Source organism: Zafaria sp. Z1313 (assembly GCF_050563205.1).
In the GTDB taxonomy this organism is placed as follows: domain Bacteria; phylum Actinomycetota; class Actinomycetes; order Actinomycetales; family Micrococcaceae; genus JAZDCJ01.
Map to the genome: position 1 here is coordinate 55,043 of NZ_JBNWUK010000009.1, position 57,208 is coordinate 112,250.

53 protein-coding genes and 1 tRNA gene (1 of these 54 only partly in view) are annotated in these 57,208 nt (G+C 69.8%); 47 read left to right on the plus strand and 7 right to left on the minus strand.

The features are described from left to right. The 5 genes from ACQ3I4_RS10360 to ACQ3I4_RS10380 form a co-directional block, all read right to left on the minus strand. Positions 1–397, minus strand: the 5' portion of a protein-coding gene (locus ACQ3I4_RS10360; protein WP_329860647.1) for a GNAT family N-acetyltransferase. 326 nt of this gene lie to the left of the window's left edge; only the first 397 of its 723 coding nucleotides appear in the window; it begins with the start codon at positions 395–397; its stop codon lies beyond the left edge, outside the window. Positions 398–436: 39 nt separating this feature from the next. After that, positions 437–1,465, minus strand: coding sequence for a 6-phosphofructokinase (locus tag ACQ3I4_RS10365; RefSeq protein ID WP_329860646.1), 1,029 nt, complete (start codon positions 1,463–1,465; stop codon positions 437–439). Positions 1,466–1,649: 184 nt separating this feature from the next. Continuing rightward, positions 1,650–1,895: a PspC domain-containing protein gene (locus ACQ3I4_RS10370; RefSeq protein WP_329860645.1), complete on the minus strand. Its 246-nt coding sequence runs from the start codon at positions 1,893–1,895 to the stop codon at positions 1,650–1,652. 92 nt (positions 1,896–1,987) lie between these two features. Beyond that, on the minus strand, positions 1,988–2,233 hold the full coding sequence (locus ACQ3I4_RS10375) for a hypothetical protein (protein ID WP_329860644.1): 246 nt from the start codon (positions 2,231–2,233) through the stop codon (positions 1,988–1,990). Next, positions 2,230–3,765, minus strand: coding sequence for a PspC domain-containing protein (locus tag ACQ3I4_RS10380; protein WP_329860643.1), 1,536 nt, complete (start codon positions 3,763–3,765; stop codon positions 2,230–2,232). Before ACQ3I4_RS10380 ends, ACQ3I4_RS10375 begins: the two co-directional genes overlap by 4 nt. 137 nt (positions 3,766–3,902) lie before the next feature. Between ACQ3I4_RS10380 and ACQ3I4_RS10385 the strand changes: the two genes are divergently transcribed. Continuing rightward, positions 3,903–5,162, plus strand: a complete 1,260-nt coding sequence (locus ACQ3I4_RS10385) for an ATP-binding protein (protein ID WP_329860641.1) — start codon at positions 3,903–3,905, stop codon at positions 5,160–5,162. Then, entirely contained in the window at positions 5,159–5,812 is a 654-nt protein-coding gene (locus tag ACQ3I4_RS10390) for a response regulator transcription factor (RefSeq protein WP_329860640.1), read from the plus strand. Before ACQ3I4_RS10385 ends, ACQ3I4_RS10390 begins: the two co-directional genes overlap by 4 nt. Positions 5,813–6,661: 849 nt before the next feature. Here ACQ3I4_RS10390 and ACQ3I4_RS10395 read toward each other — a convergent pair. Continuing rightward, a complete protein-coding gene (locus tag ACQ3I4_RS10395; protein WP_329860637.1) occupies positions 6,662–7,861 on the minus strand; it encodes a pyridoxal phosphate-dependent aminotransferase in 1,200 nt (399 codons plus the stop codon). 203 nt (positions 7,862–8,064) lie between these two features. Here ACQ3I4_RS10395 and ACQ3I4_RS10400 point away from each other — a divergent pair. From ACQ3I4_RS10400 to ACQ3I4_RS10440, 9 genes are all read left to right on the plus strand, one after another. Further along, positions 8,065–8,137 (plus strand) — tRNA-Trp (locus ACQ3I4_RS10400). Between the two features lie 125 nt (positions 8,138–8,262). Next, positions 8,263–8,535, plus strand: a complete 273-nt coding sequence (secE, locus tag ACQ3I4_RS10405; RefSeq protein ID WP_329860635.1) for a preprotein translocase subunit SecE — start codon at positions 8,263–8,265, stop codon at positions 8,533–8,535. Between the two features lie 70 nt (positions 8,536–8,605). Beyond that, positions 8,606–9,481 (plus strand): transcription termination/antitermination protein NusG, encoded by an 876-nt coding sequence (nusG, locus tag ACQ3I4_RS10410; protein ID WP_329860634.1) that lies wholly within the window; start codon positions 8,606–8,608, stop codon positions 9,479–9,481. A gap of 128 nt (positions 9,482–9,609) precedes the next feature. Then, entirely contained in the window at positions 9,610–10,041 is a 432-nt protein-coding gene (rplK, locus tag ACQ3I4_RS10415; RefSeq protein ID WP_329860632.1) for a 50S ribosomal protein L11, read from the plus strand. Positions 10,042–10,182: 141 nt separating this feature from the next. Continuing rightward, complete coding sequence (gene rplA / locus ACQ3I4_RS10420; RefSeq protein WP_329860630.1) at positions 10,183–10,887, plus strand: 50S ribosomal protein L1; 705 nt, start codon at positions 10,183–10,185, stop codon at positions 10,885–10,887. Positions 10,888–11,052: 165 nt separating this feature from the next. Beyond that, positions 11,053–12,183, plus strand: coding sequence for a GNAT family N-acetyltransferase (locus ACQ3I4_RS10425; RefSeq protein ID WP_329860628.1), 1,131 nt, complete (start codon positions 11,053–11,055; stop codon positions 12,181–12,183). Positions 12,184–12,705: 522 nt separating this feature from the next. Beyond that, on the plus strand, positions 12,706–13,275 hold the full coding sequence (gene rplJ / locus ACQ3I4_RS10430) for a 50S ribosomal protein L10 (RefSeq protein WP_329860626.1): 570 nt from the start codon (positions 12,706–12,708) through the stop codon (positions 13,273–13,275). Positions 13,276–13,343: 68 nt separating this feature from the next. After that, entirely contained in the window at positions 13,344–13,721 is a 378-nt protein-coding gene (gene rplL, locus ACQ3I4_RS10435; RefSeq protein WP_329860624.1) for a 50S ribosomal protein L7/L12, read from the plus strand. Between the two features lie 183 nt (positions 13,722–13,904). Further along, entirely contained in the window at positions 13,905–15,182 is a 1,278-nt protein-coding gene (locus tag ACQ3I4_RS10440) for an acyltransferase family protein (RefSeq protein WP_329860622.1), read from the plus strand. Between the two features lie 66 nt (positions 15,183–15,248). Here the strand turns inward: ACQ3I4_RS10440 and ACQ3I4_RS10445 are convergent, their stop codons facing one another. Continuing rightward, entirely contained in the window at positions 15,249–16,439 is a 1,191-nt protein-coding gene (locus ACQ3I4_RS10445) for an acetyl-CoA C-acetyltransferase (protein WP_329860620.1), read from the minus strand. Positions 16,440–16,951: 512 nt separating this feature from the next. On the opposite strand from ACQ3I4_RS10445, the gene ACQ3I4_RS10450 reads away from it, so the two are divergent. The 36 genes from ACQ3I4_RS10450 (at position 16,952) to ACQ3I4_RS10625 (ending at position 57,049) form a co-directional block, all read left to right on the plus strand. Then, on the plus strand, positions 16,952–22,069 hold the full coding sequence (locus tag ACQ3I4_RS10450) for a hypothetical protein (RefSeq protein ID WP_430633518.1): 5,118 nt from the start codon (positions 16,952–16,954) through the stop codon (positions 22,067–22,069). A gap of 337 nt (positions 22,070–22,406) precedes the next feature. Continuing rightward, on the plus strand, positions 22,407–25,913 hold the full coding sequence (gene rpoB / locus ACQ3I4_RS10455) for a DNA-directed RNA polymerase subunit beta (RefSeq protein ID WP_329860618.1): 3,507 nt from the start codon (positions 22,407–22,409) through the stop codon (positions 25,911–25,913). A 132-nt stretch (positions 25,914–26,045) separates the two neighbouring features. Then, positions 26,046–29,936, plus strand: a complete 3,891-nt coding sequence (locus ACQ3I4_RS10460) for a DNA-directed RNA polymerase subunit beta' (RefSeq protein ID WP_329860616.1) — start codon at positions 26,046–26,048, stop codon at positions 29,934–29,936. 307 nt (positions 29,937–30,243) lie between these two features. Beyond that, entirely contained in the window at positions 30,244–31,215 is a 972-nt protein-coding gene (locus ACQ3I4_RS10465; RefSeq protein WP_329860615.1) for a Bug family tripartite tricarboxylate transporter substrate binding protein, read from the plus strand. Positions 31,216–31,282: 67 nt separating this feature from the next. Continuing rightward, the gene (locus ACQ3I4_RS10470; protein ID WP_329860614.1) at positions 31,283–31,825 is read left to right on the plus strand and encodes a tripartite tricarboxylate transporter TctB family protein; all 543 of its coding nucleotides are present in this window, start codon (positions 31,283–31,285) and stop codon (positions 31,823–31,825) included. Further along, complete coding sequence (locus tag ACQ3I4_RS10475) at positions 31,822–33,372, plus strand: tripartite tricarboxylate transporter permease (protein ID WP_329860612.1); 1,551 nt, start codon at positions 31,822–31,824, stop codon at positions 33,370–33,372. The genes ACQ3I4_RS10470 and ACQ3I4_RS10475 overlap by 4 nt, the downstream gene beginning before the upstream one ends. Positions 33,373–33,715: 343 nt before the next feature. Further along, on the plus strand, positions 33,716–34,090 hold the full coding sequence (gene rpsL / locus ACQ3I4_RS10480) for a 30S ribosomal protein S12 (RefSeq protein WP_071894958.1): 375 nt from the start codon (positions 33,716–33,718) through the stop codon (positions 34,088–34,090). Next, positions 34,090–34,560: a 30S ribosomal protein S7 gene (gene rpsG, locus ACQ3I4_RS10485; protein ID WP_329860609.1), complete on the plus strand. Its 471-nt coding sequence runs from the start codon at positions 34,090–34,092 to the stop codon at positions 34,558–34,560. The genes rpsL and rpsG overlap by 1 nt, the downstream gene beginning before the upstream one ends. An 84-nt stretch (positions 34,561–34,644) precedes the next feature. Beyond that, complete coding sequence (gene fusA / locus ACQ3I4_RS10490) at positions 34,645–36,759, plus strand: elongation factor G (protein ID WP_329860607.1); 2,115 nt, start codon at positions 34,645–34,647, stop codon at positions 36,757–36,759. Between the two features lie 231 nt (positions 36,760–36,990). Next, positions 36,991–38,181 carry an elongation factor Tu gene (gene tuf / locus ACQ3I4_RS10495; RefSeq protein ID WP_329860605.1) on the plus strand — a complete coding sequence of 397 codons (1,191 nt, stop codon included), beginning with the start codon at positions 36,991–36,993 and terminating at the stop codon, positions 38,179–38,181. A gap of 191 nt (positions 38,182–38,372) precedes the next feature. Beyond that, positions 38,373–42,593: a hypothetical protein gene (locus ACQ3I4_RS10500; protein WP_430633519.1), complete on the plus strand. Its 4,221-nt coding sequence runs from the start codon at positions 38,373–38,375 to the stop codon at positions 42,591–42,593. Between the two features lie 9 nt (positions 42,594–42,602). Continuing rightward, the gene (locus ACQ3I4_RS10505; RefSeq protein WP_329860602.1) at positions 42,603–42,740 is read left to right on the plus strand and encodes a hypothetical protein; all 138 of its coding nucleotides are present in this window, start codon (positions 42,603–42,605) and stop codon (positions 42,738–42,740) included. A 413-nt stretch (positions 42,741–43,153) separates the two neighbouring features. After that, a complete protein-coding gene (gene rpsJ, locus ACQ3I4_RS10510; protein WP_003803825.1) occupies positions 43,154–43,462 on the plus strand; it encodes a 30S ribosomal protein S10 in 309 nt (102 codons plus the stop codon). Positions 43,463–43,480: 18 nt separating this feature from the next. Further along, positions 43,481–44,131, plus strand: a complete 651-nt coding sequence (gene rplC / locus ACQ3I4_RS10515) for a 50S ribosomal protein L3 (RefSeq protein WP_329860566.1) — start codon at positions 43,481–43,483, stop codon at positions 44,129–44,131. Between the two features lie 4 nt (positions 44,132–44,135). Beyond that, a complete protein-coding gene (gene rplD / locus ACQ3I4_RS10520; RefSeq protein ID WP_430633520.1) occupies positions 44,136–44,741 on the plus strand; it encodes a 50S ribosomal protein L4 in 606 nt (201 codons plus the stop codon). Beyond that, on the plus strand, positions 44,738–45,043 hold the full coding sequence (gene rplW, locus ACQ3I4_RS10525) for a 50S ribosomal protein L23 (RefSeq protein WP_329860564.1): 306 nt from the start codon (positions 44,738–44,740) through the stop codon (positions 45,041–45,043). Before rplD ends, rplW begins: the two co-directional genes overlap by 4 nt. Positions 45,044–45,073: 30 nt before the next feature. Next, complete coding sequence (gene rplB, locus ACQ3I4_RS10530; protein ID WP_329860563.1) at positions 45,074–45,913, plus strand: 50S ribosomal protein L2; 840 nt, start codon at positions 45,074–45,076, stop codon at positions 45,911–45,913. Positions 45,914–45,925: 12 nt separating this feature from the next. Further along, positions 45,926–46,207 carry a 30S ribosomal protein S19 gene (rpsS, locus tag ACQ3I4_RS10535; RefSeq protein ID WP_329860562.1) on the plus strand — a complete coding sequence of 94 codons (282 nt, stop codon included), beginning with the start codon at positions 45,926–45,928 and terminating at the stop codon, positions 46,205–46,207. A gap of 57 nt (positions 46,208–46,264) precedes the next feature. Further along, positions 46,265–46,630 carry a 50S ribosomal protein L22 gene (gene rplV / locus ACQ3I4_RS10540; protein ID WP_329860561.1) on the plus strand — a complete coding sequence of 122 codons (366 nt, stop codon included), beginning with the start codon at positions 46,265–46,267 and terminating at the stop codon, positions 46,628–46,630. Then, the gene (rpsC, locus tag ACQ3I4_RS10545) at positions 46,631–47,446 is read left to right on the plus strand and encodes a 30S ribosomal protein S3 (protein WP_329860560.1); all 816 of its coding nucleotides are present in this window, start codon (positions 46,631–46,633) and stop codon (positions 47,444–47,446) included. After that, positions 47,447–47,863 carry a 50S ribosomal protein L16 gene (gene rplP, locus ACQ3I4_RS10550; RefSeq protein WP_329860559.1) on the plus strand — a complete coding sequence of 139 codons (417 nt, stop codon included), beginning with the start codon at positions 47,447–47,449 and terminating at the stop codon, positions 47,861–47,863. Between the two features lie 3 nt (positions 47,864–47,866). Next, on the plus strand, positions 47,867–48,181 hold the full coding sequence (rpmC, locus tag ACQ3I4_RS10555; RefSeq protein ID WP_329860558.1) for a 50S ribosomal protein L29: 315 nt from the start codon (positions 47,867–47,869) through the stop codon (positions 48,179–48,181). Further along, positions 48,181–48,471 (plus strand): 30S ribosomal protein S17, encoded by a 291-nt coding sequence (gene rpsQ / locus ACQ3I4_RS10560; protein WP_329860557.1) that lies wholly within the window; start codon positions 48,181–48,183, stop codon positions 48,469–48,471. The genes rpmC and rpsQ overlap by 1 nt, the downstream gene beginning before the upstream one ends. A 601-nt stretch (positions 48,472–49,072) precedes the next feature. Beyond that, positions 49,073–49,441 carry a 50S ribosomal protein L14 gene (gene rplN / locus ACQ3I4_RS10565; RefSeq protein ID WP_329860556.1) on the plus strand — a complete coding sequence of 123 codons (369 nt, stop codon included), beginning with the start codon at positions 49,073–49,075 and terminating at the stop codon, positions 49,439–49,441. 2 nt (positions 49,442–49,443) lie between these two features. After that, positions 49,444–49,806, plus strand: coding sequence for a 50S ribosomal protein L24 (gene rplX / locus ACQ3I4_RS10570; protein WP_329860555.1), 363 nt, complete (start codon positions 49,444–49,446; stop codon positions 49,804–49,806). Continuing rightward, positions 49,806–50,375: a 50S ribosomal protein L5 gene (rplE, locus tag ACQ3I4_RS10575; RefSeq protein WP_430633521.1), complete on the plus strand. Its 570-nt coding sequence runs from the start codon at positions 49,806–49,808 to the stop codon at positions 50,373–50,375. Before rplX ends, rplE begins: the two co-directional genes overlap by 1 nt. A gap of 60 nt (positions 50,376–50,435) precedes the next feature. Next, complete coding sequence (rpsH, locus tag ACQ3I4_RS10580) at positions 50,436–50,834, plus strand: 30S ribosomal protein S8 (protein WP_329860553.1); 399 nt, start codon at positions 50,436–50,438, stop codon at positions 50,832–50,834. Positions 50,835–50,853: 19 nt separating this feature from the next. Beyond that, positions 50,854–51,390 (plus strand): 50S ribosomal protein L6, encoded by a 537-nt coding sequence (rplF, locus tag ACQ3I4_RS10585; protein ID WP_329860552.1) that lies wholly within the window; start codon positions 50,854–50,856, stop codon positions 51,388–51,390. Between the two features lie 2 nt (positions 51,391–51,392). Continuing rightward, a complete protein-coding gene (gene rplR, locus ACQ3I4_RS10590; protein ID WP_329860551.1) occupies positions 51,393–51,764 on the plus strand; it encodes a 50S ribosomal protein L18 in 372 nt (123 codons plus the stop codon). After that, positions 51,761–52,477 carry a 30S ribosomal protein S5 gene (gene rpsE / locus ACQ3I4_RS10595; RefSeq protein WP_329860550.1) on the plus strand — a complete coding sequence of 239 codons (717 nt, stop codon included), beginning with the start codon at positions 51,761–51,763 and terminating at the stop codon, positions 52,475–52,477. The genes rplR and rpsE overlap by 4 nt, the downstream gene beginning before the upstream one ends. Before the next feature lies 1 nt (position 52,478). Continuing rightward, positions 52,479–52,685 (plus strand): 50S ribosomal protein L30, encoded by a 207-nt coding sequence (gene rpmD, locus ACQ3I4_RS10600; protein WP_329860548.1) that lies wholly within the window; start codon positions 52,479–52,481, stop codon positions 52,683–52,685. A gap of 2 nt (positions 52,686–52,687) precedes the next feature. After that, positions 52,688–53,143 (plus strand): 50S ribosomal protein L15, encoded by a 456-nt coding sequence (gene rplO / locus ACQ3I4_RS10605; protein ID WP_329860547.1) that lies wholly within the window; start codon positions 52,688–52,690, stop codon positions 53,141–53,143. A gap of 296 nt (positions 53,144–53,439) precedes the next feature. After that, complete coding sequence (gene secY, locus ACQ3I4_RS10610) at positions 53,440–54,741, plus strand: preprotein translocase subunit SecY (protein WP_329860546.1); 1,302 nt, start codon at positions 53,440–53,442, stop codon at positions 54,739–54,741. Next, positions 54,738–55,310 (plus strand): adenylate kinase, encoded by a 573-nt coding sequence (locus ACQ3I4_RS10615; RefSeq protein ID WP_329860545.1) that lies wholly within the window; start codon positions 54,738–54,740, stop codon positions 55,308–55,310. The genes secY and ACQ3I4_RS10615 overlap by 4 nt, the downstream gene beginning before the upstream one ends. Before the next feature lie 183 nt (positions 55,311–55,493). After that, the gene (gene map / locus ACQ3I4_RS10620) at positions 55,494–56,327 is read left to right on the plus strand and encodes a type I methionyl aminopeptidase (protein ID WP_430633522.1); all 834 of its coding nucleotides are present in this window, start codon (positions 55,494–55,496) and stop codon (positions 56,325–56,327) included. A 140-nt stretch (positions 56,328–56,467) separates the two neighbouring features. After that, the gene (locus ACQ3I4_RS10625; protein WP_329860543.1) at positions 56,468–57,049 is read left to right on the plus strand and encodes a dihydrofolate reductase family protein; all 582 of its coding nucleotides are present in this window, start codon (positions 56,468–56,470) and stop codon (positions 57,047–57,049) included. Positions 57,050–57,208 lie beyond the last annotated feature (159 nt).

The window sequence follows — 57,208 nt, forward strand, 5'->3', positions numbered from 1 at the left end:
CGGCCTCGAGCTCGTGGGCATGGGCGGGATCGAAGGAGACCACGGTCGTGTCCGATTCGGCGACGTCGAGCGGCTCGTCGACGTAGTACAGGGCCTCCTCGCCGATGCCGCGGGTCCCGTCGCTGCCGCCGTGGGCGCGGACGAGCTGCACGAGCCCCGACTCCTGGGCGAGGGCATCGTCGTCGTACGCCCCGGACGCCTCCAGGAACCAGGCCGGCGCGCACAGCACCGAGCCGCGCAGGAGCCGCAGGAAGCGCACCGTTCCGTCGTCCGACTCCACCGTGAGCCGCTCCGCGGCTGCCCCGAGCGCCGCGTCCTGCAGGGCCGAATCCGCCAGCCCCAGCCGGCGCGCCCACGCCAGGGCGATGATCGCGCGGGTTCCCGATTCCAGTTCCATGCTCGCCAGCCTAGCCCCGGCCGTTCCGCGCGGCGGTGCTCAGCCGAAGAGGATCGCGGCCTCGTCGTAGCGGTGCTGGGGGACGCGCTTGAGGTTGTTCAGGGCGGCCTGGAAGGGGACGCGGTTGATGTGGGTGCCGCGCAGGGCCACCATGTTGCCCCAGGCCTTGTCCTGGACGGCGTCGGCGGCGGCCATGCCGAGGCGGGTGGCCAGGACGCGGTCGTAGGCCGTCGGGACGCCTCCGCGCTGGATGTGGCCCAGCACCGTCGCGCGGGTCTCGATGCCCGTGCCGTACTCGATCCGCTCCGCCAGCTGGTCGCCGATCCCGCCCAGGCGCGGCCGGCCGAAGGCGTCCAGGCCTCGGTCCGAGTAGGCCTCGTCAGCGCCCTCCGGGACCCAGCCCTCGGCGACGACGACGAGCGGTGCGCGGCCGCGCTCGTGGGCCTCGAGGACCCACGCGTTGACCTGCTCCATGGTCACCGACTGCTCCGGAATGAGGATCGCGTGGGCGCCGGCGGCCATGCCGCAGTGCAGCGCGATCCAGCCGACGTGGCGGCCCATGACCTCGGCCACCATGCACCGGTGGTGGGACTCGCCCGTCGTGCGCAACCGGTCGATCGCCTCGGTCGCGATCGAGACGGCGGTGTCGAAGCCGAACGTGTAGTCCGTGGCGTCGAGGTCGTTGTCGATGGTCTTCGGGACGCCGATGATCGGAAGCCCGGCGTCCGTGAGACGCTTCGCGGCCGCGAGGGTGCCCTCGCCGCCGATCGCGATCACGGCGTCGACGCCGAGGCGGTCGAGGGTCGCGCGGATGTTGTCCGGGCCGCCGTTCTCGCCCTCGAAGGGGTTGGTGCGCGACGTGCCGATGATGGTTCCGCCCTGCTTGGAGATGCCGCGGACGCGCTGACGGGGAAGCTCCACGATGTCGCCGTCGACGACGCCGCGCCAGCCGTCGAGGAACCCGACGAACTCATGGTCGTAGCTCTTGATGCCGTTCAGGACGGCCCCGCGGATGACCGCGTTCAGGCCGGGGCAGTCGCCGCCGCTGGTGAGGATACCGATGCGCATGTGGTGTGTTCAGCTTTCGTCTGGTGCTCGCCCCGTCAGGGGTCCAAGTGGTGAGCACGACGCTGGGCCCTGCCCCGATGCTAGCAAGCAGTGTGATGTAACGGCCACCACATGACCACGCCACGCGGGCCGCGCTTCGGTGGCGCGGCCCGCGGGGCGGTCGGCGTGAGGGGTGGCCGGGGTGCTACGGGCGCTGGCCGATGAACTTCTCGAGCGGGATGGAACCGTCCTGGTAGGGCAGGAGCAGCCAGGCCACGAGGTAGGTGGCGATCCCGACGAAGGGGAGCAGGAAGCTCAACAGGATCGCGATCCGGACCAGCGTCACGTCCCATCCGGTCTTGGCGGCGATGCCCCCGGCGATTCCGCCGAGGATCCGCTGCGGTCCGCGGCGGAAGGGGATGGAGCGGAGGGTGGAGAAGAAGGAGTCCATGGGTGACAGCCTTTCATGTCGGTGGTGTCGGGGAAAAGGGTGCGGGGCGGCCGGCCGCGGGGTGCGGGCCGGCCGCCCCGCTCGGGCGGGGCTCAGCCGCGCTGTCGACGCCGGCCGCTCGCGATGCCGCCGATGACGAGCAGCAGCCCGGCGCCGACGACGAGCGAGACGATCGTGATGGCCGGGTCCAGCGTGAAGCTGTAGAGCAGGGAGACGAGCATCAGCAGGCCGATCGCGACGACGACGAGCCCGAACACGAGCGTCCCGACCGGAAGCCGGACCTCCTCCTGCCCCGGATCCTGCCGCTGGGTGTCCTCGGGGCTGGTGTAGTCGTTCATCGCGTGACCTCCTGGGTGTCGACCTCGACGCTGTTGAAGGCGCCGTTGAGGATGATGGTCAAGGTGGGGCCCTCGGCCTCTGGGTTGACCTGGATGTTGTCCTGGCTGCCGATCCCGGAGTAGCGGACGGTGCCGGATGCACGGTGGACCTCGAGGTTGTAGAACGCGCTCGACGCCTTGATGACCACGGGGATGTTGTCGGGAACGGTGATCGAGGCGTTGCTGAACACCGTGGCCACTTCGAGGGTCGTGTCGCGCTCGAGCTCCCGGCCGTAGTGCGTGAGGTCGAGGTCGCTGTTGGCGAAGACGTAGGTGTAGCTGCCGTTCTCCTCGATCTCCACGGGCAGGTTCACGCCGAACACGCCGCGCTGGTGGACCACCGAGTTGGCGGTCATGCCCCCGATCAGGAGCGCCGGGACGAGCGCGACGACGGCCCAGCCGGTCAGCCCGCCCCCCGTGTGGCGCCGCAGCGCCGCGCCGACGAGCCCGGCGCCGAGGATGACGAGCGCTACCGCCATGGCCACCGCGGCCGTCTTGCCGCCGAGGTCGATCAGGTCCAGCAGCTCGGCCAGCACCGTGCCGCCCGCGGCCAGGACGGCCAGGCCCAGCACGATCGCCGTCGTCGATCCGGACAGCGCCGGAGTCGTCGGACCCGTCGGGGGGGCCGGCGCGGGCGGCGGGGGCGGGACGTCGTAGGCCGTCGCGCCGAGGGGCAGCGTCGGGGAGTAGGAGCCGCCGTCGACCCGGCCCGTGGGGCCGTCGCCGGCGGGAGTGGAGGCGAATCCGTGGGGCCGGTCCATGTCGGCCTCGCTTTCGTTCAAGGGGGTGGTGATCGGGGTGGTGTGCCCGCCGTCGGCGAAGGGGTACGACGCCGTGGCCTGGCCGCGGGCGTCGTCGGACCCGGCGGTGGCGCCCCCGGCGGGAGACGGATGGGGCTCCGCTCCGGGGCGCTCGCCGGAGGCGTCGGAGGCGTAGCTGCCGGAAGCGTCGCCCCCGGGGGAGCCGGAACCGTCTCCCGGGGCGTCGCCCCGCCCGGGGTCGGGAGGGGTGCCGTGCGCGGGGAAGGGGGCCCCGGCGTCGTACCCCGCACTGCCGGCGTTCCGGGAGCGCGAGGACGCGATCGCCCAGATCACCAGCGCGGCGACGACGGCGGTCCAGAAGGCCCCGCCCCACCAGCTGTACCAGCCGGACGCGGCCCAGGGCTCGAACGGGCCGGAGAAGCCGAACAGGCCCAGGACCGAGACGACGAGCGCGCCGGTCATGCCCCCGCTCCAGCGACCCCGGCCGGCTTCCTGGGCGTGGATCCGGCCGTCGGGACCGGGCAGCAGCGCCCAGGCCAGGCCGTAGGCGAGGACGCCGATGCCCGTGAAGAGCGCCAGCACCACCACGATGCCGCGGGACAGGACGGGGTCGATGCCGAAGCGGCGGCCGATGCCGGCCGCGACGCCGCCAAGCCAGCGGTCCTCGCTGCGCTTCACGCCCAGCCCCCGGACCCAGCGGAAGGAGGAACTCTCAACAGGTGCGTTTTCCATACCCACCATCCTTCCCAGCCGCCGCCCGCGCCGCCATGAGGGGCCACCCTGAACCGACCCTGAACGTGCCCCGGGCCCCCACGGGTTCTCCCCTGAGCCGGCCCCTGAACCCGTGCCCGGCGTGCTTGGATGGAGGCATGACCGAGACGATCGACCGCCCGCCGCTGGTCCGTGGCGGGACCCGCCTGGTGGCCGGGGTGTGCGCGGGGATCGCGCGGCACCTGGGCCTCGAGGTGCGCCCGGTCCGGATCGCCATGGCCGTCGCCGCCGTGTTCGGGCCCGGGCTCCTGCTCTACGCGTGGCTGTGGATCCTGCTGCCCAATGCCGAGGACGCCGAGCGGGACGGCGCCGGGAGGCGCACGAGCCTCGCCGAACGCCTGGGTGCCCAGGGCGCCGCGTCCGGACCCTTCGGCCGGACCGCCGCGCGGGAAGTCCTGCTCGGCGTCGCGCTCCTGGGCGTCGGCGCCCTGCTCGTGGCGCAGATGCAGGGGCTCGCGATCGCCTGGAACCTGCTCTGGCCGCTCGTCATCGTCGTCGCCGGGGCCATCATCGCCTGGCTGCAGCTCGACACGGTGCGGCGCGACGGGCTCAAGCGCAGCATGGGCGCCCAGGGGGCCGCCGGCGTCGCGCGACTCGTGGGAGGTCTCGGCCTCGTCGTCGTCGGCCTCGTCTTCCTCGTCTCCGGCGCGGTCAGCGTCGAATCGCTGTGGACCGGGGCGCTCGTCTCGCTCGTCGTCCTGGCCGGCGTCGTCCTGGTCCTGCTGCCGTGGGGCCTGGGGTTCTGGCGTGACTACGCCGCGGAGCGTGCCTCCCGCATCCGCGCGTCCGAGCGGGCCGAGATCGCCGCGCACCTGCACGATTCCGTGCTGCAGACCCTGGCCCTGATCCAGAAGCGCGCGGGGGACGAGGCCCAGGTCCTGCGGCTCGCCCGCGCCCAGGAACGCGAGCTGCGCCAATGGCTCTACCAGGACGCGCCGTCGGCCGAAGGCGACATCGGCGAGGCCGTGCGGGGCGAGGCGGCCCGGCTCGAGGAATCGCACGACGCCGTGATCGAGGTCGTCGTGGTGGGCCGGCTCTCCGGGCTGCTGGGGCACGACGCGCTCCTGCAGGCGACGCGCGAGGCCATGCTCAACGCCGCCAAGCACGCCGGGGGGACCGTGTCCGTCTACGTCGAGGCGCGCGCGGACGGGGTCGACGTGTTCGTCCGGGACCGCGGGCGGGGCTTCGACGTCGACGCCGTCGGGGAGGACCGGCTCGGCGTCCGCGAATCGATCATCGGGCGGATGCAGCGCAACGGCGGCAGCGCCGCGATCCGCAGCTCCCCGGACGGCACCGAGGTCCGGCTGTCCATGCCCCACGAACCCGACGGAACCGAAGACAAGGCAGGCACCCCATGAGCAGCACCCCGATCCCGGTGGTCGTCATCGACGACCACGCCATCTTCCGCTCAGGGCTCAAGGCGGACCTCGACGAGCGCATCCAGGTCGTCGGCGAGGCCGGAACGGTCGAAGGGGCCGTGCGCGCCGTGACCGAGCTGCGCCCCGCCGTCGTCCTCCTCGACGTGCACCTGCCCGGTGGGCGCGGGGGCGGGGGAGCGGAGGTCCTGGCCGCGTGTGCCGGGATGCTGGGGGACGTGCGGTTCCTGGCCTTGAGCGTCTCCGATGCCGCGGAGGACGTCGTGACCGTGATCCGCGCCGGCGCGCGCGGCTACATCACCAAGTCGGCGTCAGGACGCGAGATCTCGGACGCCGTGGAGCGCATCGCCGGGGGAGACGCCGTCTTCTCGCCGCGGCTGGCCGGGTTCGTCCTGGACGCCTTCGGCACGAGCGCCGCGGTGAGCGCCGACGACGAGCTGGATCTGCTCTCGGCGCGGGAACTCGAGGTCATGCGGCTCATCGCGCGCGGCTACAGCTACAAGGAAGTGGCCAAGGACCTGTTCATCTCCGTCAAGACCGTCGAGACCCATGTGTCCTCCGTCTTGCGCAAGCTCCAGCTCTCCAACCGTCACGAGCTGACCCGCTGGGCCGTGGACCGGCGGATCCTGTAGGCGCGCCCCGCGCGTGGTCTGCCGCCCTGCACTTGGCCTCCACCGCGGTCCCTGCACCGGGAACCAGGCTCCGGTTCTCCACAGGGGGCCGCTGGCCGCGCCCGGGGCAGGGAGCCGGTGGCAGGGTGGGGGCATGGCGCGACGAGGGGGGCCATCCGTCGAATCGGTCCTGGAGGAGTGGGGCAGGCCGGCCAGCGCCCGGGAGCTGCGGGCGGCCGGCGTGGGATGGCGTGCACTGGAGGAGCCCCCTCTGGGACCCGCCGTCGAACGGACGCCGTCCGGGCTCCTCTACGTCCCCGGCATGCCGTGGGCCAGCGTGGTGGCTCGGGAGATGCGCGGAGCGCCCGCCTGCGTCACGGCTGCCGAGGCGATGGGGCTGTCCATCTGGCGGCCGGGGGCATCCGTGCACGTGGCGACCCGGATGGCGAGGCCGCGGCGGCCGTGGCCGGAGGCACCGCCCGTCGTCCTGCATCTTCTCGCCCGCCTCGACGACGTGCTCCCCGTGGGGCAGGTCCTCGGCCAGGTCATGCGGTGCCTGCCGGAACTGGAGGCCCTCGTGACGGTCGAGTCGGCCGTGAACCGCGGCCTCTTCACGATGGACGACGCGCGTCAGCGGGTCCTCGGTCCCGGCTCGTCCTCGGCCCGGCGGATCCTCGACCGCGTCGACCCCGGCGCGCAACCGCCGGCGGGGCAACGCGGCGAGCCGCGCCCGGAGGCACCTGCTCAGGATCCCGGCGCGGTGGGTGCTCCGGAAACCGCAGCGGGCCGTCGAGGAGGTCGACGCGTGGTTCGCCGGTTGACCCGGGCGGCCGCTGCCCGGGCTATGGCGTCCGGTCTACGGCGCCGGGCCTACTTGGCGCGGCCGAGGAGGTCCTGGATCCGGCCGACGCCCTCGGCGAGGTCGGCGTCGCCGAGCGCGTAGGAGAGCCGGACGTAGCCGGAGGGGCCGAACGCCTCGCCCGGAACGATCGCGACCTCGGCCTTGTCCAGGATCAGGGCCGCGAGCTCCGCCGAGGTGGCCGGACGAACGCCGTCGATCTCACGGCCCAGGAGGCCGCGCACGTCGGCGTAGGCGTAGAAGGCGCCTTGCGGGACGGGGCACTCGACGCCGTCGATCGCGTTGAGGGCCGCGACCATGGCCTGGCGGCGGCGGTCGAAGGCGACGCGCATCTCGGCCACGGCGTCGAGCGGACCGGAGACGGCGGCTAGGGCCGCCATCTGGGACACGTTGGAGACGTTGGAGGTCGCGTGGGACTGGAGGTTCGTGGCGGCCTTGACGACGTCGGCCGGGCCGGCCATCCATCCCACACGCCAGCCGGTCATGGCGTAGGTCTTGGCGACACCGTTGAGGATCACGACGCGGTCCCCGAGCTCGGGAGCGGCCGTGGCGATCGAGGTGAACTCGGCGCCGTCGTACGTCAGGTGCTCGTAGATCTCGTCGGTGACGACCCAGAGGCCCTTCTCCGCGGCCCAGCGTCCGATCTCGGCGACCTGCTCCGGGGTGTAGACGGCGCCGGTGGGGTTGGACGGGGAGACGAACAGCAGCACCTTGGTGCGGTCCGTCACGGCCGCCTCGAGCTGCTCGACCGTGACGAGGTAGCCCTGCTCCGGACCGGCGAAGACCTCGACGGGCACGCCGCCCGCGAGGCGGATGGCCTCCGGGTAGGTGGTCCAGAACGGCGTGGGGACGATGACCTCGTCGCCCGGATCCAGGAGCGTCGCGAACGCGTTGTAGACGGCCTGCTTGCCGCCGTTGGTCACGAGGACCTGGGATGCCTCGATCGAGTAGCCGGAATCGCGCAGCGTCTTCTCGGCGATCGCGGCCTTGAGCTCGGGCAGGCCGGCCGCGGGGGAATAGCGGTGGAAGCGCGGTTCACGGGCCGCGGCGACGGCGGCCTCCACCACGTAGTCGGGCGTCGGGAAGTCCGGCTCGCCGGCGCCGAAGCCGATCACGGGACGGCCTGCCGCCTTGAGGGCCTTGGCCTTGGCGTCGACGGCGAGGGTTGCGGATTCTGCGATGGAACCGATGCGGCGGGAAATGCGGGACATGGATTCGCTTCCTGACGGGTGGGGTGGGCGCGTCCTCCCAGCTTAGCCACGAGGCGGGCCGCGATCACCTGATTGCGTCCCGGCCGCCGGTTCGACTTGTGCTTCAGGATTGCGTAGACTGTTTCCTCGGTGTTGGAATACGCCTCGATGGACTGCGCACTCGCCCCCACCGGCACGTCGCAGGACAACGGGTTCCAATCCATAGGGTAGTGGCGCAATTGGTAGCGCAGCGGTCTCCAAAACCGCAGGTTGCAGGTTCGAGTCCTGTCTGCCCTGCGCAGTGGCAACCCACGGTTCGCACCGTGAGAAGCTCGGCAAAATCCACGTCACGGTGTGTTGCGGCCGACAGGCTGCGGTGCACCGTGATTGTTTCAAGAAGCGAAAACGCGAAACGAGGAACAGTGACCGAAACGGCTGCGGGCGAACCGCAGGGTGCACCGCGGGACCGGAAAGGCGCCAAGGACAAGGGCGGCTTCTTCGCCCGCATCTTCCTGTTCTTCCGCCAGGTCGTCGCCGAGCTGAAGAAGGTCGTCACCCCGACCCGCAGCGAACTGGTCAACTACACCCTGATGGTCCTGGGATTCGTCATCGTGGTGATGCTGATCGTCACCGCTCTGGACTTCGTGTTCGGCCAGGGCTCCATCTTCGTCTTCACGAATCCGCCGGAGCAGTAAGGTCAGCCGCCGGGCCGAGCCGCCCGGCGAACCGCCCTGGTGTCACCGTCAAAGAAAGCAGGAAACCCTAGTGTCCGAGAAGGAACTCGAAGCGCAGGTCAACGGCGAGTCCGCTGACCAGGCCACCGAGGTCGACGCCGAGCTGGCGTCGGCCGATTCCGTCGTTTCCGGCGATGACGCGTCCGCGGACGCCGTCACGGAGGACGTGGTGTCCGGAGCCGACGGCGACGACGCGGAGGCCGGGCAGGACGAGGCGGACGACTACGCCGACTCCGCAGACGACGACGCCGAGGCGCTCGGCGGGGAGGACGACGCGGAAGGCGCCGAGGCCGCGCCGGAGGTGGACCCCAAGGAGGAGTTCCGCACCCAGCTGCGCCGCCAGCCGGGCGACTGGTACGTCATCCACTCCTACGCCGGCTACGAGAACCGCGTGAAGGTGAACCTGGAGACCCGCATCCAGACCCTCGGCATGGAGGATTTCATCTACGAGATCCAGGTGCCGATGGAAGAGGTCGTGGAGATCAAGAACACGACGCGCAAGATCGTCCGCCGCGTCCGCATTCCCGGCTACGTGCTCGTGCGCATGGAGCTCACCGACGCCTCGTGGGGCGCCGTGCGCCACACCCCGGGCGTGACGGGCTTCGTCGGCAACGCCCACGATCCGGTGCCGTTGAGCCTCGACGAGGTGTTCTCGATGCTCGAGCACACGATCATCACGGAGGAGCAGGCCGCGTCCACCAAGCCGGGCCGCGCTCCGATCACCCAGGTGAACGTCGACTTCACGGTCGGCGAGTCGGTGACCGTCAACGACGGCCCGTTCGAGACCCTTCCGGCGACGATCTCCGAGATCAAGCTGGAGTCCCAGCAGCTGGTGGTCCTCGTCTCGATCTTCGAGCGCGAGACGCCGGTGACCCTGTCCTTCAACCAGGTCACCAAGATCCAGTAGCCACCCAAGACCTCGCCTCCACCGGCCGCTTTACCGGTGCCGGCGATCCGGCCGCCGCGCCACGGCGGCCAACCCCCTGGAGCACGCTCCTGTGTCCCAGGGAAACGCAATGAGAAGAAGGACCCGACATGGCCCCGAAGAAAAAGGTCACCGGCCTCATCAAGCTGCAGATCCAGGCAGGTGCCGCCAACCCGGCCCCGCCGATCGGTCCCGCGCTTGGTCAGCACGGTGTCAACATCATGGAGTTCTGCAAGGCTTACAACGCCGCCACCGAAGCGCAGCGCGGCAATGTGATCCCCGTGGAGATCACGGTCTACGAAGACCGCTCCTTCACCTTCATCACCAAGACCCCGCCGGCAGCCGAGCTGATCAAGAAGGCCGCAGGCGTCGCCAAGGGATCGGCCACCCCGCACACCGACAAGGTGGCGAAGCTGACCCAGGCGCAGGTCGAGGAGATCGCGACGACCAAGATGGAAGACCTCAACGCCAACGACATCAAGGCCGCGGCCAAGATCATCGCCGGCACCGCCCGCTCCATGGGCATCACGGTCGAGGGCTAACACCCACCCCCGCCTCCCACCGGAGGCAATCCAACCAGAGGAAACGACGGCGAAACGCACCGAGGGTGCGCGCCACCGCCGTCGTAGTGGCAGGGTCGAGCGCGATCCACGAGACCACGACTGCATAAGGAGAACAAGCAGATGGCAAAGCGCAGCAAAGCATACGAGGCAGCCGTCGCCAAGATCGACGGCGACAAGGTCTACACCCCGGTCGAGGCGATCGCCCTGGCCCGCGAGACCGGTTCCGCCAAGACGGACGCGACCGTCGAGGTCGCCTTCCGCCTGGGCGTCGACCCGCGCAAGGCGGACCAGATGGTCCGCGGCACGGTGAACCTCCCGCACGGCACGGGCAAGACCGCCCGCGTCCTGGTCTTCGCGAACGGCGACAAGGCCGAGGCCGCGATCGCCGCCGGCGCCGACTTCGTCGGCTCCGACGACCTGATCGAGAAGATCGCGGGCGGCTGGACCGACTTCGACGCCGCCGTGGCGACCCCGGACCTCATGGGCAAGGTCGGCCGCCTGGGCAAGGTCCTCGGCCCCCGCAACCTGATGCCGAACCCGAAGGTCGGCACGGTGACCATGGACGTCGCCAAGGCCGTCAACGACATCAAGGGCGGCAAGATCGACTTCCGCGTCGACAAGCACTCCAACCTCCACTTCATCATCGGCAAGGTCTCCTTCGAGCAGGACAAGCTCGCGGAGAACTACGCCGCGGCGCTGGAGGAAGTGCTCCGCCTGAAGCCGTCCGCTTCCAAGGGCCGCTACATCCAGAAGGCCACCGTCTCCACCACCTTCGGCCCGGGCATCCCCGTGGACCCGAACGTGACCAAGGTCGTCGGCGCCTAGGACCCCCTCCGGCCGCACGGCCGGTCAGGTCCGGCAGGGCCCGTTCCGCTTCGGCGGAACGGGCCCTGCTTTTTGTCGCCGGGGCCATTGCCAGGTTCCGCGGGCTGGGTCTAAAGTGTGATTGAGAAATCTCAATCACATCTCCTACCTTGCCGAGGAACCGTCATGGACACCACCGCCCCCGCCACCCGCGGGTTCACCGTCGCCGAGCTGCCCATCCCGCCGTCGCTCGACGCGCCCGGGGCCGGGGACTACATCGCCTCCGTCGAGCTCGTCGAGTCCTCGCAGGCCGGGGTCCTTGGCCATGGCGACTTCATCGAGGGCCCGGTACGGGCGCTCGTGGGCCACGAGGAGACGCCGTACACGCGGTCGCTGCGCTTCGCGGCACGGGACGGGGCCGGCAGGATCATCGGGGTCGCCGCGGTGCACTTGCCGCTGGCCGAGAACACGGACATGGCGATCGCCTATGTCGCCGTCGACCCGGCGCACCGGCGCCGGGGAATCGGCACGGCGCTCTTCCGGGCGGCCGAGGACGCGTGCGTGGACCTCGGACGCACGCGGCTCAATGCCTGGGTCGACTATCCGACGGCGCCGCTGCCGGGCGAGGGGCCCGAGGGCTCGCTCGTGCTTCCGAGCAAGGGCGACGGCGCCGTGCCGGCCGATTCCCCGACGACGTTGTTCGCCCGCTCCCTGGGCATGGAGCTCAAGCAGGTCGAGCGGGTGAGCCGCATGGACCTCCCGCGGCCCGCGGGGCTGCTCGAGGACCTGGAGGCCCGGGCGAGGGCCGCGTCGGAGGAGGAGTACGACGTCGTCAGCTGGGTCGGGCGCGTCCCGGAGGACGCCGTCGAGGACTACTGCCGCATGGTGGAGCGCATGGACGTCGATCCTCCCCTGGGCGGGCTCGAGTGGGAGGAGTCGGTCTGGGACGAGGCGCGGCTGCGCACGGCCGAGGACCGGGACGAGCGTCGGGACAACGAGCTCGTCACGACGTGTGCCGTGCACCGCGCGAGCGGCGATCTGGTGGCCTTTACTGTGTTGCTTGTCATGCGCGAGAAGCCCACGGTGGCCTATCAGGAGGACACCCTCGTGATGGGCGGCCACCGGGGCCACCGGCTCGGCATGCTCGTCAAGACCGTGAACCTGAAGAGGACGCTGGAAGCGTTTCCCCATGTCGGACGCGTCTACACGTGGAACGCCGAGGAAAACGAGCACATGCTCGCCATCAACGTCGCCATGGGATTCGTGCCGGTGCATTCCGAAGGCGCATGGCAAAAAAGTGCGGTGAATCGGCGGTGAGAGGTTGGTTCAGGCGGCCCGCATGCTGCTAACCTTGTGGTGTTGGTGATTCACAATCCCAGCCTGCGTGTGCGAGCGCAGTCCGCGCCGGTAGGTTCCCCAAGCCTCCGGTTGCGATGGAGTTACGGTGCGTTCCCCCAAGCCGCACCGTAACGAATAGAGAGGCCGGGCCACCCCCGCTGTCCCCCAAGTGGCGCGGGTGGTCCGGTCCTCGTTCGTCCAGGCACCCTTCGCGTGTTCCAGGGCCTCGATTTGGCCGCCGCGGCGGCCCCACGTTATGCTTGAGTCACCAAAGACCGTCGGTCGATGCCATCCCATCAGGAATCCGGATTCTCCGGTGCCCGGGGCGGCATCCGAAAGTTCCTCATTCAGGACGGCCCACGCAGGTGAACGAACCAAGCCGCTCCGGTAACCCGGAGCCAGGCGAAGCCCCGTGCACCTGCCCGGGGCGTTTTTTATGTGCAGGCCCACCCGGGCCTCGGGGACTGGTCGACGACCGAATCAATCCCCGGAAGGAGGGTTATGGCAACGCCGAACAAGGTTTCCGCAGTCGAGGAGATCACCGCCGACTTCAAGGAGTCGACCGCCGCTGTCCTGACCGAATACCGCGGGCTTTCCGTTGCACAGCTCAAGGAGTTGCGCCGCTCGCTGGGTCAGGAGACCAAGTACGCGGTCGTGAAGAACACCCTCACGGGCATTGCAGCCAAGGAAGCGGGCATCGACGCGTTCGATGGCCAGCTTGCCGGCCCCACCGCCATCGCCTTCATCAAGGGCGATGCCGTGGCCGCTGCCAAGAGCCTCACGGAATTCGCCAAGGACAACAAGCAGCTGGTCATCAAGACCGGCTACTTCGAGGGCAAGGCCATGGACGCTTCCGAGGTGGCCGCCCTGGCCGCCCTGGAGTCCCGCGAGTTCCAGCTGTCCCGCGTGGCCGGTGTGCTCAAGGCCCCGGCATCCGCCGCTGCGCGCATCATCGATGCCCTGCGCCTGAAGCTCGAAGAAGAAGGTGGCGCTGCGCCGGCTCCGGCCGAGGCTCCCGCCGCTGAGGCCGAGGAAGCACCCGCTGCCGAAGCTGCCACCGAAGAGGCCTAGGCCTTCTTCACCCCACCCCCAAACTCGCGGATCCCACGGATTCCGCCCCACGGAAAGGACGCCACACCATGGCGAAGCTCACCACCGAAGAGCTCCTTGAGGCTTTCAAGGAAATGACCATCATCGAGCTCTCCGAGTTCGTTAAGACCTTCGAGGAGACCTTCGAGGTCACCGCGGCCGCCGTGGCCGTTGCCGGCCCGGCCGGCGGCGCCGGCGAGGCCGCCGCCGAGGAGAAGACCGAGTTCGACGTGGTCCTCGAGGCCGCCGGCGACAAGAAGATCGCCGTCATCAAGGAGGTCCGCGCGCTGACCTCGCTGGGTCTGAAGGAAGCCAAGGACCTGGTTGACTCCGCTCCGAAGGCCGTCCTCGAGGGCGCCACCAAGGAAGCCGCTGACAAGGCCAAGGAGGCCCTCGAGGCCGCCGGCGCCACGGTCACCGTCAAGTAGTCGTTCCGACTGCCGCGAAGGCCCCGCCCACCTGCTGGTGGGCGGGGCCTTTCGCATGCCCCGCGGACCTGGCGGCAGCGGACCGGGTGAGGCGCGTTACGGAATCGACGGCGGGAATCCGGTAGGGTTGATTGGTCACGAAAAGGTAACGGAGCGATTCCCGGAGCGGAAGGGGCAGGATCCATGGGCAGGACGACGACGATCGAGGCGCCGCGGGCCGGGGCGTCACCGGGCTCTGGAACATCCCCGGCTGCCGGCGCGGCACGGTCCGCCGGGAGCCCGGGCGGCGACGCCGGCGCGGCACGCGGCCCCCGCCTGGCCCTGCTCGACGGGCTCCGGCTCGTGGCGGCCCTGCTCGTGGTCCTCTACCACTACACGGCGTGGCACCACGGCCACTGGGGCGTCGAGCCCGCCAAGGACGCGTGGCCGGTACTGTCGCGGTTCACGCTCTTCGGCAACATGGGCGTGCAGCTCTTCTTCGTCATCAGCGGCTTCGTGATCCTGCTCTCGAGCTACGGCAAGTCGCCGGCCCGCTTCATCGGCTCGCGGATCGGCCGGCTGTTCCCCGCCTACTGGGCGGCGGTGCTGCTCACCGGCGTCCTGGTGTTCTTCATCTGGCCCTCCATGGGGGAGCGGCTGAGCTACGTCGACTGGGCCGTGAACCTGACCATGCTGCAGGGCGGCACCGGGAATCCGCACGTCGACGGCGTCTACTGGACGCTCTGGGCCGAGCTGCGCTTCTACGCGCTCGTGCTGCTCGTGATGCTCCTGGGCTGGCAGACCCCGCGCCGGCTCCTCGCCTTCGCCGCGGCCTGGCCCGTCGCGGCCCTCGCGGCCCCGCTGCTTCCCGGGAACTTCCTCAGTCACGCGCTGATGCCGGAGTACGCGCCGCTCTTCGCGGGCGGAATGGTGCTGTTCCTGATGTACCGCTTCGGCCAGACGCCCCTGCGCTGGGCCGTCCTCGGCTTGAACGTGGTCCTCTCGGCCCACCACGCGGGCGTCACGGGGGCGAGGGAGGCCGAGGAGCTCGTCGGCTACTCGGTGCCCGAGCCCGTCTACTGGGCGATCGTCGCCGGGATCTTCGCCGTCGTCGCGCTCCTGTCGCTGACCCGCCTGCGCTCGGTGTCCCTCCCCGGGATGGCCCTGGCCGGTGCCCTGACCTACCCCGTGTACCTCCTGCACCAGGTGTGGGGCTGGTGGATCATCGACCAGTTGAGCCCGTGGATGCCGCGCTGGGCGGTCCTGCCACTCGTCATCGCGATCGTGGGTGCGGCCGCCTACCTCGTCCACCGCCACATCGAACGGCGCTTCGGCCGCCGGCTCGGCCAGGCCGCGACCCGACTGGTCGAGGCGGTCGAGGCCCGCCGCGCGCCGGCCCGGGCCTTCGCGCGCCGCGTGATGGAGGCGCCGGCCGTGAGGGTGCTGCCCAACAGCGTCGGCGGGATCGTCCGCGGCCGCTGAGCCGGCCACACCGGACGACGCCGGTGCCCACGCGAGGCGGGCGCCGGCGTCGTCCGGTGTGCAGGACTACTCCCGCCAGAGCAGCAGGGCCTCGCCCTGACCGCCGCCCCCGCACAGGCTGACGGCCGCGCGCCCGGAACCGCGGCGCTGGAGCTCGAGCGCCGCGTGGAGGGCCAGTCGTGCCCCGGAGGCGCCGATCGGGTGGCCGAGCGCGATCGCCCCGCCATGGATGTTGGTCTTCTCGAGCGGGTAGCCGAGGTCCTTGAGCGACTGGCAGGCCACGGCGCCGAAGGCCTCGTTGACCTCGATGAAGTCGAGCTGGTCCACGGTCCAGTCGGCCCTCGCCAGCGCGGATTCGATGGCGTGGGAGGGCTGGGAGTGCAGGGAGTTGTCCGGCCCGGCGACCTGGCCGGGCTCGCCGATCACGGCGAGGACCTCGAGGCCGTGCTCCTCGGCGTAGGCGCGGGAGGCCACGACGACGGCGGCGGCGCCGTCGGAGAGCGGCGAGGAGTTGCCGGCCGTGATGGTGCCGTCCTTCGCGAACGCGGGGCGCAGCGCGGCGAGGGACTCGACGCTCGTGTCCGGCCGGACGCCCTCGTCGGCGGTGAGCACCAGGGGCTCGCCCTTGCGCTGCGGGATCTCCACGGCGACGATCTCCTCGGCGAAGACGCCCTCGCGCTGGGCGGCTGCCGCCCGGACATGGGATGCGGCCGCGACCTCGTCCTGCGGCCCGCGCTCCCAGCCGAGCTCGCCGTTCTTCGCCTCGGTGCTCACGCCCATGGACTGGCCGTCGAAGGCGTCGGTCAGGCCGTCGTGCGCGACGGCGTCGATCGCGGAGATGTTGCCGTAGGTCCAGCCCTGGCGCGAGCCGGGGAGCACGTGGGGGCCGTTGGTCATCGACTCCTGGCCGCCGGCGACGACGACGTCGGCCTCGCCGAGGCGGATGATCCGCGCTGCGTCGGTCACGGCCGCGAGGCCGGAGAGGCACACCTTGTTGATCGTCACGGTGGGCACGTCCCAGCCGATCCCGGCGGCGACGGCGGACTGCCGGGCGGGGTTCTGCCCGCAGCCGGCCTGGACGACGTGGCCCATGACGACGGCGCCGACGGCGGAGGCGGGAACGCCCGACTTCTCGAGGGCGCCGCGGATGGCGGCCGCCCCGAGCTGGACCGCGGTGAGTGGGGCGAGCTGGCCCTTGAGGCGTCCGAAGGGCGTCCGGGCGCCGCCGACGATGACTGCTTCCTGGGGGGAGGACATGGTGTTCTGGCTCGCTTTCGTGCTGGAGTGCCGTGTGCGACAAGGCTACCGTGACGCGTGACACAGGGAGCCTCGCCGTGTTGACAAGGGCCTTTGTAAAACTTTGTGTCGCCGCCCTTCACGGGCCGGGAATCCGCCGATACACTCGGATTCAGCGGCCTTCCGGGGGGATCGGCCGCATTGCTCTTGGCCTCTAGGGGGAGGCCTCGGGGGGAAGGAGCCGGCACATGGGTGCTCGGTTTGACACGGCGGCGCAGGTGCGCCGCCCAGGGGCAGCCGCCGACAAATCGTCCGCGGCGCATTCAACGTGGGGGCCACTAGCAACACAGGACGCCATAGGAGGCCGCTGAACCGTCAGCGGCCTATTCGCCATGCCCCGGTCCAGCCGGGGCACGGCTTGCCACACCTCGTGGGCAGCGGAGGCAGGGCGTGTGGCCGGGAGTCTTGGGGGTTCCCGGCGCCGCGGCCGGCAGCGTGGCCGGGGCGTGGTCCAGGAATGACGGGGACCGACCGTGGGGAAGAACTCGCAGGACCGGGGGTCGGCGCCGGGACGGCGCCGTAGCCTTCCGCGCTGTGCGTGGGCGTCCGTGCTCGCCGCCTCGCTCGTCCTCGGGCCCGCCCTGGCACCGGCCCCGGGCCCCGCCGGGGTACCGTCCGCTGCCGCCGACGCGCTGGACGCGGAGCCGCGTCCCTCCGCGGAGCCGGATGCGACGACGCAGGTGGCGACCCCGCGCGCGACGGCTCCCGCCACGTCGTCCCAGGGCGCCGCGCCTCCGGGAGCGGCGTCCTCCGCTGCGACGACCTCCGCACCGATGCCCTCCGCGACGGCATCGTCGACGACGGCGCCCGGCGGGGCGGAGCGGGGCACGCCCGGCCCGGGCGGAGGCGCTGGGGGCGCCGACGGGCGCGATGACGCCTCCCGTGGAGACGCCTCCCGGGGCGACGGCGGCGACGGGGCCACCGGGAGCACCGATGTCCGTGACGACGACCTCAACGACGACGACCGCGACGACCCGGCGCCCGTGGTGCTCTGGCTCGCGCCGACAGCGGAGCTCGAGGCCTCGGCCCGCACCGTCCTGGAACACGAGTGGTCGCTCGAGGCCGCACCTGAGCGCCCCGTGTCCGAGGTCGGGCCGCGGGAGGACGCCGCGGCGGTGGCCCGGATCGCCGTCACGGAGCTCGGGCCGCGGCTGGCCTCGCAGCAGCTCCGCGGCCGTCTGCTCCTGGAGAACCCGAACCCGGAGCCCATGACGGTCACGGCGAACGCACCGCGCCGCGCCGCCGCAGCAGGGCAGCCGGCGGCCGCGTGCGGCTACCGTCCGGCCGACGGCCTCGAGGCCACACCGGGAGCCGCCGCGGGATCCCTGCGCCTCGTCCTGCCTCCCGGGACCACCCGCGTCGACTACGACTGCCCCGCCCCGCAGGAGGCGGACGCGCCGGACGGAGGCATCGACGTCGGAATCTCCTTCAGCCGCGGCGAGCACCCGCTGGACGCCGCGGACGCCGGATCGGACGCGGACCGGCCGGACGGAACCGTCCGCGCCGGGGCGGCGTACGCCTGGGAGGTCCGCGAGCTGCGCCGCGCGGTGGCCCTCGCCGCCCACCCGGCCGGGGCCGCCGCTCCGGGAGACGCCGAGGCGGCACGGGAGGCCGGGCTCGAGACCTGGACCGTGAGGTCCTCCGGCCTCCCCGGGACCGTGCACCGCCGCCTCGCCGCCCTGCCGGCGCAGGTCCCGGCCGCCGCCTGCTCCGCCACGGGCGTCTCCGCGACCCTGTTGCAGACAGGAGCCACCGCCTCCGCCGACGTGCGCGTGTGCCGCTGGGCGGCGCCCCGGGTCGACATCGAGGCCGAGGGCAGCTTCATCCGCGACCACCAGTGGTCGCTGACGGGAACCGAGGGGGCGCCGCGCTTCGACGTCGACGGGCAGGGGGCCGTGACCGCCGTGCACGAGCTCACCGCGACGGCCACGGGCCACCGCGACCTGGCCTTCCGGCTCGGCGGCACCGTGTCCTTCTCCAACCCCAACGACTTCGCCGTCCAGCGGCTCGACGCCGGCCCCGCGCCCCGGTTCGCCGGGCGCGACTGCCGCTACGTGCGCCTCGCGGACGCCGACGCGGCCGCGCCCGGGATCCAGCTGGACGTGCCCGCGGGCGGCACGGTCCGGGCCGCGTTCCGCTGCGACGTCTCCTCCGGCGTCGCGCCCGGCGACTACCGCGGGCACGAGCTCTCCGCCTCCGCGGGCTGGGAACGCGGCGCCCCCGTCGCCGCGGAGCCGGCCGCCGTCGCCTTCACGGTGCGGCGCGCGATCGACGCGACCGTGACCCTGACCGAGGACGGGACGGGATCCGCCGTGATCGGCACGGCGGCCGTCGCGGACTCGCCGCGGACGTTCCGCCACCCCCTGCGGCTGCAGGGCGTCCCCGGCCGCTGCACGGACTTCGAGTTCGGCGCGGCGCTGCGCGAGCGCGCCGGCGCCGACGCGGACAACACGACCCGGGGGAGGGCCTCCGTCTGCGTCCTGGACGGGCTCTCCGTCGCCGCCTCCTACGACGCGGGCTTCTCGCGCGACCACCAGTGGAGCGCGGAGCGCCGCGAGGACGCCGCACGGCACGAGGTGATCGGCACGACGCCGGCCGCCGCCGGGGCGACCGTGACGGCAAGGACCACGGGCCACATCGACTCCGGCTGGCGGGTCGCCGGGACCGTCTCGATCGCCAACCCCAACCTGCACCGGGCCGTCGAGGTCGACGTCCGGCAATCCGTCCGGCTGCCCGGGGCCCTGTGCCAGGTCGCGGGGACGCCCGGACGCGGCGTCGTCGCGGTCCCTGCGGCCCAGATCGTCGACGGCGTCGTGGTGCCGGGCAGGGTGGCCGTGCAGACCGAGTGCGTGTTCGGCGGCCGCGGGCTCGCGGAGCGGCACTATGCGGGGCGCGACGCAACCGCCGTCGTCCGCTGGACCGCACCCGATGGCGGCACCCGCCGCGCCGTCGTCGCCCAGCCGCTCGCCTTCCGGGCGCTCGCCGTGACGGACGCCGTCGTGGAGGTCGTCGGCCCGGGCTCGGGCCCCGGCGCCCCCGTGATCGGCACCGCCACCGTCGGGGAATCGCCCGCCGTCTTCCGGACGGTCGGGTCCCTCGCCGGGACGCCGGGGCGCTGCGTGCGGCACTCGACGACGGCGACGGTGCGCGAGGCCGCCGGGCAGGACGCCGACAACACGGCCTCCTCCGCGACCACGGTCTGCGCCCAGGCCGCGCTCCAGCTCCGCCAGGAGGCCGAGGCGACGTTCGACCGCGAGCTGTTGTGGCGCCTCGAGAGCGCGGTGGACCGGCCGCGCGTGGTGCTCGGCGAGGGCGGTCGCGCCGACGTCGGATTCACGGTGAAGGCCACGCCGGACGGGTCCGTGGACGGGAACCACTTCGTGCGCGGCACCGTGCGCCTCGCGAACCCCAATGCGTACGACGCCGGTGCCCTCCTCGCGACGCTCGACGACCCGTCCGCCGGACCCGGCATGGTGTGCGCGTACCTGGGTGCCGACGCGGATCCGTCCGCGCCGGGCTTCCAAGTGAGGGTGCCGCGGGCACCGGGAGCGGCCTCCGCGCTCGACGCGGCCGAGGCCGCCGCGGGCCAGGGGCCGGGCGCAGGCGGGGCCACGGGGGCCGCGGGCCCAGCCGGTGTCGGAGCCGCGGCCGGGTTCGTGCCGGGCCGAGCCGAGGTCGGCTTCGAGTGCGCCGGGCGCCCCGCGGGCGGCGGCGAGGGCACGCCCCGGGCGGTCGGGGCGACGTGGCCGGGCGGCGCCGCGCTGGCCCAGGCGGTGTCCACGTCGAGCCCGGAGAACCTCCGGCATCAGAGCGTGCGCATCGTCGACGACCAGGTCTCGCGGTCCGACGACCCCGCGGTGCTCGGCACGGCGGTCTGGAACGCGGCGGGCGAGCCCACCGTCTTCAGCTACACGCTGCCCTTCACGGGGCGGGCCGGCGTCTGCATCACCCGCACCGCCACGGCGCTGCTCGAGGGGCCGGGCCTCTCGGCCAGCAGCACCGCCGAGGTCTGCGTGCGGCGACCGCTCGAGGCCACGGCGAGCGCGTCCGCGAGCCTGCAGCGCGGTCACCAGTGGATCCTCGAGGCACTGCGGCACCCCCAGGGAAGCACGCCGCTGGCCGACGGCGGGGCCGTGCTGCGGACGCTGGTCCGGGCCGTGCCCCACGGGACCCGGGACACGGGACACGTCGTCGACGGGACGGTGCGCGTCGGCAACCCCAACTTCTTCGAGGGGGCGGCCGCGACGGTCACGGTCGAAACCGTGCTCAACGTGGGCGGGGACGGAGTCTGCACGGTCCGCGGCCAGGACGCGGACCCCGCCGCCACGGGGCACCAGGTGCTCGTCCCGGCGGGCACCGGGACCACCCCCGGCCAGGTGCGGGTCGACTACGCGTGCTCGTTCGCGGGCCAGCCCTCGCCCGTCGGCGCCGCGAGCACCTCGCTGAGCTGGGACTCGGGCCGGACGGTCGCCGAGGCCCCCGTCGTCTTCGCGCCCCGCTCGGAGACCGACCGCACGGTGCGTGTCTTCCAGCGCGCCGGGTCCCACGGGACCACGCTGCTCGGCACGGCCGAGTGGAACGCACAGGGCACGCCGGCGACCTTCGAGTCGACGACCGAGATCGCCCGGACCGGCCCGTCCGCCGCCGAGGGGGCCGGCGAGTCCGACGGCGAGGGAGGGGCCGGGCGTTGTTTCACGGCGGAGTCGCTCCAGTGGATCGGCGCCGCGGGCGGGCCGCCCGCCGCGGGGGAAGGGGCGCCGGGTGGTTCCCAGGGCTCCCGCGCCGGCGTCGGCGACGACCGTTCGGTGCGGCAGGAGGCCGTCGTCTGCTCCGGCGCCGGGCTGACCGCCTCGCTCGAGGCGGCCGCAGGGCTGCACCGCAGCTACCAATGGTCGGTGCGCCGCGGCGTCGAGGCCGGGGATCTAGGCTCCGCCGCCGTCGCCCACGTCGTCGAGGCCATGCCGGGGGGATACACGGACTCCGACTGGACCGTCACGGGCGCCGTCGCCGTCGCCCACCCCGGGGGAGGGGAGCCCGTCACGGCCGTCCTGACCTCGGCGACGGGCCCCGGCGGGGCGGAATGCGCTGTCGAGGGCGATGCCCGGCTCGAGCTGGCCCCGGGAGCCTCGGGGCAGCTCCGCTACCGCTGCGCGTACGCCGCCGACCCGGGCGCCGAGGGCGGGACCGCGGCCGTCGTCCAGTGGGACGGCGGGGCGGTCGAGCTGCGCGTCCCGGTCCGCTTCGCCGTCCGCACCTCCTCCGACGCGACCGTCGAGGTCTACGACGACAAGGGCGTCCCCGGCGGCGAGCCCCGGCTGCTCGGCCTGGCGCGCTGGAACGCCGACGGCACCGCGCGGCGCTTCGCCTTCGCCGTGGCCGTCCCGGCGGGCGACGGGCAGTGCGCGGCCGGTGCGGGCACGGCATTCATCCACGTCGTCGGCGGCCCCGGCCCGGCCCTCGACCCGGCCGGGCTCGGCCTCGAGACGCGGGCGCCGTCGGCGCCCCGGCCGGGGGACCCCGCCGCGAGCAACGAGGACCCGGACTGCGGAGCGCCGGACGCCGAGACCGCCGGGGCCGCCGGCATCCCGTAGGCCACGCGGGCCACGCAGCGGGGCCGGGCCGCTCCGGTGCAGGCCGGTCACGACGCGCGCCGGCGGCGGGACGGGCCGGCCATCTGACGGGCCGGGTCGTCGATGTCCCCCGACGGCGGCCCGGCCCTTGCGGCGCGCCGTCCCCACGGGGCGCCACCTGCTTGTGCCGGGCGGTTAGACATGGTAGGGGAGCGGGTGTAGTATGGATCTTTGCGTCTTCCCTCAGCACGATTCGGCCTTCATATAGCGGTGGGCCCGTTCTCGGTGGTGTCCCGGGTATCCCCCAACCGGGCAGGGGTCGGCGCCGGAAACCTGACGGTCTGTGGAAGGATCCATCTTGGTCGCCTCGAGCACCTCTCAAAACGAAACCGCTAGTTCGGCCCGCAGCGCGGAAGCGGCCGGGCGCATCTCATTCGCAAAGATCCACGAACCGCTGGACGTGCCCAACCTGCTGGCGCTCCAGACGGAGAGCTTCGACTGGCTCGTGGGCAACCAGCGCTGGAAGGCCCGCGTCGAGCAGGCCGTCGCCGAAGGCATCCAGGGCGTGGCCGACGTCTCCGGCCTGGCCGAGATCTTCGAGGAGATCTCCCCGATCGAGGACTTCCAGGGCACCATGTCCCTGAGCTTCTCCGAGCCGGAGTTCGCCGACCCGAAGTACACCATGGCCGAGTGCAAGGACCGCGACGCGACCTACGCCGCGCCGCTGTACGTCAAGGCCGAGTTCATGAACAACAACACGGGTGAGATCAAGCAGCAGACCGTGTTCATGGGCGACTTCCCGCTGATGACGGACAAGGGCACGTTCATCATCAACGGCACCGAGCGCGTCGTCGTCTCCCAGCTCGTCCGCTCCCCGGGCGCCTACTTCGAGCGCACCCCGGACAAGACGAGCGACAAGGACATCTTCACGGCGAAGATCATCCCGTCCCGCGGCGCCTGGTTCGAGCTCGAGATCGACAAGCGCGACCAGGTCGGCGTGCGCCTCGACCGCAAGCGCAAGCAGTCCGTCACCGTGCTGCTCAAGGCCCTCGGCTGGTCCGAGTCCCGCATCCTCGAGGAGTTCGGCGACTACGACTCCATCCGCGCGACCCTCGAGAAGGACGCCACCGAGACCCGCGAGGAGGCGCTGCTGGACATCTACCGCAAGCTGCGCCCGGGAGAGCCGCCGACGGTCGACGCCGCCGAGTCGCTGCTCGACAACCTCTACTTCAACCCGAAGCGCTACGACCTCGCCAAGGTCGGCCGCTACAAGATCAACCGCAAGCTCGGCGTGGACAAGTCCCTCGCCGAGTCGAACGCCTCGGTGCTGGACATCGACGACATCGTCGCGATGATCAAGTTCCTCGTGGCCCTGCACGCGGGCGAGAAGACCGTCCCCGGCAAGCGCGACGGCAACGACGTGGAGATCCGCGTCGAGGTCGACGACATCGACCACTTCGGCAACCGCCGCATCCGCGCCGTCGGCGAGCTCATCGAGAACCAGGTCCGCACGGGCCTGTCCCGCATGGAGCGCGTCGTCCGCGAGCGCATGACCACGCAGGACGTCGAGGCCATCACGCCGCAGACCCTGATCAACATCCGCCCCGTCGTGGCCGCGATCAAGGAGTTCTTCGGAACCTCCCAGCTCTCGCAGTTCATGGACCAGAACAACCCGCTGGCCGGCCTGACGCACAAGCGCCGCCTGTCCGCGCTCGGCCCGGGCGGCCTCTCCCGCGACCGCGCCGGCATGGAGGTCCGTGACGTCCACCCGTCGCACTACGGCCGCATGTGCCCGATCGAGACCCCTGAAGGCCCGAACATCGGCCTCATCGGCTCGCTCGCGACCTACGCGCGGATCAACGCGTTCGGCTTCATCGAGTCGCCATACCGCAAGGTCGTCGACGGCGTCGTCACCGAGCAGGTCGACTACCTGACGGCCGACGAGGAACTCGAGTGCGTCATCGCCCAGGCGAACGCCCCGATGACCGGGGACAACCGCTTCGTCGAGGACCTGGTCCTCTGCCGCGAGCGCGGCGGCGGCGGCGAGCCCGTGCTCGTCACGCCGGAGGAGATCGACTACATGGACGTCTCCCCGCGCCAGATGGTCTCCGGCGCCACCGCGCTGATCCCGTTCCTCGAGCACGACGACGCCAACCGCGCGCTCATGGGCGCCAACATGCAGCGCCAGGCCGTGCCGCTGCTGGCCTCCGAGGCGCCGCTCGTCGGCACCGGCATGGAGAAGTACGTGGCGGTCGACGCCGGCGACTCCGTCGTCGCGTCCCAGCCGGGCGTCGTCAGCGAGGTCTCGGCCGACCTGGTCACCGTCCTGAACGACGACGGCACCGAGTCCGCGTACCCGATCATGAAGTTCGCCCGCTCCAACCAGGGCAACGCGTACAACCAGCGCGTCCTGGTCTCCGAGGGCGAGCGCGTCGAGTACCAGAGCATCATCGCCGACGGCCCGTCCACGGACAACGGCGAGCTCGCGCTCGGCAAGAACCTCCTCGTCGCGTTCATGTCCTGGGAAGGACACAACTTCGAGGACGCCATCATCCTGTCCCAGCGGATGGTCTCCGACGACGTCCTCACCTCGATCCACATCGAGGAGCACGAGGTCGACGCCCGCGACACCAAGCTGGGCGCCGAGGAGATCACCCGGGACATCCCGAACGTCTCCGAGGAGATCCTGGCGCAGCTCGACGAGCGCGGCATCATCCACATCGGCGCCGAGGTCGAGGCGGGCGACATCCTCGTCGGCCGCGTCACCCCGAAGGGCGAGACGGAGCTGACCCCGGAGGAGCGCCTCCTGCGCGCCATCTTCGGCGAGAAGTCCCGCGAAGTGCGCGACACCTCCCTGAAGGTGCCGCACGGCGAGTCCGGCACCGTCATCGGCGTGCGCATCTTCGACCGCGACAACGACGACGAGCTGCCCCCGGGCGTGAACCAGCTGGTCCGCGTCTACGTGGCCCAGAAGCGCAAGATCACCGACGGCGACAAGCTCGCCGGACGCCACGGCAACAAGGGCGTCATCTCGAAGATCCTGCCGGTGGAGGACATGCCGTTCCTCGAGGACGGAACCCCCGTCGACGTGGTCCTGAACCCGCTGGGCGTCCCGGGCCGCATGAACGTCGGCCAGGTCCTGGAGATCCACCTGGGCTGGGCTGCCAAGCAGGGCTGGAAGATCGAGGGGGAGCCGGAATGGCTCAAGAACCTCCCGAACCTCCCGCGCGAATCCGGCTCCACGACCGTCGCCACCCCGGTGTTCGACGGCGCGGCGGAGGAGGAGATCCGCGGCCTGCTCGACCACACGGCGAAGACGCGCGACGGCGAGCGCCTGATCGGCAACACCGGCAAGGCGCGCCTGTTCGACGGCCGCTCCGGCGAGCCGTTCCCGGACCCGGTGTCCGTGGGCTACATGTACATCCTGAAGCTCCACCACCTGGTGGACGACAAGATCCACGCCCGCTCCACCGGCCCGTACTCGATGATCACGCAGCAGCCGCTGGGCGGTAAGGCCCAGTTCGGCGGCCAGCGCTTCGGTGAGATGGAAGTCTGGGCCCTCGAGGCCTACGGCGCCGCCTACACTCTGCAGGAGCTGCTGACCATCAAGTCGGACGACATCCACGGCCGCGTGAAGGTGTACGAGGCGATCGTCAAGGGCGAGAACATCCCGGAGCCGGGCGTTCCCGAGTCCTTCAAGGTCCTCATCAAGGAAATGCAGTCGCTGTGCCTGAACGTGGAAGTGCTCTCCACCGACGGCACCACGATCGAAATGCGGGACTCGGACGAAGAAGTCTTCCGGGCCGCGGAAGAACTGGGCATCGACCTCTCCCGGGCCGAACCCAGCTCCGTCGAGGAGGTCTAGCAGTACGACGCCGGCGCCCGGCTCCCGGGCCGGGCGCACCGGCGTCGTACTCCAGGCTTTTTCCCCACCCCCGGCGGGCCCAGCCCGCTCGAAGACAAGACTTCTGAGAAACAAGAGAGAGACAGGGACCATATGTCCAGCGAATCCTCCTTCGGCCTCATGCGCATCGGCCTCGCTACCGCGGAAGAGATCCGTGGCTGGAGCTACGGCGAGGTCAAGAAGCCGGAAACCATCAACTACCGCACGCTCAAGCCCGAGAAGGACGGCCTCTTCTGCGAGAAGATCTTCGGCCCGTCCCGCGACTGGGAATGCTACTGCGGCAAGTACAAGCGCGTGCGCTTCAAGGGCATCATCTGCGAGCGCTGCGGCGTCGAGGTGACCCGTGCCAAGGTGCGCCGCGAGCGGATGGGCCACATCGAGCTCGCCGCCCCCGTGACCCACATCTGGTACTTCAAGGGCGTTCCGTCGCGCCTGGGCTACCTGCTCGACCTCGCGCCGAAGGACCTTGAGAAGGTCATCTACTTCGCCGCGTACATGATCACGTCCGTGGACGAGGAGCGCCGCCACGCGGAGCTGCCGAACCTGCAGGCGCAGCACGACCTCGCACGCAAGAAGCTCGTGGACAACCGCGACGCCGACATCGCCGCGATCGCCCGCGACCTCGAGAACGACCTGGCCAAGCTGGAGTCCGAGGGCGCCAAGGCCGCGGACAAGAAGAAGGCCCGCGACCTCGCCGACAAGACCATGGCCCAGGTGCGCAAGCGCGCCGACGCCGAGATCGAGCGCCTCGAGCAGGTCTGGGACCGCTTCAAGAACCTCAAGGTCGCCGACCTCGAGGGCGACGAGGGCCTGTTCCGCCAGCTGCGCGAGAAGTACGGGCTGTTCTTCGAGGGCTCCATGGGCGCCGAGGCGATCAAGAAGCGCCTCGAGTCGTTCGACATGGAGGCCGAGGCCGAGCTGCTGCGCGACATCATCAAGAACGGCAAGGGCCAGCGCAAGACCCGCGCCCTGAAGCGCCTCAAGGTCGTCAACGCGTTCCTGACCACCACCAACAGCCCGCTGGGCATGGTGCTGGACGCCGTCCCGGTGATCCCGCCGGAGCTGCGCCCGATGGTCCAGCTGGACGGCGGCCGCTTCGCGACCTCCGACCTGAACGACCTCTACCGCCGCGTGATCAACCGCAACAACCGCCTGAAGCGCCTGCTGGACCTCGGGGCACCCGAGATCATCGTGAACAACGAGAAGCGCATGCTCCAGGAGGCCGTCGACTCGCTGTTCGACAACGGCCGCCGTGGGCGTCCGGTCACCGGGCCGGGCAACCGTCCGCTGAAGTCGCTCTCCGACATGCTCAAGGGCAAGCAGGGGCGCTTCCGCCAGAACCTGCTCGGCAAGCGCGTCGACTACTCGGGCCGTTCGGTCATCGTCGTCGGCCCGCAGCTGAAGCTGCACCAGTGCGGCCTGCCGAAGCAGATGGCGCTGGAGCTGTTCAAGCCGTTCGTGATGAAGCGCCTCGTGGACCTGAACCACGCGCAGAACATCAAGAGCGCCAAGCGGATGGTGGAGCGCTACCGCCCGCAGGTGTGGGACGTGCTCGAGGAGATCATCACCGAGCACCCGGTGCTGCTCAACCGCGCACCGACCCTGCACCGCCTCGGCATCCAGGCGTTCGAGCCGCAGCTCGTCGAGGGCAAGGCCCTGCAGCTGCACCCGCTCGTGTGTGCCGCGTTCAACGCCGACTTCGACGGCGACCAGATGGCAGTGCACCTGCCGCTGTCGCCCGAGGCCCAGGCCGAGGCGCGCATCCTGATGCTCTCGAGCCACAACATCCTCAAGCCGTCGGACGGCCGTCCGGTGACCCTGCCCTCGCAGGACATGATCATCGGCCTGCACCACCTGACCACCAAGCGTCCGGGTGAGAAGGGCGAGGGCCGCGTGTTCTCGACCCCGGCCGAGGCGATCATGGCGCACGACGCCGGCGAGATCCACCTGAACTCGGTCGTCAAGATCCGCGTTCCGGGGTTCGTGCCGTCCTCCGAGCAGCCCGCTCCGGAAGGCTGGGAAGAGGGCACCCCCGCCCTCATCGAGACCTCCCTCGGACAGGTGCTCTTCAACGAGACCCTGCCCGCGGACTACCCGTGGGTCGAGCACGTGGCCGGCAAGGACGCCCTCTCCGAGATCGTCAACGACCTCGCCGAGCGCTACCCGAAGGTCGTCACCGCGGCCACGCTGGACAACCTCAAGGACGCCGGCTTCAAGTGGGCCACGCGTTCCGGCGTGACCGTCGCGATCTCGGACATCACGTCCAACATGAACAAGGCCGAGATCCTGGCACCCTACGAGGAGCAGGCGCTCAAGGTCCAGGCCCAGTACGACAAGGGCCTCATCGCGGACGAGGAGCGCCGCACGGAGCTCATCGACATCTGGAACAAGGCGACCGACGAGGTCGCCGAGGCCATGCGCGCCGGCATGGAGGAGCTGAACACCATCAACCGCATGGTGACCTCCAAGGCCCGTGGCAACTGGCTGCAGCTGCGCCAGATCGCCGGCATCCGCGGCCTCGTGTCCAACCCGAAGGGCGAGATCATCCCGCGCCCGATCAAGTCCTCGTACCGCGAGGGCCTGTCGGTCCTGGAGTACTTCATCGCCACGCACGGTGCCCGTAAGGGCCTCGCCGATACCGCGCTGAAGACCGCCAACTCGGGTTACCTGACCCGTCGTCTGGTGGACGTCTCGCAGGACGTCATCGTCCGCGAGCACGATTGCGGCACCGACCGCGGCCTCACCGTGCCGATCGTCTCGATCGACGAGATCGGCACCGTGCGCAAGCACGAGACCGTGGAGAACTCGGCCTACACCCGCACCCTCGCGGTCGACGTCCTGGACGCCGACGGCAAGGTGCTGGCCCCGGCTGCGTCCGACGTCGGCGACGTGCTGATCGAGGAGCTGTTCCAGGCCGGCGTGCAGGAGATCAAGGTCCGCTCCGTGCTGACCTGCGAGTCCGCCGTCGGAACCTGCGCGCTCTGCTACGGCCGCTCCCTGGCGACCGGCAAGACCGTGGACATCGGCGAGGCCGTGGGCATCATCGCCGCCCAGTCCATCGGCGAGCCGGGCACCCAGCTCACCATGCGTACCTTCCACACCGGCGGCGTCGCCTCCGCTGAGGACATCACGCAGGGTCTGCCGCGTATCCAGGAGCTCTTCGAGGCCCGTACCCCGAAGGGTGTGGCCCCGATCTCCGAGGTCGCCGGCCGCGTCACCATCGAGGACGGCGAGAAGCAGCTGCGGATCGTCATCACCCCGGACGACGGCGCCGAGGACATCGCCTACCCGGTGCTGCGCCGTGCGCGCATGCTCGTCGCCGACGGCGACAGCGTGGCCGTGGGCCAGCAGCTGGTCTCCGGTGCGATCGACCCGAAGCAGGTCCTGCGTGTGCTCGGCCCGCGCGAGGCCCAGAAGTTCCTGGTCCGCGAGGTGCAGAACGTGTACCAGTCGCAGGGCGTGGGCATCCACGACAAGCACGTGGAGGTCATCGTCCGCCAGATGCTGCGCCGCATCACGGTCATCGAGTCCGGCGACACGGAGCTGCTGCCGGGCGAGCTGGCGGAGCGTTCGCGCTTCACCAACGAGAACCGCAAGGCCGTCTCCGAGGGCAAGCAGCCGGCGTCCGGCCGCGACGAGCTCATGGGCATCACCAAGGCCTCGCTCGCCACGGATTCCTGGCTCTCCGCCGCGTCCTTCCAGGAGACCACGCGTGTCCTGACCCAGGCCGCGATGGAAGGCAAGAGCGATCCGCTGCTCGGCCTCAAGGAGAACGTGATCATCGGTAAGCTCATCCCGGCCGGCACCGGCCTGGACCGCTACACCCAGATCGCGGTGGAGCCGACGGACGAGGCCCGGGCGAACCTGTTCACCGGTCCGAGCGCCTTCACCGGCTTCGACTACGAGGGCGTCGAGCCCGGCATGGCTCCCGAGTTCCACGCCATCCCGATGGATGACTACGACCTCGGGACCGACTTCCGCTAAGCCCGAAGCGCTCCTGCCCGGTCCCTCATGACCGGGGAGGGCACCCGTCCAGAAGGGCGGCACCGCACGCGCGGTGCCGCCCTTCGGCGTTCCCGGGTCCGTACGCAGGCCGCCGAGACCGGAGCGCGCCTTCTCTGGGCAACGATTCGGACTCGGAGTAGAAAGTAATTGACATCACATAGGTGTGTGACGAACAATCTATATGTGCACAAGACGCACACACGTGCGGATTACGCACAACGGGAACCGGGGGCAACGCCGCCGCCGGCTCCTCCGTTCACCCAGGCACCATTGAAGGAGAAGCACCATGAAGTTGACGACGAAGATCGCGGCCGTGCTCGCCGCGGGAGCGTTGACGCTCACCGGTTGCGCCAGCAATGCCGGATCCGACGGCGGGGAGTTCCCCTCCAAGGACATCCGGCTCGTCGTTCCCTGGGCCGCCGGTGGCTCCGGGGACCTGACCGCGCGGACCATCGCGCCGCTTCTCGAGGAGGAACTGGGCGTCAATGTCGTCGTCGAGAACCGCCCGGGCGCCAATGGTTCCGTCGCGTACAACTGGCTCAAGGACCAGTCCGCCGACGGCTACAGCCTGTCCATGATGGGCGTCGAGGTCGTCACCCTGCAGTTCCAGGACTACGACGTCGACCCGGACAACTACGTGCCGATCGGCCAGGGCCTGTCCGGCCCCGGCGCGATCGCCGTGCCGGTCAACAGCCCGTACGAGACGCTTCAGGACCTGATCGACGACGCCAAGGCCAACCCGGGCCGGGTCACCTTCTCCAGCCCCGGCGTCGGCTCCGTGTGGGACTCGCCGGCCCAGGGGCTGCAGGACCTGGCCGGGATCGACATCACGGGTGTTCCGTTCGACGGCTCGGCACCGGCCGTGGCCGCCGCGGCCGCGGGCGACGTCTCCTTCTCGATCGACGCGATCGGTACCCAGAAGGCCCAGGTCGACGGCGGAAACCTCCGCTACCTGGCGATGCTGACCGAGGAACGCGACCCGAACAACCCGGACGTGCCCACGGCACGCGAGTCCGGCGTCGACCTCCAGAACGCCTCGTGGGTCGGCATCATGGCCCCGGCAGGCACGCCGGAGGACATCGTCCAGAAGCTGACCGAGGCCATGGGCAAGGCGGCCGAGGACGAGGGCTACAAGAAGACCATCGAGGACTCCAACCTGGTCCCGACCTTCCGCGACTCCACCGAGATGCAGGCCTTCTTCGACGAGGAAGCCGAGCGCTACGGCCCCTGGATCGAGCTCGCCCAGAGCAGGAACTAGACCGCTCCACCGTCCGCAGGACGGGGCGCGCCGCACGGCGCGCCCCGTCCCAGGTGAAGGAACCACGATGACCACACCAGCCACCGGGCACGTCCCGGGCATGGATCCCGAGGCGGACCATGCGCAGGAACACCTGCACCCCCACGTGGAGCCGCTCGTCACGGAGCGCCCCTACAAGCTGCGCGAACTGATCCCGGTCGCCGTCTGCATCGGCCTCGGCGCCACCGTGATCTTCATGGCCGGCAACATCCGCTCCGGCGTCGCCGCCGGGATCGGCCCCAACTTCTTCCCGACCTGGCTTGGCTGGGCCCTCGTCTTCCTGGGGCTCGTCCTGGTCTTCGTCAACGTCCTGCGTGGCGTCCGTCCCGGCGACATCCCGGACCGTGTCTCCTCGTGGGGCCTGATCCGCTTCGCCGCCACCGCGGTGGTCCTGATCGGCTACCTGCTGTCGTGGAACGTGCTCCAGTTCTGGCTCATCACGCTCGTCGCGTTCGCTGCCTTGACCTGGCTCTACGGGGCCCGCGGCTGGAAGCCGCTGCTCCTCTACCCCGTGATCGTCACGGCGGTCCTCCATTTCCTCTTCGTCGTCGCATTGCGAGTTCCACTATGACCACCGCAAGCCTGCTCGCCGTCCCCGTCATGGCCTCGCCCATGACCGAGGGGGTCGCGGCCGTCCTCCAATGGGACACCCTGCTCTTCATCGGCCTCGGGATCCTCGTCGGCATGCTCGTCGGCGCCTTCCCCGGCGTCACGGCGACCATGGCCGTCGCCCTCGCCTCCGGCTTCACGCTCACCCTCGAGCCGATCCAGGGCCTCGCCGTCCTGCTCACCATCTACGTCGCGGCGCAGTTCGGGGACCGGGTCCCCGCGATCCTGATCAACACGCCCGGCACGCCCGCCTCCATTTCGACGACGTTCGACGGCTATCCGCTGGCGTTGAAGGGGAAGGCCGGACTGGCGCTGACGACGTCGGCCTTCGGCTCCGCGTTCGGCATGATCGCGGGCATCCTGATCCTCGCCCTCGCGGCGATCCCGCTGTCCCGGTTCGCGATGCAGTTCGGTCCGCCCGAGATGTTCGCCCTCGTCGTGTTCGGCCTGACCATGATGGTCGGCGTCTCCTCGGGGCGCATCATCAAGGGGCTCGCCGCCGGCGCGTTCGGCCTGCTGCTCTCCACGGTGGGGCGCGACCCCATCACGGGGGACCAGCGCTTCACGCTCGGGATCCTCGAGCTCAATGGCGGGGTGCCGTTCATCCCCGTGATCATCGGCCTCTTCGGCGTCGCCGAGGTGCTCAACCAGATCCTCACGCGGCAGAAGCAGCACCACGCCAAGGCGATCACGCAGCTCGGGCAGTGGATGCCGAGCCCGTCGCTCCTGCGTCGGCTGCTGCGGCCCATGGGCATCGGCGCCGGCACGGGAGCCGTCGTCGGCCTGGTTCCGGCGGTCGGCGGCGACATCGCCGGCATCATCGCGTGGGACAACGCCAAGAAGACGTCGAAGCATCCGGAGGAGTTCGGCAAGGGCTCGCTCGAGGGGCTCACCGCGGGGGACACGTCCTCGACGGCCACGCTCGGCGGTTCCGTCACCACCACGATGGCCCTCGGCGTCCCCGGGGACTCGGTCATGGCCGTGATGATCGGGTCCATGCTGATCTGGGGCATCCAGCCCGGCCCGGCCCTCTTCACGAACCAGCCCGACCTCGTGTTCTCACTCGCCGCGATCATGCTCATCGCCACGATCCTGACCCTGGGACTCTCGCTCGTGCGCATGAAGGGAGTGGTGAAGCTCCTCGAGCTGCCCAACCACTACCTGTGGGGCATCATCCTGGTGTTCTGCATGGTGGGAACCTACTCGATCAGCAACAGCGTCTTCGACGTGTTCATGATGATGCTCTTCGGGCTCGTGGGCCTGTTCATGGTGCGCTTCGGCTTCCCGCCGGGGCCGGCCGTGCTCGGCCTGATCCTCGGGCCGCTCGCCGAGGCCAACCTGCGGCGCGCGCTCATCACGGACGGCTGGGCCTCGGTGTTCACGAGCCCGATCGCGGTGATCCTGCTGGTCATCTCGGTGCTCGCCCTCCTGGTCCCGCCGCTGCGCGGCCTCGTCGCCCGGCGCAGGGCGGCCTCGGAGGACTCGGACCTGCCGAAGCTGGTTCCGTAGCCCGGCCGCCGGGCAGGTACGTTCCACCAGGCCCTCGGCCGCGTCGGGTAGATGTCGGAAGGCTCCAGCCTTTCCGGCGTCTACCCCGACGCGGCCGCCCGGGTTTCCAGGGGAGGGGACCGATTACGGGGCGGGGCCGCCCGCGTGCTAGAGTGGTCTCAATTGTTTTATGTGTGGCAAATGGACTCGGTCCGGGTTGCGGGGAACGTGCGCAACGAATGCCACACTTTTGCACGCCTACGGTCGACTCCGCGGACGCTGCGATGAAACGACCAAAAGCGCAGTGTCCGCAGGCCGTCATGGCCGCGGGCGCGGCAGATCAAAGAAACCGGAGGACACGAAAGTGCCTACTATTCAGCAGCTGGTCCGCAAGGGCCGCTCGCCGAAGGTCAACAAGACCAAGGCCCCTGCCCTGAAGGGCAACCCCATGCGTCGTGGCGTGTGCACCCGTGTGTACACCACCACCCCCAAGAAGCCGAACTCCGCGCTCCGCAAGGTCGCCCGTGTCCGCCTCGCCGGCGGCATCGAGGTCACCGCGTACATCCCGGGCGTCGGCCACAACCTGCAGGAGCACTCGATCGTGCTCGTCCGCGGCGGCCGCGTGAAGGACCTCCCCGGCGTTCGCTACAAGATCGTCCGCGGCGCCCTCGATACCCAGGGTGTGAAGAACCGCCAGCAGGCCCGCTCCCGCTACGGCGCCAAGAAGGAGAAGAAGTAATGCCTCGTAAGGGTCCGGCGCCCAAGCGCCCCCTCGTTTCCGATCCGGTCTACGGGTCCCCGCTGGTCACCCAGCTGATCAACAAGGTCCTCGTCGATGGCAAGAAGTCCACCGCCGAGCGCATCGTCTACGGCGCGCTCCAGGGCGCCGAGGCCAAGACCGGTTCCGATCCGGTCGCGACCCTCAAGAAGGCCATGGACAACGTCCGCCCGGCCCTCGAGGTCCGCTCCCGCCGCGTCGGCGGCGCCACCTACCAGGTTCCGGTCGAGGTCAAGCCGGGTCGTTCGACCGCGCTGGCCCTGCGCTGGCTGGTCGGCTACTCCAAGGCCCGCCGCGAGAAGACGATGATCGAGCGCCTCATGAACGAGATCCTCGATGCATCCAACGGTCTCGGTGCCGCTGTGAAGCGCCGCGAGGACACCCACAAGATGGCCGAGTCCAACAAGGCCTTCGCCCACTACCGCTGGTAAAAACGTTCCGCGTACGACGCCGGGCACGGCACCTGGGTGCCGGATCCGGCGTCGTACGGGGATCAACCGACAAAGGGAGACACCGTGGCACTGGACGTGCTCACCGACCTCACGAAGGTCCGCAACATCGGCATCATGGCGCACATCGATGCCGGTAAGACCACTACTACGGAGCGCATCCTGTTCTACACGGGTGTGAACCACAAGATCGGCGAAACGCACGACGGTGCTTCGACGACCGACTGGATGGAGCAGGAGAAGGAACGCGGCATCACGATCACGTCCGCCGCCGTGACCTCCTTCTGGAACGGCAACCAGATCAACATCATCGACACCCCGGGCCACGTCGACTTCACGGTCGAGGTCGAGCGCTCCCTGCGCGTGCTCGACGGCGCCGTCGCCGTCTTCGACGGCAAGGAAGGCGTCGAGCCGCAGTCGGAGACCGTCTGGCGCCAGGCCGACAAGTACAACGTCCCGCGCATCTGCTTCGTCAACAAGATGGACAAGCTGGGCGCCGACTTCTACTTCACCGTCGACACCATCGTGAAGCGCCTCGGCGCCACCCCGCTGGTGATGCAGCTGCCGATCGGCTCCGAGAACGACTTCGTCGGCGTCGTCGACCTGATCGACATGAAGGCCCTCGTGTGGCCGGGCGACGCCAAGGGCGACGTCACCATGGGTGCCGCCTACGAGACCCGCGAGATCCCCGAGGACCTCCAGGAGAAGGCCGAGGAGTACCGCGCGAAGCTCGTCGAGCAGGTCGCCGAGTCCTCCGACGAGCTCATGGAGAAGTACCTCGAGGGCGTCGAGCCGACGGTCGAGGAGCTGAAGGCCGGCATCCGCCAGATGGTCATCGACTCCGTCGCGTACCCGGTGTTCTGCGGTTCCGCGTTCAAGAACCGCGGCGTGCAGCCGATGCTCGACGCGGTCGTCGCCTACCTCCCGTCCCCGCTGGACGTGCCGCCGATGATCGGTCACGACCCGAAGGACGAGTCGGTCGAGCTGACCCGCAAGCCGAGCGAGGACGAGCCGTTCTCCGCCCTGGCCTTCAAGATCGCCGCGCACCCGTTCTTCGGGCAGCTGACGTTCATCCGCGTGTACTCCGGCAAGGCGTCCTCCGGCCTCCAGGTGGTCAACTCCACCAAGGGCAAGAAGGAGCGCATCGGCAAGCTGTTCCAGATGCACGCCAACAAGGAGAACCCGGTGGAGGAGGCCCACGCGGGCCACATCTACGCGGCCATCGGCCTCAAGGACACGACCACGGGCGACACGCTCGCGGCCCTCGACGCGCCGATCGTGCTCGAGTCGATGTCCTTCCCGGAGCCGGTGATCTTCGTGGCCATCGAGCCGAAGACCAAGGGCGACCAGGAGAAGCTCTCCACGGCCATCCAGAAGCTCTCGGCCGAGGACCCGACCTTCACCGTGTCCTTGAACGAGGACACCGGCCAGACCGAGATCGGCGGCATGGGCGAGCTCCACCTGGACATCCTGGTGGACCGCATGCGCCGCGAGTTCAAGGTCGAGGCCAACGTCGGCAAGCCGCAGGTCGCCTACCGCGAGACCATCAAGAAGAAGGTCGAGAAGGTCGACTTCACGCACAAGAAGCAGACGGGCGGCTCCGGCCAGTTCGCCAAGGTGCAGGTCTCGTTCGAGCCGCTGGACACGTCCGACGGCGAGTTCTACCAGTTCGAGAACGCCGTCACCGGCGGCCGCGTGCCCCGCGAGTACATCCCGTCCGTGGACGCGGGCATCCAGGACGCCATGCAGTTCGGCATCCTGGCCGGCTACCCGATGGTGGGCGTCAAGGCGACCCTCACCGACGGCGCCTACCACGACGTCGACTCGTCCGAAATGGCGTTCAAGATCGCCGGTTCGCAGGTGTTCAAGGAGGGCGCACGCCGCGCCAACCCGATCATCCTCGAGCCGCTGATGGCCGTCGAGGTCCGTACTCCCGAGGAGTACATGGGCGACGTGATCGGCGACCTGAACTCCCGCCGTGGACAGATCCAGTCCATGGAGGACGCCGCCGGCGTGAAGGTCATCAAGGCCTCCGTGCCGCTGTCGGAGATGTTCGGCTACATCGGCGACCTGCGGTCCAAGACCCAGGGCCGCGCGGTGTACTCGATGACGTTCGAAAGCTACGCTGAGGTCCCCAAGGCCGTGGCCGACGAGATCATCCAGAAGTCCCGCGGCGAGTAGCCGTCCCGGACGCTGAACCAGCCTCCTCCCCGCGAGGGGAGGAGGCGCCGCGGGGGCCGTACGGCCCAGTCCAACGGCCCCCGCGTGGCAGACTGACGGACCCGGAACAGCGGGGCCGGATGGAAACCGCAAATTTCAGGAAAATAACAAGCCCACAGTAGACTTGCATGAGTTTCGTCCACGAACCGCGTGGGCGGGGTAAGTCTTCTGTTTACGTTCTAGGAGGAACCTGTGGCGAAGGCAAAGTTCGAGCGGACTAAGCCGCACGTCAACATCGGCACCATTGGTCACGTTGACCACGGTAAGACCACGTTGACCGCTGCCATTTCCAAGGTGCTTGCTGACAAGTACCCCGATCTCAACGAGCAGCGCGACTTCGCGGCGATCGACTCCGCCCCGGAAGAGCGCCAGCGCGGCATCACCATCAACATCTCCCACATCGAGTACCAGACGGAGAAGCGCCACTACGCGCACGTTGATGCCCCCGGCCACGCCGACTACATCAAGAACATGATCACGGGTGCTGCCCAGATGGACGGCGCCATCCTCGTGGTCGCCGCCACCGACGGCCCGATGGCCCAGACCCGCGAGCACGTTCTGCTCGCCCGCCAGGTCGGCGTGCCGTACCTGCTGGTCGCGCTGAACAAGTCGGACATGGTCGAGGACGAGGAGCTGCTTGACCTCGTCGAGATGGAGGTCCGCGAGCTGCTGTCCTCCCAGGGCTTCGATGGCGACGAGGCTCCGGTCATCCGCGTCTCCGGCCTGAAGGCCCTCGAGGGCGACGCCCAGTGGGTCAAGTCCGTCGAGGACCTGATGGACGCCGTCGACGAGAACGTGCCGGATCCGGTGCGCGACCGCGACAAGCCGTTCCTCATGCCGATCGAGGACGTCTTCACGATCACCGGTCGTGGAACCGTCGTCACGGGCCGCGCCGAGCGTGGCACCCTGCCGATCAACTCCGAGGTCGAGATCGTCGGCATCCGCCCGATCCAGAAGACCACGGTCACCGGCATCGAGATGTTCCACAAGCAGCTCGACGAGGCGTGGGCCGGCGAGAACTGTGGCCTCCTGCTTCGCGGCATCAAGCGTGAGGACGTGGAGCGTGGCCAGGTCATCGTGAAGCCGGGTTCCATCACCCCGCACACCGACTTCGAGGCCAACGTCTACATCCTGTCCAAGGACGAGGGCGGCCGCCACAACCCGTTCTACTCGAACTACCGCCCGCAGTTCTACTTCCGTACCACGGACGTGACCGGCGTCATCACCCTCCCCGAGGGCACCGAGATGGTCATGCCGGGCGACAACACCGAGATGACGGTCGAGCTGATCCAGCCGATCGCCATGGAGGACGGCCTGGGCTTCGCCATCCGCGAGGGTGGCCGCACGGTCGGCTCCGGCCGCGTCACCAAGATCATCAAGTAGTTCCTGCTTGCTGATCTGACCGACTGGTCTCGGAAGGGCCCCGCTGCTTCGGCAGCGGGGCCCTTCTGCATGCCCGGGGGAGCGGGGCCCGGCCGGGTTTTTCCACGGATGCGTCCCGCGCCCTTGACCTCCCACCGCGTATCGCTATGCTTTTGACTAATTAGGTTCGGGGCGAGGCAAGGGGAATGGCGATGGGCGAGGTCGCGGTCTTTGGGGTCCTGCTCCTGGTGATCCTGTGCGGCCCGGCCTTTCTGCTCGGCTGGTTCCTGGGGCGCCGGGCGTTGCGCCGCGGCACGGTGGCCCCGGTCCCCGCGGATGCCGCGCGGCAGGCCCTGGCCCGTGCCTGGCAGGAGGGGTACGACGCCGGACGCGGCACCTCCCAGCCGTCCCCCGCCGCGGGTGTGGTCCCGCCGGTCCCGGCTGCCGATCCGGCGACGACCGGCCGAGGTGCGGGGCCAGACCTGGACGAACCGGGCGGCACCGGGGCCACGGGGGCGCCCGGGCCCGCGTCCGGCGTCGCACCCGGCGCACGGCTGGAGCCCCGGCCGCCGCTCCGCCCCCGGCCCACCGCGGAGGAACGGGCGCTGCGCAACATCAACATCACCCTCTACGTCGCTGCCCTCCTGCTTGTCGCGGCGGCGAGCCTGTTCATCGGCCTCGGGATCCCGCCGGCCGCGCGCGTGGGTGGACTCGTCGCGGTCGCGGCCGGCTTCTACGCGGCGGGGCTCATCGTGCACGCCCGGAGCGAGCGGCTGCGGCCCGCGGCGACGGCGTTCACGGCGACCGGTCTGGCGCTCGTGCCACTCGCGGGGCTCTCCTTCCACCTGCTGGCCGGCGCGCCGGCGGAGCTCGCGTGGTTCGCGACGTCGGTGATCGGGACGGCGGCGTTCGTCGTGGCAGGGGCCAGGCTGCAGAGCCGCGTGCTCGCCGCGCTCGCACTGACGTTCCTCGTCTCCACGGCGTGGTCCGGCGGTGCGCTGCTGAACCGCGGCCTGATCTGGTACTTCATGTTCACGATGTTGCTCGCCGGGTGCTGCACGCTCGCGGCCTACGTGCAGCCGTCGTGGCTGGGGAACCTGTACGTGAAGACGTTCCAGAGCGCCCATCGCTACCTCGTGCCCGGGACGCTGCTCGCGGCGCTGCTCGTGCTCGACCAGCTCAACCAGAACGACCGCGTGGTGCTGACGCTCGCGGCGACGGTCTACTACGCCGCCGCGGCGTTCGCCGGACCCGGGCGGGAACGGCTCCTGAACCTCGGCGCCGGCCGGGCCACGGCGCTCGCGGCAGCGGGATTCACCGCGTCCGCGCTCGGGACGGCCGGGAGTGGCGTCGTGGCCGTGCTCGTGACCGGCCTCGTGCTCCAGGCGCTCCTCGTGCAGTGGTTGAAGGGACGGTACTTGCGGCTCGTCAGGCCGCGCTGGCTGTCGGCGGAACTCGCCGCCTTGCTGGGCCTCGGGCTGTTGCTGGCGCTCGCGGCCCTCGGGGCGGCCCAGCTGCGGGCGGTGTCGGGCGTCGTCGAGCCGTTCCCCGCGGCACTGGTCGTGGCACTGCTCGCCGTCGTCGCGGGCGGGGCCGTGGTCGCGTGGCGGGAACACCCCTACTACGGCGGCGCGGCGATGGCCGCGGGCCTTGGGGGCGCGGCCGTCCCGTGGACGGGGGCTCCCTGGGAGGGCTCGCCGTGGAGGGCCGCCGTGGTGCTCACCCTGGGGCTGCTCGCGGCCGAGGCCGTACGGCGCCGCGGCAGGAGCCGGGGCCGGGAGGTGGCGGCGTGGCTGCGGTGGCAGGGCGTGGTCCACGCGGGCCTGGCGCCCCTCGCGGTGGGCCTGCTGGCCGGGTGGGGCGTGGCCGTGTTCGGCCCGGGGGCGCCCGGTGCCCGGACCGTCCATGTCGCGGCGGTCGCCGCGGGCATCGCACTGCTCGTGGTGGGCGCCGTCGCGGTGCGGGCTTCGCGGGTCCACTGGGAGGCCGTCGTGCTCCTGCCCGCCGCGGTGGCCGGGGTCTTCGCGGCGGCGCACTCCGCCGCCGGATCGGCACGGGAGCTGCATGTGGGCGCCGGATCGCCCGCCTCGTCGGGCCTCGTGCCCTGGTCCATCGCGCCGTGGGCCGAGGCGCTCGCCTGGGCCGCGCTGCTGCTCGGCGTCGCCGGGGCCGCGATCATCCTCCACCGCGGGCGCGGGCGCGGGCGTGCTCGGCGCGCGGGTGCGAGCGCGTCCGCAGTGGAGGTTGAGTGGAACCGGGACCGGCTCGTGCTGCCCGGCGGCGGAGTCCTGACGCCCCGCCGGCTGGCGGGCCACGCGACGGGACTGCTCGCAGCGGCCCTGGCGCTGGGCGCGCCGCGCGTGCTGGGGCAGGACTGGGTGACCGAGGTGGTGCTGCTGCTCGTCCTGGTCCACGCCGCGCACCGGGTGCTCGACGGCGGACTGCCCTGGCTGCGCGGGGCCTACGCACTGCTGGCGCAGTCGGCCCTCAGCCTCGGGGCGGTGCACCTCGCGGAGCGCCTCGGGGCGGACGACCACGCGCTCGTCGCCCTGTTCGCCACGACGCTGGCGGCCGGTCAGACCGCCCGCGTGGTGCTCGGGCGTGGGAGCAGCGCGACGGCTGACGGGATTGGGCTGCGGCGCCTGATGGGTTGGGGAACCCTGGCCGTACTTGTCCTCCTGCCGCTCGTCTACGTGGCTACACTGGGAGACACCACTACTAGTCGAGTATCCGCCCAGTTGATAGGCGGCGCCGATCAGGCGGCATTGCTCGTGCAGCTGTTCTGCCTGGGCGTTTTCGGGGCGGCGTGGTGGCTTCGCGGGGCGGGGACCGCCGGGCATCGCTGGACGGTCCTCGCACCGGCCGCCGCCCTGGCCGGCCTGGCGACCGTTCCGTCCGGGGTCCCCACGTTGCGCGACGGCGGTTGGCTGCCCGAGTCGTTGTGGGACCGCCCCGTCGCTGTCGTCCTGCTCACGGTGATCGGGGTCGCGGCCGCCGCCCTGGATGCCGTGCCGCCGGTCAGGTGGGGCGCGGCCGCGACGGGCGTGGGAGCCGCGCTCGGCCGCCCGCAGCAGACGGTCCTCGTCGTCGGGTTCCTCTTCTGGGCCGCGCTCACGGCGCCCGGAGACGCGCCGGGTTGGCTCGTTCCGCCGCTCGCGGCACTCGCCGCGTGGCTCCTCCTCGCCTCCTGGGCCCGCGGAAACGCCCTCCTCGTTCCCGCCGCGCTGCTCGTGGCACCGTTCGCCGTCCACGCCGCCGGCCGCCAGGTGTTCGACGCGGTCGGCGAGCCCCTTCGCGCCTCCGCGGCCGTCCTGCTCGTGCTGATCGCCCTGGCGCTTCCGGGCGCGGCCGCCGCGATCGCCGGCGAGCCCCTGCGCCGGCTGACGGGCTGGGGCCCTGCCGCGGGCGGAGAGCCGGCGGGGCCGTTCGGCGACTTCCGCAGCGGGGTCATCGACCGCCGGGTCCGCTCGTGGCGGCCGGCCCACGCCCTGCTGCTGGGGACCGGTGGGCTTGTCATGCTCCTGCTCGGCGCCCTCACTGCGGCCGTCCGGGCTCCCGGCCTGGAACGCCAGGCCCGGCGCGGGGTCGCCTTCGACGAGGCCGGCAACGCCCTGGACGCGGGGAACGCCCTCGACTCCGTCGCCGCGTTCGGCGGAGCCGTCACGCCCGACGGGCTCGCCGTGGCCGCAGCGGCGCTCATCGCCCTCGGCGCCCTCGCGGGCATCCGCCAGTTCCGCCCCGGCCGGCGCGAGACCCCGGCCGAGGCCGCGGCGCTCGCCGTCGCGGCTTGCGCCCAGTACGCCTGGCTGGTGCTGCGTGACGGCGCGAGCCTGTTCTGGTGCCTCCAGTACTGGGTCGTCGTCCTGGCGCTGCTGTCCGCGTACGAGCTCTACCGCCGGCGCCCGGAACGCTTCACCGGCGCCCTCGCCGCTTCCGCCGGAATCCTGACCCTCAGCGGACCGTTCTCCGTGCTCTTCCTCGACATCCCCGGCCAGATCTGGGTACTGATCGGATTCGCGCTCCTGCTCGTCGTCGGCGTCCTGCGGAACCACCGGCTCTTCGTGGTCTGGGGCGCGATCGGCGTCGGCATCATCATCCTCTGGTACCTGCGCGGCTTCACCTTCCTCCTCCTCGCGCTCCTCGCCATGGCCCTCATCGCCTTCGCGGTCACGCAACTGGCCCGGCTCGGCCGGAAGCCCGACGCCCCGCGCCCGGGGCCGCCCGCCCCACCCGTAGCACCCGCTCCCGGCGGGCCGGGACCGGACGGTACGCTCCCGGTGCTCCCGGGAAGGGCGGCGGACGACGCCGGGGCCGCCTCCCGCGGCCCCCGGCGCCTCCCGGCCCTTCCGGACGGCACCCCGCCGACGACCGGCGTCCCGCCCGCGGACGGTGCCCTGCCCGGGACCGAGGGCCCGCCCGCGGCCGGGCGGTAGGCTGGGCGCATGGACTCCTGGATCTTCTGGATCATCGCGGGCGGGCTCGTCGCCGTCGGCTCCGCCGTGGTCTGGGGTCGGCGCACCTTCCGCCACGAGATCGACCGGGCCCGGCGCATCCGGCGCTCCCGCCGCAACGGCGACTGAGACTCCGGCCACGCACGCACCCGCGGGAGGCCCCCGATTGGCGTTAATCCGCGGAATCTGACACACTGGACAAGTTGTTCAAGCGCCTCTCCATGTCTTGAGCTCGCCGATCGGGTCACCGAAAGCGGAGCCAGGGCCGGTTTCGCCTGAGATCGCGTCCCGCCCGGGATAATGCCCGGGGCAGGGTCGGATACGACTGAAACGGAGCGGCCCAAAATAACCCCACCCCCATTCAACGGGTCGGTGTCGCGGGAAACACGCGACACGCCCGAGCGCGGGGGTCGGTACCCCGGCGGGGTGAGGAACCCGGAAACCTCCGGATTCAGTCCGCGCGGGGCGTGCCGGTCCGAAGGGACCCGATACAGGGCACAGCAACTGTACAGAGAGTGCTACTCAGAAAGAGGCATGACGCCATGGCGGGACAGAAAATCCGCATCCGGCTGAAGTCGTATGACCACGAGGTCATTGACGTTTCAGCACGGAAGATCGTTGAGACGGTCACGCGCGCAGGCGCAACCGTGGTCGGCCCCGTGCCGCTGCCGACGGAGAAGAACGTGTACTGCGTGATCCGTTCGCCCCACAAGTACAAGGACAGCCGCGAGCACTTCGAAATGCGCACGCACAAGCGTCTGATCGACATCATCGATCCGACCCCGAAGGCCGTCGACTCGCTCATGCGCCTCGACCTTCCGGCTGACGTCAACATCGAAATCAAGCTCTAGGGGAGGTGCTGAGAGACTATGACCGCAACCCGTAACGTAAAGGGCCTGCTGGGCACGAAGCTCGGCATGACCCAGGTGTGGGACGAGAACAACAAGCTCATCCCCGTCACCGTCGTGCAGGCCGACTCCAACGTCGTGACCCAGCTCCGCAACGCCGACCGCGACGGCTACACCGCCGTGCAGATCGGCTACGGCCAGATCGACCCGCGCAAGGTCACCCAGCCGCTCGCCGGCCACTTCGAGGCCGCCGGGGTCACCCCGCGCCGCCACGTCGTCGAGCTGCGCACGGCCGATGCCGAGTCCTACGCGCTCGGCCAGGAGCTGTCCGTCGAGCTGTTCGAGGCCGGCCAGAAGGTCGACGTCGTCGGCAAGAGCAAGGGCAAGGGCTTCGCAGGCGTCATGAAGCGCCACGGCTTCTCCGGCGTCGGCGCCTCCCACGGTGCCCACAAGAACCACCGTAAGCCGGGTTCCATCGGTGGCGCGTCCACCCCGGGCCGCGTCTTCAAGGGCCTGCGCATGGCCGGCCGCATGGGCGCCGTGCGCCACACCACGATGAACCTCACGGTTCACGCGGTGGACGCCGAGAAGAACCTCCTCTTGATCAAGGGTGCCGTCCCCGGCGCCCGCGGCCAGGTCGTCCTCGTGCGCTCTGCCGTGAAGGGAGCATAATCACATGGCTAACTCTGCACTGAAGGTCGAGCTTCCCGCCGACATCTTCGACGTCCAGACCAACGTGCCGCTGCTGCACCAGGTCGTCGTGGCCCAGCTGGCCGCGGCCCGCCAGGGCACGCACAAGACCAAGACCCGTGCCGAGGTCTCCGGCGCCGGCCGCAAGCCGTTCAAGCAGAAGGGCACCGGCCGCGCCCGTCAGGGTTCGATCCGCGCTCCGCACATGACCGGCGGTGGCATCGTCCACGGACCGACCCCGCGCGACTACAGCCAGCGCACCCCGAAGAAGATGAAGGCCGCCGCCCTGCGCGGAGCCCTCTCGGACCGCGCCCGTCACGACCGCGTCCACGTGGTCGAGAACCTGGTCTCCGGCGAGAAGCCGTCGACCAAGGAGGCCCTGGCCACCCTGCGCGCTCTCACCGAGCGCAAGAACCTGCTCGTCGTCATCGACCGCGCCAATGACGTTGTCGCACTCTCCGTGCGCAACCTCGAAGACGTCCACGCCATCTACGTCGACCAGCTGAACACCTACGATGTTCTGGTCGCCGATGACGTGGTCTTCACCAAGGCCGCCTTCGATGCCCTGGTCACCAAGGAGGACTCCAAGTGAGCGCCGCCCTCACCAAGTCTCCGCACGACGTCATCATTGCACCCGTCGTTTCGGAAAAGAGCTACGGCCTGATCGACGAAGGCAAGTACACCTTCCTGGTCGACCCGCGCTCCAACAAGACCGAGATCAAGCTTGCCGTTGAGAAGATCTTCAACGTCAAGGTCGAGTCGGTCAACACCATCAACCGTGCCGGTAAGCGTAAGCGCACTCGTTTCGGATGGGGGGCGCGCAAGAACACCAAGCGCGCGATCGTCTCCCTGAAGGAAGGCACTATCGACATCTTCGGCGGTCCGCTTTCCTAAGCGGAGACCACTTTAACGAGGAAATGAATCATGGGAATCCGTAAGTACAAGCCGACGACGCCGGGCCTGCGTGGCTCGTCCGTCGCCGACTTCGCAGAAATCACCCGGACGACGCCGGAGAAGTCGCTGGTCCGCCCGCTCACCAAGAGCGGCGGCCGCAACAACTCGGGCAAGATCACCACCCGCCACAAGGGTGGCGGCCACAAGCGCGCCTACCGTCTGATCGACTTCCGTCGTCACGACAAGGACGGCGTGCCGGCCAAGGTCGCCCACATCGAGTACGACCCGAACCGCACGGCGCGCATCGCGCTCCTGCACTACGTTGATGGCACCAAGCGCTACATCATCGCCCCGAACAAGCTGCAGCAGGGTGACACCGTCGAGGCCGGTCCGAACGCGGACATCAAGCCCGGCAACAACCTGCCGCTGCGCAACATCCCCGTGGGCTCGGTGATCCACGCGGTGGAGCTGCGTCCAGGCGGCGGCGCCAAGATGGCCCGCTCGGCCGGCGCCTCCATCCAGCTGGTGGCCCGCGAGGGCCGCTTCGCCCAGCTGCGCCTGCCCTCCGGCGAGATCCGCAACGTCGACGTCCGCTGCCGCGCGACGATCGGCGAGGTCGGCAACGCCGAGCAGTCGAACATCAACTGGGGCAAGGCCGGCCGCATGCGCTGGAAGGGCGTCCGCCCGACCGTGCGTGGCGTGGCCATGAACCCGGTCGACCACCCGCACGGTGGTGGCGAGGGCAAGACCAGCGGTGGACGCCACCCGGTCAACCCCAACGGCAAGCCCGAGGGCCGCACCCGCCGTCCGAACAAGGAAAGCGACAAGCTCATTGTGCGTCGCCGTCGTACTGGCAAGAACAAGCGATAGGAGCCTGGAGACATGCCACGCAGCCTGAAGAAAGGCCCCTTCGTCGATCAGCACCTTTTCCTGAAGGTCGCTGCTGAGAACGAAAAGGGCACCAAGAACGTCATCAAGACGTGGTCCCGCCGTTCGATGATCATCCCCGACATGCTCGGGCACACGATCGCCGTTCACGACGGACGCAAGCACATCCCGGTGTTTGTCACCGAGTCGATGGTCGGGCACAAGCTCGGCGAATTCGCTCTGACGCGGACTTTCCGCAGCCACGTGAAGGACGACAAGAAGGGCAAGCGCCGCTAACCCGCGAGGGTTCAGCGAGTGCTTAGCACTTCTTCGATAGACGAGAGAAGGAAAGCAATGGAAGCCAAGGCAATTGCGCGTCATATCCGCGTAACGCCTATGAAGGCCCGGCGCGTCGTCGACCTTGTTCGTGGCAAGCAGGCGAATGAGGCTCTGGCGATTCTGAAGTTCGCCCCACAGGCGGCTTCTGAGCCGGTCTACAAGGTCGTTGCGTCGGCCCTGGCGAACGCACGCGTCGCCGCGGACCGCGACGGCGTCGCGTTCAACGAGGACGAGCTGTTCATCAGCGAGGCGTTCGTCGACGAAGGTGCGACGATGAAGCGGTTCCAGCCGCGGGCCCAGGGCCGCGCGTTCCGCATCAACAAGCGCACCAGCCACATCACCGTGGTCGTCGCAACCCCGGAGAAGGGTGGGGAAAAGTAAATGGGACAGAAAGTCAACCCGAACGGCTTCCGTCTCGGCATCACCACCGACCACGTGTCGCACTGGTTCGCCGATTCGAACAAGCCGGGCCAGCGCTACAAGGACTACGTCCGCGAGGACGTCAAGATCCGCGAGCTCATGACCAATGGCATGGAGCGCGCCGGCATCGCCAAGGTGGAGATCGAGCGCACCCGTGACCGCGTGCGTGTGGACATCCACACCGCCCGCCCGGGCATCGTCATCGGCCGCCGCGGCGCCGAGGCCGATCGCATCCGCGGCGAGCTCGAGAAGCTCACGGGCAAGCAGGTGCAGCTGAACATCCTCGAGGTCAAGAACCCCGAGATCGAGGCCCAGCTGGTCGCCCAGGGCATCGCCGAGCAGCTTGCTTCCCGCGTGGCCTTCCGCCGCGCGATGAAGAAGGCCATGCAGTCCGCCATGCGTGCGGGCGCCAAGGGCATCCGTGTCCAGTGCGCCGGCCGTCTCGGCGGCGCCGAGATGTCCCGCAAGGAGTTCTACCGCGAGGGCCGCGTGCCCCTGCACACGCTCCGCGCGAACATCGACTACGGCAAGTTCGAGGCCAAGACCACCTTCGGCCGCATCGGCGTGAAGGTCTGGATCTACAAGGGCGACGTGACCGCCAAGGAGCTCGCGGCCCAGGCCGCTGCCGCTCCGGCGCGTGGCCGTGGCGACCGTCCGGGCGGACGTCCGGCCGGTGGCGAGCGCCGCCGTCGCAACGACCGCAACACCGGCGCGCAGGGGACCGAGGCCGCTCCGGCAGCCGAGGCTCCCGTGGCCGCAGAAGGAGGACAGGCTTAAATGCTTATCCCACGCCGAGTCAAGTTCCGCAAGCAGCACCACCCGTCCCGCACGGGCGCTGCGACCGGTGGCACCACGGTCAGCTTCGGTGAGTACGGCATCCAGGCCCTGACCCCGGCCTACGTGACGAACCGCCAGATCGAAGCAGCCCGTATCGCCATGACCCGCCACATCAAGCGTGGCGGCAAGGTCTGGATCAACATCTATCCGGACCGCCCGCTGACCAAGAAGCCGGCCGAGACCCGCATGGGTTCCGGTAAGGGCTCGCCGGAGTGGTGGGTTGCGAACGTCAAGCCCGGACGCGTTCTCTTTGAGCTCTCCGGCGTCAATGAAGAGGTAGCTCGCGAGGCCCTGCGCCTGGCGATCCACAAGCTTCCGCTGAAGGCACGCATCGTGCGTCGTGAGGGTGGTGAATAAGGAATGGCAATCGGATCCAAGGATCTCGCAACCGAACAGCTGGACGGTTTTGACAACGCCCGTCTGGTCGAGGAGCTGAAGAAGGCCAAGGAGGAGCTGTTCAACCTCCGCTTCCAGTCCGCCACCGGCCAGCTCGAGTCGCACGGCCGGCTGAAGTCCGTCAAGCGCGACATCGCCCGCATCTACACGGTGCTGCGCGAGCGCGAGCTGGGCATCCGTCAGGAAGTCGTCGTGCCGGTCGAGGAGACCAAGAAGGCCAAGAAGTCTTCGAAGAAGGCCGACGCCGCCGAGGCCCCTGAGGCCGAGGACGCCAAGTAATGTCTGAGAAGGAGAACGCAGTGGCTGAAGCTACCGAAGCTCGCGGTGACCGCAAGACCCTTCGCGGGTATGTGGTTTCCGACAAGATGCAGAAGACCATCGTCGTCGACGTCGAGGACCGTGTGAAGCACGCCCTCTACGGCAAGGTGATGCGCCGCAACAAGAAGATCAAGGCCCACGACGAGAACGGGATCGCCGGCATCGGCGACCTGGTCCTCATCGCGGAGACCCGCCCCTTGTCCAAGGACAAGAACTGGCGCCTAGTCGAGGTCATCGAAAAGGCCAAGTAGCCCGGACGGTGCCCACGCACTGATCACACGACGCCGGTGCGCCCCCGAGAAGGGGAGCGCACCGGTGTCGTGCTTTAACCACCCCACCCCAGCGCACGTTGCCCACCCCGCCCCAGCGCACTTTATGGTTCAACCGAACCGGAAGGTGCAGCTCAGCGCCGCTGCGCCCGCCCAAAGGTGCGCAGGATGCCCGAAAGGTGCGCTGGGGGAGGACTGTGCGGAGCTGACGTCGGGGGATCGCGAGGGGCGCGCGACGCCGGTGCGCCGGGGACGCCGCCTGCATGTGAGGCGTTCCGATACCGCAGCCGGGACGCGATTTCAACTCTGCGGGATCGTCGCGTAGACTTGTGTATCTGTGCGCTCTGCATGCCCGGACTATCCACCCGTGCATCAGGCACTCGCGCGCGGCGGAAGGGTCTTCAGGCCCCGCCGGCGCGCGGCACGGCCCTGTGGCGATGCGCCTCGGCCCTGCTTCCCCAGCGGCACCGGACACCGGAAGGTTCCCGTCGTTTGGAGGTGGGGGTAAGCGCCAGCGACAGGTGGACCATATCCGTTCCGCAAGGCTCCTTGGGAGAACCAGCGAGACGACAGGAGTTAAAGAGTGATTCAGCAGGAGTCGCGACTGAAGATCGCCGACAACACCGGTGCCAAGGAAATCCTTGCCATCCGTGTTCTCGGTGGATCCGGACGTCGCTACGCAGGCATCGGCGACGTCATCGTCGCCACCGTCAAGGACGCGATCCCTGGCGGCAACGTCAAGAAGGGCGATGTGGTCAAGGCCGTCATCGTCCGGACGAAGAAGGAACGCCGCCGTGCGGACGGTTCCTACATCAAGTTCGACGAGAACGCAGCGGTCATCCTCAAGAACGATGGCGAGCCGCGCGGTACCCGTATCTTCGGCCCGGTCGGACGCGAGCTTCGCGACAAGAAGTTCATGAAGATCGTTTCCCTGGCTCCGGAGGTGCTGTAACCATGGGTGCAAAGATCAAGAAGGGCGACCTGGTGCAGGTCATCAGCGGCGCCAAGCAGGACCGCGGCGGCGACCGCGGCAAGCAGGGCAAGGTCCTGAAGGTGTTCACGGAGACCAACCGCGTGCTCGTCGAGGGCATCAACCGCGTCACCAAGCACACCAAGGCCGGCCAGACCGAGCGCGGCACGCAGACCGGTGGCATCGAGGTCGTCGAGGCCCCGATCCACGTCTCCAACGTCGCCATCGTCGACCCCGAGACCAAGAAGCCGACCCGCGTCGGCTTCCGTCTCGAAGAGGTCGAGAAGAACGGCGTGAAGAAGACCGTCCGCGTGCGCTACGCCAAGGCTTCCGGAAAGGCTCTGTAATGACTGAAGCAGCTGTCAAGACCCAGCCGCGCCTCAAGGGCAAGTACCAGGACGAGGTCCGCGCCGCCCTCCAGGAGCAGTTCGGCTACTCGAACGTCATGCAGGTTCCCGGCCTCACCAAGGTCGTCGTGAACATGGGTGTCGGCGAGGCCGCCAAGGACTCCAAGCTCATCGAGGGGGCCGTCCGCGACCTCACCGCCATCACGGGCCAGAAGCCGCTCGTCACCAAGGCCCGCAAGTCGATCGCCCAGTTCAAGCTGCGCGAAGGCATGCCGATCGGTACCCACGCGACCCTGCGTGGCGATCGCATGTGGGAGTTCGTCGACCGCCTCGTCACCCTGGCGCTGCCCCGTATCCGCGACTTCCGCGGCCTGAACGGCAAGCAGTTCGACGGCAACGGCAACTACACCTTCGGCCTCACGGAGCAGTCCATGTTCCACGAGATCGACCAGGACAAGATCGACCGCGTGCGTGGCATGGACATCACCGTGGTGACCACCGCCAAGACCGACGAAGAAGGCCGTGCGCTGCTCAAGGCGCTGGGCTTCCCGTTCAAGACCGACAACTAGTTCAACTACGCCCCAGGTCCGCGTGAGCGGAAACCGGAGCGAGGAAGGGCAGAAGCCCAAATGACCATGACAGATCCTGTCGCAGACATGCTGACTCGTCTGCGCAACGCCAACTCGGCCTACCACGACACGGTGTCGATGCCGTCGTCGAAGCTGAAGGTGCGCGTTGCCGAAATCCTCAAGCGCGAGGGCTACATCGCCTCGTTCGTCGAGGAGGCAGCCGAGGTCGGCAAGAAGCTGACCATCACCCTGAAGTTCGGACCGAACCGCGAGCGTTCCATCGCCGGTGTTCGCCGCATCTCCAAGCCGGGCCTGCGCGTCTACGCGAAGTCCACCAACCTGCCGCACGTCCTCGGGGGCCTCGGCATCGCCATCCTGTCCACGTCCTCCGGTCTGCTGACTGACCGCCAGGCTGCCAAGAAGGGCGTGGGTGGGGAAGTCCTCGCCTACGTCTGGTAACGGGAAGGGAGAAGGAACCATGTCACGTATTGGACGTCTTCCAATCACCGTCCCCGCGGGCGTCGAGGTCAAGATCGACGGCGCACTCGTTTCCGTCAAGGGCTCCAAGGGCGAGCTGAGCCACACCGTGGCCAGCCCGATCGCCGTCGAGCTCGAGGACAACACCGTCACGGTGTCCCGTCCGAACGACGAGCGCGAGTCCCGGTCGCTCCACGGCCTGACCCGCACCCTGATCGCCAACATGATCCAGGGCGTCACCGAGGGCTACTCCAAGCGCCTCGAGATCCACGGCACCGGCTACCGCGTGCAGGCCAAGGGCGCGAACCTCGAGTTCGCCCTCGGCTACTCGCACCCGGTCTCCGTGGAGGCCCCGGAGGGCATCACCCTGACCGCCGAGGGTGCCAACAAGGTGCTCGTCGCCGGCATCAGCAAGCAGCAGGTGGGCGAAGTCGCCGCCAACATCCGCAAGCTGCGTAAGCCGGATCCCTACAAGGGCAAGGGCATCCGCTACGAAGGCGAAGTGATCCGCCGCAAGGTCGGAAAGGCTGGTAAGTAATCATGGCTATCGGAATCAAGGGTAAGAGCAAGGCCGCTGCACGTGGCCGCCGCCACCTGCGTGTCCGTAAGCGCATCGTGGGCACCGAGGTGCGTCCGCGCCTCGTGGTCAACCGCTCGGCCCGCCACATGTTCGTCCAGATCGTGGACGACAGCAAGGGCGTGACCGTGGCCTACGCTTCCACCCTGGAAGCCGACCTGCGCGCGTTCGACGGCGACAAGACCGCCAAGGCCAAGCGCGTCGGCGAGCTCGTTGCCGAGCGTGCCAAGGCCGCCGGCATCGAGGCCGTGGTCTTCGACCGCGGCGGCAACAAGTACCACGGCCGTGTGGCCGCGGTGGCCGACGGCGCCCGGGAAGGTGGTCTGGCACTGTGAGCGAAGCTACTAACGAGAAGGAAACTCAGGTGTCTGAAGCTACCGAGGCCGCAGCGACGACGGCGGATGCCGGTTCGCGTCGTGGCGACAACCGCGGCGACAACCGTGGACGCGGCGAGGGCCGCGGCCGCGGCGAAGGCCGTGGACGTGGTGGCCGCGATGGCGGCCGCGACAACCGCAACGACGACAAGGACAAGTTCCTCGAGCGCGTCGTGGCCATCAACCGCGTGTCCAAGGTCGTCAAGGGCGGCCGCCGCTTCAGCTTCACCGCCCTCGTGGTGGTCGGCGACGGCAACGGACTCGTCGGAGTCGGCTACGGCAAGGCCAAGGAAGTTCCCGCGGCCATCGCCAAGGGCGTCGAAGAAGCGAAGAAGTCCTTCTTCCGCGTTCCCCGCGTCGGCTCGACGATCCCGCACATGGTCACGGGCGAGGCCGCTGCCGGCGTCGTCCTGCTGCGTCCGGCTTCCCCGGGTACCGGCGTGATCGCCGGTGGTCCGGTCCGCGCCGTGCTCGAGTGCGCCGGCATCCACGATGTGCTGTCCAAGTCCATGGGTTCCTCGAACCAGATCAACATCGTCCACGGCACCGTGGCGGCGTTGAAGGCCCTCGAGGAGCCGCAGGCCGTGGCCGCGCGCCGTGGTCTGCCCCTGGACGAGGTCGTCTCTCCGCAGATGCTGCACAACATCCAGAATCAGCAGAAGGCAGGTGCGTAAAGTGGCAAAGAACTTTGTCCCGAGCGACGCCAAGCTGGCAATCACCCAGATCAAGTCCACCATTGGTGGCAAGCAGAACCAGCGCGACACCCTGCGTTCGCTCGGCCTGAAGCGGATCGGCCACACCGTGGTCCGCAACGCCGATGCCGTGACCGTGGGCATGATCAACACGGTTCCGCACCTCGTGAAGGTTGAGGAGGCGAAGTAATCATGGCAACGAAGGAAACCGCACTCAAGGTGCACCACCTCCGTCCGGCCGAGGGCGCCAAGACCGCGAAGACCCGTGTGGGTCGCGGTGAGGGCTCCAAGGGCAAGACGGCCGGTCGCGGCACCAAGGGCACCAAGGCCCGCTACCAGGTCAAGGCCGGCTTCGCGGGCGGGCAGCTTCCGCTGCACATGCGCCTGCCGAAGCTCCGTGGCTTCAAGAACCCGTTCCGCGTCGAGTTCCAGGTCGTGAACCTGGACAAGCTGAACGAGCTCTTCCCGGAGGGTGGCGAGGTCACCGTCGAGGCACTGGTCGAGAAGGGCGCCGTTCGCAAGAACCAGCCCGTCAAGGTCCTGGGCACCGGCGACATCACCGTGAAGGTGGACGTGAAGGCCGACGCCTTCTCCAAGTCCGCCGCCGAGAAGATCGCCGCCGCCGGCGGTTCGGTGACCGAGCTCTAAGGTCCCCGTGATCACACGGTTGTAGAGGTCCCCGGGGGACCGGTCCTTCGGGTCCGGATCCCCGGGGGCCTTTCCGCATCCGGGGCCCACGTCTCCGCGGGTCCCACTGACCGCGCCCCCCCGGTGGCGTCGGGCTAGATGCCGGAAGGCGCTCCGCGTATTCCAGCCTTTTCCCCGACCTCGCGGGAGGGGGTTGGCGGCCTCGCCCCTGGTGGCGCGGGTCACGTGGAGAATAACGGTAGACTCATCAAGTCATTCCCGGCATCGCGCCGGAACCACATCTTTCAGGAGGACGCTTGCTCAGCGCCATTGCCCGGGTATTCCGGACGCCTGACTTGCGACGCAAGTTGTTGTTCACGCTCGGCATCATCGTGATCTACCGCGTCGGCGTGTTCATCCCCACGCCCGGAGTGGACTACGGCAACGTGCAGCAGTGCCTCGCCCTCGGCAACACCACGGGCGGCATCTACGAGTTCGTGAACCTCTTCTCCGGAGGCGCGCTCCTGCAGGTCTCGATCTTCGCGATGGGCATCATGCCCTACATCACCGCGTCGATCATCGTGCAGCTGCTGCGCGTGGTGATCCCGCGCTTCGAGGAGCTGCACAAGGAAGGCTCGGCCGGGCAGTCCAAGCTGACGCAGTACACGCGCTACCTCACGGTCGCGCTCGCGCTGCTGCAGGCCACGACGCTCGTCTCGCTCGCCCGCAGCGGCACGCTCTTCCAGTGCCCGCTGCCGATCATCCCCGACGAGTCGATCGTGAACATCCTGCTCATGGTCCTGACGCTCACCGTCGGCACCATGATGATCATGTGGTTCGGCGAGCTCGTCACGGAGCGCGGCATCGGCAACGGCATGTCGCTCATGATTTTCGTGTCCATCGCCGCCGGCTTCCCGTCCTCCATGGGCGCCATCATGAACACCCAGGGCTGGGGCGTCTTCTTCGGCGTCATCCTGATCGGCCTCGTCGTCGTCGCCCTCGTCGTGTTCGTCGAGCAGTCCCAGCGCCGCGTGCCCGTCCAGTACGCCAAGCGCATGGTGGGCCGCCGCACCGTCGGCGGGACGTCCACCTACATCCCGATCAAGGTCAACATGGCCGGCGTGATCCCCGTGATCTTCGCGTCCTCGATGCTCGCGCTGCCGTCCATGCTGGTCCAGTTCAACGCGCGTCCCGACGGCTCGCTGCCGGACTGGGCGCTCTGGATGCAGACCTACTTCAACGGCTCCAGCCCGCTGTACATGGTGGTCTACCTGCTCCTGACGATCTTCTTCACGTACTTCTACGTCTCCATCACGTTCAACCCGGTGGAGGTCGCGGACAACATGAAGAAGTACGGCGGCTTCATCCCCGGCATCCGTGCCGGCCGCCCCACGGCCGAGTACCTGCAGTACGTGCTCAGCCGCATCACGTTCCCCGGCTCGATCTACCTCGGCCTGATCGCGCTCACCCCGCTGATCGCGTTCGTCCTGATCAACGCCGACCAGAACTTCCCCTTCGGCGGTGTCTCGGTCCTCATCATGGTCGGTGTGGGTCTTGAGACCGTCAAGCAAATCAATGCCCAGATGCAGCAGCGACACTACGAAGGACTTCTGCGATGACACGACTCCTCATCATTGGCCCGCCCGGATCCGGCAAGGGGACCCAGGCCTCCCGCATTTCCCAGAACCTCGGCGTCGTGGCGATCTCCACCGGCGACATCTTCCGCGCCAACGTCAAGGGCGGCACCCCGCTCGGCGTCGAGGCGAAGAAGTACATCGACGCCGGGAACTTCGTTCCCGACTCCGTCACCAACGACATGGTGCGCGACCGCCTGTCCCAGGACGACGTCGAGCCCGGCTTCCTCCTGGACGGCTACCCGCGCACCTCGGCTCAGGTCGACGCGCTCGACGGGATCCTCGCCGAGAACGGCCAGCAGCTTGATGCCGTGCTGCTGCTGACGGCGGACGACGACGAACTGGTCACCCGCCTGCTCAAGCGCGCCGAGATCGAGGGGCGGGCCGACGACAACGAAGAGGTCATCCGCCACCGCCTGGGCCTGTACCACGCGGAGACGGCAGTCGTCGTGGACCGCTACCGCGACCGCGGGATCGTGCGGGAGGTCGACGGCCTCGGCGACATCGACGACGTGACCGCCCGCATCCTCTCGGCCCTCACGCCGGCCAACTAGCACCAGGCACAACAGCCACCCGGCCCGCGGCAGACCCCCGCCCGCGGCCACGACGCTCCAGCGGCGGGCGGGTCGGGCCGCCCCGCGTCGCCCGACTCGGCCACCACCGAAGCCCCCGCCCCGCACGGGCGGGGGCTTCGGCGTCGTACGGGATAATGAAGCGGAACCAACGGAAGGAAACCCATGGCTTTCGGCCAGCCGAAGATCGAATACAAGTCCAACGCGCAGATCCTCAAGATGCGCGAGGCTGGCCTGGTCCTGGCCGAGGCCCTCGATGCCGCGGAGGCCGCGGCCCAGGTCGGCGCGACGACCGCCGAGATCGACGCCGTCTTCGCCGCCGTGCTCAAGCGGCACGGGGCGCAGAGCAACTTCAAGGGCTACCACGGCTTCCCGGCGACGATCTGCGCGTCGGTCAACCACGAGGTCGTCCACGGGATCCCGGGCGGATACGTCCTGGCCGATGGCGACGTCCTGAAGATCGACGGCGGCTGCATCGTCGAAGGCTGGCACTCCGACTCCGCGCGGACGGTGATCGTCGGGACCGCGGATCCGGCCGATCAGCGGCTGAGCGACGTCACGCAGGAGGCGATGTGGCGGGGGATCGCGGCCCTGGCCGAGGCGCGCTTCGTCGGACAGATCGGCGACGCGATCGATGACTTCGTCTCCGCGCAGGAGGGCGAGCCGCTCGGGATCCTCGAGGACTACGTCGGACACGGGATCGGCTCCGAGATGCACATGGCGCCGGATGTGCTGAACTACCGCACCGGCCACCGCGGGCCCCGTGTCAAGCCGGGGATGTGCTTCGCGATCGAGCCGATGCTCGTGCGCGGCTCGATCGAGACGCACGTGCTCCAGGACGAGTGGACGGTCGTGACCGACGACGGGGCGCGCGCCTCGCAGTGGGAGCACACCGTCGCCGTCCATCTGGGCGGGATCTGGGTGCTCTCCGCGCACGACGGCGGCGAGGCCGGGCTTGCGCCGTTCGGCGTGAAGCCGTCGCCGCTGCAGAAGCTGTAGGCCGCGGGTCCCGACCTCTCCCGGCGGCGTCGGGGAAAGTGCGTGAAAGCCGGTCGCGGAGGGACATCTTCCCCGACATCACGTGATGCGGCCGGCGTCCCGCGCTACGGTAGGGGCATCCCAGCGCAGAGGAGCACTCCATGGGCCAGGTCGTGATGTACGGCTCGGTGTCGGTCGACGGATTCATCGCCGACGCGAACGATCAGCCCGGGCCCTTGTTCGACTGGCTCACGAATGGCGACGTGTCATTGGACGACGGCGGGGTCTTGAAGGTATCTCAGACCTCGTACGACTACACCAGGCCGTACTGGGACGGGATCGGGGCGACCGTTGCCGGCCGCCACGTCTTCGACATGACCGACGGTTGGGACGGGACGCCTCCGGCCGGTGTCGACCACGTCGTCGTCGTGACGCACCGGGGCCCGCCGGAGGGCTGGAATCACGCGGCGCCGTTCCACTTCGTCGCGGGCGTCGAGGCGGCCGTGGCCAGGGCCCAGGAGCTCGCGGGCGCGCGTATCGTCGAGGTCGCTGCGGGCGACGTCGGTGGTCAAGTGCTGGCCGCGGGCCTGGTCGACGAGATCCGCATGGACATTGCGCCCGTCGTGTTCGGGTCGGGGAAGCGCTACTTCGGATCCGTCGACGCACAGCACCTCCTGGAGGATCCCGTGGAGGTGATCCAGGGCAACCGGGTGCTCCACGTCCGGTATCGGGTGCGGCGTTGACCTGGTCCACTCGGTGACCGCGACCCGACCCATTCGACCGATCCGCCCGGTCCGCACCCACCCGTGGTGTCGGGGAAAGTGCGGGAAAGCCCGCGGCGCAAAGGGACATCTTTCCCGACGCCACGTGGTGCGGGCGAGGCCCCGGGTCAGGACCCAGCC

Bases quoted from the DNA above. Each gene is read 5' to 3' on its own strand.
- rplA (WP_329860630.1), top strand. From the start codon at position 10,183: ATGGCAAAGCGCAGCAAAGCATACGAGGCAGCCGTCGCCAAGATCGAC.
- rplE (WP_430633521.1), top strand. From the start codon at position 49,806: ATGACTGAAGCAGCTGTCAAGACCCAGCCGCGCCTCAAGGGCAAGTAC.
- rplJ (WP_329860626.1), top strand. From the start codon at position 12,706: ATGGCAACGCCGAACAAGGTTTCCGCAGTCGAGGAGATCACCGCCGAC.
- rplF (WP_329860552.1), top strand. From the start codon at position 50,854: ATGTCACGTATTGGACGTCTTCCAATCACCGTCCCCGCGGGCGTCGAG.
- rplC (WP_329860566.1), top strand. From the start codon at position 43,481: ATGACCGCAACCCGTAACGTAAAGGGCCTGCTGGGCACGAAGCTCGGC.
- ACQ3I4_RS10380 (WP_329860643.1), bottom strand. From the start codon at position 3,765: ATGGAAAACGCACCTGTTGAGAGTTCCTCCTTCCGCTGGGTCCGGGGG.
- ACQ3I4_RS10460 (WP_329860616.1), top strand. From the start codon at position 26,046: ATGTCCAGCGAATCCTCCTTCGGCCTCATGCGCATCGGCCTCGCTACC.
- ACQ3I4_RS10440 (WP_329860622.1), top strand. From the start codon at position 13,905: ATGGGCAGGACGACGACGATCGAGGCGCCGCGGGCCGGGGCGTCACCG.
- ACQ3I4_RS10500 (WP_430633519.1), top strand. From the start codon at position 38,373: ATGGGCGAGGTCGCGGTCTTTGGGGTCCTGCTCCTGGTGATCCTGTGC.
- rplP (WP_329860559.1), top strand. From the start codon at position 47,447: ATGCTTATCCCACGCCGAGTCAAGTTCCGCAAGCAGCACCACCCGTCC.
- ACQ3I4_RS10370 (WP_329860645.1), bottom strand. From the start codon at position 1,895: ATGGACTCCTTCTTCTCCACCCTCCGCTCCATCCCCTTCCGCCGCGGA.
- rpsG (WP_329860609.1), top strand. From the start codon at position 34,090: ATGCCTCGTAAGGGTCCGGCGCCCAAGCGCCCCCTCGTTTCCGATCCG.
- ACQ3I4_RS10615 (WP_329860545.1), top strand. From the start codon at position 54,738: ATGACACGACTCCTCATCATTGGCCCGCCCGGATCCGGCAAGGGGACC.
- rplK (WP_329860632.1), top strand. From the start codon at position 9,610: ATGGCCCCGAAGAAAAAGGTCACCGGCCTCATCAAGCTGCAGATCCAG.
- rpsQ (WP_329860557.1), top strand. From the start codon at position 48,181: ATGTCTGAGAAGGAGAACGCAGTGGCTGAAGCTACCGAAGCTCGCGGT.
- ACQ3I4_RS10395 (WP_329860637.1), bottom strand. From the start codon at position 7,861: ATGTCCCGCATTTCCCGCCGCATCGGTTCCATCGCAGAATCCGCAACC.
- ACQ3I4_RS10465 (WP_329860615.1), top strand. From the start codon at position 30,244: ATGAAGTTGACGACGAAGATCGCGGCCGTGCTCGCCGCGGGAGCGTTG.
- rpmC (WP_329860558.1), top strand. From the start codon at position 47,867: ATGGCAATCGGATCCAAGGATCTCGCAACCGAACAGCTGGACGGTTTT.
- rpsS (WP_329860562.1), top strand. From the start codon at position 45,926: ATGCCACGCAGCCTGAAGAAAGGCCCCTTCGTCGATCAGCACCTTTTC.
- map (WP_430633522.1), top strand. From the start codon at position 55,494: ATGGCTTTCGGCCAGCCGAAGATCGAATACAAGTCCAACGCGCAGATC.
- rplX (WP_329860555.1), top strand. From the start codon at position 49,444: ATGGGTGCAAAGATCAAGAAGGGCGACCTGGTGCAGGTCATCAGCGGC.
- rplO (WP_329860547.1), top strand. From the start codon at position 52,688: ATGGCAACGAAGGAAACCGCACTCAAGGTGCACCACCTCCGTCCGGCC.
- rplL (WP_329860624.1), top strand. From the start codon at position 13,344: ATGGCGAAGCTCACCACCGAAGAGCTCCTTGAGGCTTTCAAGGAAATG.
- ACQ3I4_RS10375 (WP_329860644.1), bottom strand. From the start codon at position 2,233: ATGAACGACTACACCAGCCCCGAGGACACCCAGCGGCAGGATCCGGGG.
- ACQ3I4_RS10625 (WP_329860543.1), top strand. From the start codon at position 56,468: ATGGGCCAGGTCGTGATGTACGGCTCGGTGTCGGTCGACGGATTCATC.
- ACQ3I4_RS10475 (WP_329860612.1), top strand. From the start codon at position 31,822: ATGACCACCGCAAGCCTGCTCGCCGTCCCCGTCATGGCCTCGCCCATG.
- rplR (WP_329860551.1), top strand. From the start codon at position 51,393: ATGGCTATCGGAATCAAGGGTAAGAGCAAGGCCGCTGCACGTGGCCGC.
- ACQ3I4_RS10425 (WP_329860628.1), top strand. From the start codon at position 11,053: ATGGACACCACCGCCCCCGCCACCCGCGGGTTCACCGTCGCCGAGCTG.
- rplD (WP_430633520.1), top strand. From the start codon at position 44,136: ATGGCTAACTCTGCACTGAAGGTCGAGCTTCCCGCCGACATCTTCGAC.
- rplB (WP_329860563.1), top strand. From the start codon at position 45,074: ATGGGAATCCGTAAGTACAAGCCGACGACGCCGGGCCTGCGTGGCTCG.
- ACQ3I4_RS10390 (WP_329860640.1), top strand. From the start codon at position 5,159: ATGAGCAGCACCCCGATCCCGGTGGTCGTCATCGACGACCACGCCATC.
- rplV (WP_329860561.1), top strand. From the start codon at position 46,265: ATGGAAGCCAAGGCAATTGCGCGTCATATCCGCGTAACGCCTATGAAG.
- rpsH (WP_329860553.1), top strand. From the start codon at position 50,436: ATGACCATGACAGATCCTGTCGCAGACATGCTGACTCGTCTGCGCAAC.
- ACQ3I4_RS10385 (WP_329860641.1), top strand. From the start codon at position 3,903: ATGACCGAGACGATCGACCGCCCGCCGCTGGTCCGTGGCGGGACCCGC.
- rpsC (WP_329860560.1), top strand. From the start codon at position 46,631: ATGGGACAGAAAGTCAACCCGAACGGCTTCCGTCTCGGCATCACCACC.
- ACQ3I4_RS10505 (WP_329860602.1), top strand. From the start codon at position 42,603: ATGGACTCCTGGATCTTCTGGATCATCGCGGGCGGGCTCGTCGCCGTC.
- ACQ3I4_RS10365 (WP_329860646.1), bottom strand. From the start codon at position 1,465: ATGCGCATCGGTATCCTCACCAGCGGCGGCGACTGCCCCGGCCTGAAC.
- ACQ3I4_RS10445 (WP_329860620.1), bottom strand. From the start codon at position 16,439: ATGTCCTCCCCCCAGGAAGCAGTCATCGTCGGCGGCGCCCGGACGCCC.
- rpsJ (WP_003803825.1), top strand. From the start codon at position 43,154: ATGGCGGGACAGAAAATCCGCATCCGGCTGAAGTCGTATGACCACGAG.
- ACQ3I4_RS10470 (WP_329860614.1), top strand. From the start codon at position 31,283: ATGACCACACCAGCCACCGGGCACGTCCCGGGCATGGATCCCGAGGCG.